The 56400-nt window shown below is 62.8% G+C and carries 54 protein-coding genes and 1 pseudogene (2 of these 55 cut by a window edge); 24 read left to right on the top strand and 31 right to left on the bottom strand.

From position 1 onward, the window contains the following. The 7 genes from E8Q40_RS15350 to E8Q40_RS15320 all read right to left on the bottom strand — a co-directional run. Positions 1-366, bottom strand: the 5' portion of a protein-coding gene (locus E8Q40_RS15350; protein WP_137045361.1) for an LLM class flavin-dependent oxidoreductase. 711 nt of this gene lie to the left of the window's left edge; the window shows 366 of its 1077 coding nt (coding positions 1-366); the start codon lies at positions 364-366; its stop codon lies beyond the left edge, outside the window. Next, complete coding sequence (ribB, locus tag E8Q40_RS15345) at positions 366-956, bottom strand: 3,4-dihydroxy-2-butanone-4-phosphate synthase (protein WP_246662870.1); 591 nt, start codon at positions 954-956, stop codon at positions 366-368. The genes E8Q40_RS15350 and ribB overlap by 1 nt, the downstream gene beginning before the upstream one ends. Positions 957-1045: 89 nt before the next feature. Beyond that, entirely contained in the window at positions 1046-1588 is a 543-nt protein-coding gene (locus E8Q40_RS15340) for a flavin reductase (RefSeq protein WP_137045359.1), read from the bottom strand. A gap of 46 nt (positions 1589-1634) precedes the next feature. Continuing rightward, positions 1635-2945 carry an NtaA/DmoA family FMN-dependent monooxygenase gene (locus E8Q40_RS15335; protein WP_137045358.1) on the bottom strand — a complete coding sequence of 437 codons (1311 nt, stop codon included), beginning with the start codon at positions 2943-2945 and terminating at the stop codon, positions 1635-1637. A gap of 41 nt (positions 2946-2986) precedes the next feature. Beyond that, a complete protein-coding gene (locus E8Q40_RS15330) occupies positions 2987-4300 on the bottom strand; it encodes an NtaA/DmoA family FMN-dependent monooxygenase (RefSeq protein ID WP_168197859.1) in 1314 nt (437 codons plus the stop codon). Positions 4301-4361: 61 nt separating this feature from the next. Next, positions 4362-5666, bottom strand: coding sequence for an NtaA/DmoA family FMN-dependent monooxygenase (locus E8Q40_RS15325; RefSeq protein WP_370455193.1), 1305 nt, complete (start codon positions 5664-5666; stop codon positions 4362-4364). Between the two features lie 395 nt (positions 5667-6061). Further along, positions 6062-7651, bottom strand: coding sequence for an ABC transporter substrate-binding protein (locus E8Q40_RS15320; RefSeq protein ID WP_137045357.1), 1590 nt, complete (start codon positions 7649-7651; stop codon positions 6062-6064). Between the two features lie 387 nt (positions 7652-8038). On the opposite strand from E8Q40_RS15320, the gene E8Q40_RS15315 reads away from it, so the two are divergent. Continuing rightward, on the top strand, positions 8039-9034 hold the full coding sequence (locus tag E8Q40_RS15315) for a LysR family transcriptional regulator (RefSeq protein WP_137045356.1): 996 nt from the start codon (positions 8039-8041) through the stop codon (positions 9032-9034). Positions 9035-9094: 60 nt separating this feature from the next. Here E8Q40_RS15315 and E8Q40_RS15310 read toward each other — a convergent pair whose 3' ends face one another. The 5 genes from E8Q40_RS15310 to E8Q40_RS15290 form a co-directional block, all read right to left on the bottom strand. Next, on the bottom strand, positions 9095-10105 hold the full coding sequence (locus E8Q40_RS15310; protein WP_137045355.1) for a DMT family transporter: 1011 nt from the start codon (positions 10103-10105) through the stop codon (positions 9095-9097). Then, positions 10102-11616 (bottom strand): MATE family efflux transporter, encoded by a 1515-nt coding sequence (locus tag E8Q40_RS15305; protein WP_137045354.1) that lies wholly within the window; start codon positions 11614-11616, stop codon positions 10102-10104. Before E8Q40_RS15305 ends, E8Q40_RS15310 begins: the two co-directional genes overlap by 4 nt. Positions 11617-11806: 190 nt before the next feature. Beyond that, positions 11807-13624, bottom strand: a complete 1818-nt coding sequence (locus E8Q40_RS15300) for an ABC transporter ATP-binding protein (RefSeq protein WP_137045353.1) — start codon at positions 13622-13624, stop codon at positions 11807-11809. Positions 13625-13626: 2 nt separating this feature from the next. Beyond that, entirely contained in the window at positions 13627-14505 is an 879-nt protein-coding gene (locus tag E8Q40_RS15295; protein WP_137045352.1) for an ABC transporter permease, read from the bottom strand. Between the two features lie 10 nt (positions 14506-14515). Continuing rightward, positions 14516-15481, bottom strand: coding sequence for an ABC transporter permease (locus E8Q40_RS15290; RefSeq protein WP_168197858.1), 966 nt, complete (start codon positions 15479-15481; stop codon positions 14516-14518). A 507-nt stretch (positions 15482-15988) separates the two neighbouring features. Here E8Q40_RS15290 and E8Q40_RS15285 point away from each other — a divergent pair. From E8Q40_RS15285 to E8Q40_RS15255, 7 genes are all read left to right on the top strand, one after another. Continuing rightward, a complete protein-coding gene (locus E8Q40_RS15285; protein ID WP_246662869.1) occupies positions 15989-17212 on the top strand; it encodes an NtaA/DmoA family FMN-dependent monooxygenase in 1224 nt (407 codons plus the stop codon). 47 nt (positions 17213-17259) lie between these two features. After that, on the top strand, positions 17260-18099 hold the full coding sequence (locus E8Q40_RS15280; protein ID WP_137045349.1) for a transporter substrate-binding domain-containing protein: 840 nt from the start codon (positions 17260-17262) through the stop codon (positions 18097-18099). Positions 18100-18209: 110 nt separating this feature from the next. Continuing rightward, positions 18210-18911: an ABC transporter permease gene (locus tag E8Q40_RS15275; RefSeq protein WP_137045348.1), complete on the top strand. Its 702-nt coding sequence runs from the start codon at positions 18210-18212 to the stop codon at positions 18909-18911. Further along, entirely contained in the window at positions 18908-19717 is an 810-nt protein-coding gene (locus E8Q40_RS15270; RefSeq protein ID WP_137045347.1) for an ABC transporter permease, read from the top strand. The genes E8Q40_RS15275 and E8Q40_RS15270 overlap by 4 nt, the downstream gene beginning before the upstream one ends. Continuing rightward, positions 19714-20469, top strand: coding sequence for an amino acid ABC transporter ATP-binding protein (locus tag E8Q40_RS15265; protein ID WP_137045346.1), 756 nt, complete (start codon positions 19714-19716; stop codon positions 20467-20469). The genes E8Q40_RS15270 and E8Q40_RS15265 overlap by 4 nt, the downstream gene beginning before the upstream one ends. A 79-nt stretch (positions 20470-20548) precedes the next feature. After that, a complete protein-coding gene (locus E8Q40_RS15260) occupies positions 20549-21853 on the top strand; it encodes an NtaA/DmoA family FMN-dependent monooxygenase (protein WP_137045345.1) in 1305 nt (434 codons plus the stop codon). A 117-nt stretch (positions 21854-21970) separates the two neighbouring features. Beyond that, entirely contained in the window at positions 21971-22291 is a 321-nt protein-coding gene (locus E8Q40_RS15255) for a hypothetical protein (RefSeq protein WP_137045344.1), read from the top strand. Positions 22292-22486: 195 nt separating this feature from the next. Here E8Q40_RS15255 and E8Q40_RS15250 read toward each other — a convergent pair whose 3' ends face one another. From E8Q40_RS15250 to E8Q40_RS15185, 14 genes are read right to left on the bottom strand one after another with little or no spacing between them, the layout of a single operon-like run. Further along, positions 22487-23488: a tripartite tricarboxylate transporter substrate binding protein gene (locus E8Q40_RS15250; RefSeq protein WP_205995555.1), complete on the bottom strand. Its 1002-nt coding sequence runs from the start codon at positions 23486-23488 to the stop codon at positions 22487-22489. Further along, entirely contained in the window at positions 23488-24570 is a 1083-nt protein-coding gene (locus E8Q40_RS15245; RefSeq protein ID WP_137045343.1) for an aromatic ring-hydroxylating dioxygenase subunit alpha, read from the bottom strand. The genes E8Q40_RS15250 and E8Q40_RS15245 overlap by 1 nt, the downstream gene beginning before the upstream one ends. 3 nt (positions 24571-24573) lie before the next feature. Continuing rightward, complete coding sequence (locus E8Q40_RS15240) at positions 24574-24801, bottom strand: recombinase-like helix-turn-helix domain-containing protein (RefSeq protein ID WP_137045342.1); 228 nt, start codon at positions 24799-24801, stop codon at positions 24574-24576. Positions 24802-24810: 9 nt separating this feature from the next. Further along, positions 24811-25815: an MBL fold metallo-hydrolase gene (locus E8Q40_RS15235; protein ID WP_137045341.1), complete on the bottom strand. Its 1005-nt coding sequence runs from the start codon at positions 25813-25815 to the stop codon at positions 24811-24813. Between the two features lie 17 nt (positions 25816-25832). Further along, positions 25833-26828 (bottom strand): PDR/VanB family oxidoreductase, encoded by a 996-nt coding sequence (locus E8Q40_RS15230; protein ID WP_205995553.1) that lies wholly within the window; start codon positions 26826-26828, stop codon positions 25833-25835. Between the two features lie 11 nt (positions 26829-26839). After that, the gene (locus E8Q40_RS15225) at positions 26840-28330 is read right to left on the bottom strand and encodes an aldehyde dehydrogenase (RefSeq protein ID WP_137045340.1); all 1491 of its coding nucleotides are present in this window, start codon (positions 28328-28330) and stop codon (positions 26840-26842) included. 8 nt (positions 28331-28338) lie between these two features. Continuing rightward, positions 28339-29181 (bottom strand): aspartate dehydrogenase, encoded by an 843-nt coding sequence (locus E8Q40_RS15220; RefSeq protein ID WP_246662868.1) that lies wholly within the window; start codon positions 29179-29181, stop codon positions 28339-28341. Further along, complete coding sequence (locus E8Q40_RS15215) at positions 29178-30878, bottom strand: thiamine pyrophosphate-binding protein (RefSeq protein ID WP_137045339.1); 1701 nt, start codon at positions 30876-30878, stop codon at positions 29178-29180. The genes E8Q40_RS15220 and E8Q40_RS15215 overlap by 4 nt, the downstream gene beginning before the upstream one ends. 17 nt (positions 30879-30895) lie before the next feature. Beyond that, positions 30896-31687: an SDR family oxidoreductase gene (locus E8Q40_RS15210; protein WP_137045338.1), complete on the bottom strand. Its 792-nt coding sequence runs from the start codon at positions 31685-31687 to the stop codon at positions 30896-30898. A 9-nt stretch (positions 31688-31696) separates the two neighbouring features. After that, complete coding sequence (locus E8Q40_RS15205; protein ID WP_137045337.1) at positions 31697-32536, bottom strand: IclR family transcriptional regulator; 840 nt, start codon at positions 32534-32536, stop codon at positions 31697-31699. After that, complete coding sequence (locus tag E8Q40_RS15200) at positions 32529-33362, bottom strand: alpha/beta fold hydrolase (RefSeq protein ID WP_137045336.1); 834 nt, start codon at positions 33360-33362, stop codon at positions 32529-32531. The genes E8Q40_RS15205 and E8Q40_RS15200 overlap by 8 nt, the downstream gene beginning before the upstream one ends. Beyond that, a complete protein-coding gene (locus tag E8Q40_RS15195) occupies positions 33359-34213 on the bottom strand; it encodes an ABC transporter permease (protein WP_137045335.1) in 855 nt (284 codons plus the stop codon). Before E8Q40_RS15195 ends, E8Q40_RS15200 begins: the two co-directional genes overlap by 4 nt. 17 nt (positions 34214-34230) lie before the next feature. Further along, positions 34231-35208: an ABC transporter substrate-binding protein gene (locus E8Q40_RS15190; RefSeq protein ID WP_137045334.1), complete on the bottom strand. Its 978-nt coding sequence runs from the start codon at positions 35206-35208 to the stop codon at positions 34231-34233. Positions 35209-35268: 60 nt separating this feature from the next. Then, complete coding sequence (locus E8Q40_RS15185; RefSeq protein WP_246662867.1) at positions 35269-36063, bottom strand: ABC transporter ATP-binding protein; 795 nt, start codon at positions 36061-36063, stop codon at positions 35269-35271. Between the two features lie 287 nt (positions 36064-36350). On the opposite strand from E8Q40_RS15185, the gene E8Q40_RS15180 reads away from it, so the two are divergent. The 6 genes from E8Q40_RS15180 to E8Q40_RS15155 all read left to right on the top strand — a co-directional run bounded on the left by E8Q40_RS15180 (position 36351) and on the right by E8Q40_RS15155 (position 41112). Continuing rightward, positions 36351-37226 carry an IclR family transcriptional regulator gene (locus E8Q40_RS15180; protein WP_137045333.1) on the top strand — a complete coding sequence of 292 codons (876 nt, stop codon included), beginning with the start codon at positions 36351-36353 and terminating at the stop codon, positions 37224-37226. Positions 37227-37268: 42 nt separating this feature from the next. Continuing rightward, entirely contained in the window at positions 37269-37793 is a 525-nt protein-coding gene (locus tag E8Q40_RS15175; RefSeq protein WP_137045332.1) for a cupin domain-containing protein, read from the top strand. 106 nt (positions 37794-37899) lie between these two features. Further along, positions 37900-38841 carry a VOC family protein gene (locus E8Q40_RS15170; RefSeq protein ID WP_205995551.1) on the top strand — a complete coding sequence of 314 codons (942 nt, stop codon included), beginning with the start codon at positions 37900-37902 and terminating at the stop codon, positions 38839-38841. An 8-nt stretch (positions 38842-38849) separates the two neighbouring features. Next, positions 38850-39215, top strand: a complete 366-nt coding sequence (locus E8Q40_RS15165) for a hypothetical protein (protein ID WP_137045330.1) — start codon at positions 38850-38852, stop codon at positions 39213-39215. Between the two features lie 8 nt (positions 39216-39223). Next, positions 39224-39976, top strand: coding sequence for an SDR family oxidoreductase (locus E8Q40_RS15160; protein WP_137045329.1), 753 nt, complete (start codon positions 39224-39226; stop codon positions 39974-39976). An 11-nt stretch (positions 39977-39987) separates the two neighbouring features. Then, the gene (locus E8Q40_RS15155; protein WP_137045328.1) at positions 39988-41112 is read left to right on the top strand and encodes an FAD-dependent monooxygenase; all 1125 of its coding nucleotides are present in this window, start codon (positions 39988-39990) and stop codon (positions 41110-41112) included. Between the two features lie 56 nt (positions 41113-41168). Here E8Q40_RS15155 and E8Q40_RS15150 read toward each other — a convergent pair whose 3' ends face one another. Genes E8Q40_RS15150 through E8Q40_RS15135 form a run of 4 tightly spaced genes read right to left on the bottom strand, consistent with a single transcriptional unit; the run spans position 41169 to position 45597 of the window. Further along, positions 41169-41510, bottom strand: coding sequence for a RidA family protein (locus E8Q40_RS15150; RefSeq protein WP_137045327.1), 342 nt, complete (start codon positions 41508-41510; stop codon positions 41169-41171). A gap of 32 nt (positions 41511-41542) precedes the next feature. Beyond that, positions 41543-43858 (bottom strand): molybdopterin-dependent oxidoreductase, encoded by a 2316-nt coding sequence (locus tag E8Q40_RS15145; RefSeq protein ID WP_137045326.1) that lies wholly within the window; start codon positions 43856-43858, stop codon positions 41543-41545. A gap of 20 nt (positions 43859-43878) precedes the next feature. Next, the gene (locus E8Q40_RS15140; protein ID WP_246662866.1) at positions 43879-44853 is read right to left on the bottom strand and encodes a quinone oxidoreductase; all 975 of its coding nucleotides are present in this window, start codon (positions 44851-44853) and stop codon (positions 43879-43881) included. Positions 44854-44898: 45 nt separating this feature from the next. After that, positions 44899-45597, bottom strand: coding sequence for a GntR family transcriptional regulator (locus tag E8Q40_RS15135; RefSeq protein WP_168197857.1), 699 nt, complete (start codon positions 45595-45597; stop codon positions 44899-44901). Positions 45598-45818: 221 nt separating this feature from the next. On the opposite strand from E8Q40_RS15135, the gene metC reads away from it, so the two are divergent. The 8 genes from metC to E8Q40_RS15095 all read left to right on the top strand — a co-directional run bounded on the left by metC (position 45819) and on the right by E8Q40_RS15095 (position 53966). Further along, positions 45819-47030 (top strand): cystathionine beta-lyase, encoded by a 1212-nt coding sequence (gene metC, locus E8Q40_RS15130; RefSeq protein WP_137045324.1) that lies wholly within the window; start codon positions 45819-45821, stop codon positions 47028-47030. Between the two features lie 37 nt (positions 47031-47067). Then, positions 47068-48066, top strand: a complete 999-nt coding sequence (locus E8Q40_RS15125) for a TAXI family TRAP transporter solute-binding subunit (protein WP_168197855.1) — start codon at positions 47068-47070, stop codon at positions 48064-48066. A 73-nt stretch (positions 48067-48139) separates the two neighbouring features. Next, positions 48140-50053 (top strand): TRAP transporter fused permease subunit, encoded by a 1914-nt coding sequence (locus tag E8Q40_RS15120; RefSeq protein WP_137045322.1) that lies wholly within the window; start codon positions 48140-48142, stop codon positions 50051-50053. A gap of 24 nt (positions 50054-50077) precedes the next feature. Then, the gene (locus E8Q40_RS15115; RefSeq protein WP_137045321.1) at positions 50078-50791 is read left to right on the top strand and encodes an aspartate/glutamate racemase family protein; all 714 of its coding nucleotides are present in this window, start codon (positions 50078-50080) and stop codon (positions 50789-50791) included. A 3-nt stretch (positions 50792-50794) separates the two neighbouring features. After that, entirely contained in the window at positions 50795-51907 is a 1113-nt protein-coding gene (locus E8Q40_RS15110) for an FAD-binding oxidoreductase (RefSeq protein WP_137045320.1), read from the top strand. Beyond that, the gene (locus E8Q40_RS15105; protein ID WP_137045319.1) at positions 51891-52193 is read left to right on the top strand and encodes a (2Fe-2S)-binding protein; all 303 of its coding nucleotides are present in this window, start codon (positions 51891-51893) and stop codon (positions 52191-52193) included. The genes E8Q40_RS15110 and E8Q40_RS15105 overlap by 17 nt, the downstream gene beginning before the upstream one ends. Next, a complete protein-coding gene (locus tag E8Q40_RS15100) occupies positions 52183-53574 on the top strand; it encodes an FAD-dependent oxidoreductase (RefSeq protein WP_137045318.1) in 1392 nt (463 codons plus the stop codon). The genes E8Q40_RS15105 and E8Q40_RS15100 overlap by 11 nt, the downstream gene beginning before the upstream one ends. Further along, a complete protein-coding gene (locus tag E8Q40_RS15095) occupies positions 53571-53966 on the top strand; it encodes a carboxymuconolactone decarboxylase family protein (protein WP_137045317.1) in 396 nt (131 codons plus the stop codon). Before E8Q40_RS15100 ends, E8Q40_RS15095 begins: the two co-directional genes overlap by 4 nt. 112 nt (positions 53967-54078) lie before the next feature. Here the strand turns inward: E8Q40_RS15095 and E8Q40_RS15085 are convergent, their stop codons facing one another. Continuing rightward, the gene (locus E8Q40_RS15085) at positions 54079-54948 is read right to left on the bottom strand and encodes a LysR substrate-binding domain-containing protein (protein ID WP_137046754.1); all 870 of its coding nucleotides are present in this window, start codon (positions 54946-54948) and stop codon (positions 54079-54081) included. Between the two features lie 196 nt (positions 54949-55144). Between E8Q40_RS15085 and E8Q40_RS15080 the strand changes: the two genes are divergently transcribed. Beyond that, a complete protein-coding gene (locus tag E8Q40_RS15080) occupies positions 55145-56182 on the top strand; it encodes an ABC transporter substrate-binding protein (protein WP_246662865.1) in 1038 nt (345 codons plus the stop codon). Between the two features lie 81 nt (positions 56183-56263). Beyond that, a pseudogene (locus tag E8Q40_RS15075) lies at positions 56264-56400 on the top strand (ABC transporter ATP-binding protein); it runs 915 nt beyond the window's last position.

Here is a 56400-nt window from a genome sequence, read left to right as displayed (position 1 = left end):
CGACGGGTTCAGGGCGTAAATGGTCTGCCGATCCGCGCCAGGGCCACGGCCAATGCCCATATCGATACGCCCGGGCGCCAGCGCATCGAGCACGCGGAACTGCTCCGCGACCTTGAAAGGCGAATAGTGCGGCAGCAGCACGCCGGCGCTGCCGATCCGCATTCGGGTGGTGACCGCTGCCAAGGCGCCGAGCAGAACCTCCGGCGCCGAACCGGCTACGGCGTCGTTGTTGTGATGCTCGGACACCCAGTAGCGATGATAGCCGAACGTCTCGCAGGCGCGGGCAAGCGTCAGCGAATCGCGAATCGACGTGCCGGGCGAACGGCCCGCGACAATGGTCGACTGATCGAGGACCGACAGGCGCATCACCGTTTCTCCGTTCGGCGGCGGTAATCGATGAGGTCGGCGATAGTGCCGAGCTTAAGGCCTTGGCGCGCCGCGAAGACGCGAAGGTCCGGCAGCCGGGCCATTGTGCCATCGTCATTCATGATCTCGCAGATGACGCCTGAAGCATCGACGCCGGCCATGCGGGCCAGATCGACTGCTGCTTCGGTGTGACCGGGCCGGGAGAGGATACCGCCGTCGCGCGCGATCAATGGAAACATGTGCCCGGGCGTCACGATATCGGCCGACGTCGAGGCCGGATCGATGGCGACCGCAATGGTGCGCGCGCGATCATAAACAGAGATACCCGTGGTGACGCCGTCGCGGGCCTCGATCGACACCGTAAAGGCAGTGCCGAAGCGCGTGTTCGGCGTCGCCGCCATTGGTTGCAGCGCCAGGCGTTCGGCATGCGCGGCCGTGAGGGCGAGACAAACCAGGCCACGTGCATGATGCGTCATGAAATTGATGGCCTGCGCCGAGGCAAAGGCCGCCGGAATGACGATATCGCCTTCGTTTTCGCGGTCCTCATCGTCGACCAGAACAACCATGCGGCCGGCGCGGGCTTCAGCCACGATCTCCTCGGGGGTCGAGATCGGAGCGAGAAGGCTGTCGGTTCGTCGCGGTCTGAAGGGCAGGGTATTCATGTGTGGCAGGCCTTGGGCTAGACCGCAACGTTGTGAAACTGGCGGCCGAAATACACCAAACCCGTACACGCACCGGCTTCGCTGACCGCGACGACTTCGCAGAACAAGGCGTCGTGCGTACCGATTTTCACCTCACTGACAATACGGCAGTCGAACGCGACATTGGCACCGACCAGCACCGGTGCGCCGGTCGACAGGGTTGTCCATTCGGCGCCGGCAAAGCGCTGTTTCATGTCTTTGACCGAGCCGGCAAAGCGCTTCGACAGCTCTTCGTGCTCAGTCGAAACCGTATTGACGCAGAGGACGCCGCTTTGCCGGATCGAATCGTACGACTGGCTATTGCGGTTCATACAGACCAGCAAGGTCGGCGGATCGTCGGTCACGCTGCAGACCGCCGACGCCGTGAAGCCGCACCAGCCGGCGGGGCCGGTGCTGGTGATGATGTTTACGCCAGCCGGCAATCGCGCCATGCCGCTGCGATACGCTTTGCTGTCGACTGCGGTAACCGCAGGATCGAAAGCCGGGATCGTGACCGAAACCGCCGAGGCTGTCATGTTCATCTCGCACTTTTTCCCAGTGTGGTGTGGGCCTGTCCTTGGGCGTTCCTCAGAATTCGCGGAGCGTTTCCCGTAGTGTTTTCTTGGTGTATTCGGTGCGGACCAGACCACGCCGCTGCAGCGCCGGCACCAGTCCCTCGCAGATTTCGGTAATGTATTTGCGGTTGACGAGGGTGGTCTGCGGCTTGGTGATGAGGAAGCCGTCGCCGCCGACCTCATGCGCGACCTGTTCCATGTAGTCGGCGACCGATTCCGGCGTGCCGACCAATCCCTCCATGCCGCGCGCGATGTTCTCCATCACCAATTGGCGCAGGGTCTTGCCGCTGCCCCATTGGGCGAAAGCATCGAGCGACCCTTGTTCGCCATTGGTCGTCAATGGCGGCAATTCCTTGTCGAGATCGAACTGGGAGAAATCGATATCGGAGGTTGCGCTTCGGCCAGCCAAAGTCCGCTCGATGTAGTTCGGGGAATTCTGGATGCGGGCCAGCGCGTCTTGCGCCTGCTGCATCGTTTCGCCGAGGATCGGCTGTATCAGGAACAGAACCTTGATGTCGTCGGGATTGCGTCCCGCTTTCTCGGCATTGGCCCGGACGTCATCGCGATAGGCCTTGTTGCCCTTGATGCCGGCGGACGGGGCGATGATACTGTCGGCGGTCATCGCCGCGAATTTGCGGCCGCGCGGCGATCCTCCGGCTTGCACGAAAGCCGGACGACCCTGCGGCGACGGCGCTGTATTGAGCGGACCGCGGCACTTGAAAAACTTACCGTTGAAATTGATGGGCCGGACTTTCTTGTAGTCGACGTAGGTGTTGGATGCGCGGTCCAGCACGACCGCGTCCTGATCCCAACTGCCCCAGAGTTGCTTGCAAAGCTCGACATATTCGTCGGCCATGTCGTAGCGGTCCTGCCGCGGCGGCAATTCGTCCATGCCGAAATTCTGGGCCGCGAGGTTCTCTCCGCTGGTGACGATGTTCCAGCCGAACCGGCCTTTGCAGATGTGATCCAGTGTGTTGCAAAGCCGCGCCAGCATGAAGGGCGGATAGGCCATCGTGGAAAAAGTGGCGACGACACCGAGCTTGCTGGTATTAGCGCCCATCAATGCCGCGAGCGGCGCAGGATCGTGCTTCGGTCCCATGATGGCATGCTTGAGATAAGCCTCCGCCGTGCCGCCATAGGTCTCGGAGATCATCAGCGTGTCTTCGATCATGATGTAATCGAAGCAGGCGCGTTCGAGCTGCTGTGCCCAGTCGATGAAGAACTTGCCGTCCCAGGGCTGGCCGCCGGCGGATGTGAGCGGCTGCTCCCATTCGTCGGGCGTGTAATTCATGAACCAGCCGAGGTGGAACTTCTTCTTGGTCACTGTCTTTGCCTTCTCCAGACCGGGCTTCGCCCGGTGCGACATCAGAATTCGCGTAGCGTTTCGCGGAGTGTCTTCTTGGTGTATTCGGTGCGGACCAGTCCGCGCCGTTGAAGTTCGGGCACTAGTCCTTCGCAGATCTCGGTAATGTATTTGCGGTTGACGAGGGTTGTTTGCGGCTTGGTGATGAGGAAGCCGTCGCCGCCGACTTCATGCGCGACCTGCTCCATGTAGTCGGCAACCGATGAAGGCGTGCCGACCAAGCCCTCGAGGCCGCGAGATACGTTGTCCATGACGAGCTGGCGCAGGGTCTTGCCGCTGCCCCATTGGGCGAAGGCGTCGAGCGATCCCTGTTCGCCGTTTGTCGTCAGTGGCGGCAGTTCCTTGTCCAGATCGAACTGGGAAAAGTCGATATCGGTGATCGAACTGCGGCCGGCGAGCGTGCGCTCGATATAGTTAGGCGACTCCTGGATGCGGGCCAGCGCATCCTGGGCTTCCGACATGGTTTCGCCGAGAATGGGCGAGCAAACGAAAAGCACTTTGATGTCGTCCGGATTGCGGCCCGCCTTCTCGGCATGGGCGCGGACGTCGTCGCGATAGGCCTTGTTGCCCTTGATGCCGGCCGATGGCGCGATGATGCTGTCGGCGGTCATCGCCGCGAATTTGCGGCCGCGCGGCGATCCGCCGGCTTGCACGAAGGCCGGGCGGCCTTGCGGTGACGGCGCTGTGTTGAGCGGACCGCGGCACTTGAAATATTTGCCGTTGAAGTCGATCGGCCGGACTTTCTTGTAGTCGGCGTAGGTATTGGTGGCGCGGTCGAGAACGACGGCGTCCTGGTCCCAACTGCCCCAGAGCTGCTTGCATAGCTCGACATATTCGTCGGCCATGTCGTAACGGTCTTGCCGCGGCGGCAGTTCGTCCATGCCGAAATTCTGGGCCGCGAGGTTCTCTCCGCTGGTGACGATGTTCCAGCCGAAACGGCCCTTGCAGATATGGTCGAGCGTGTTGCACAGCCGCGCCAGCATGAAGGGCGGGTAGGCCATCGTGGAGAAGGTGGCGACAACGCCCATCCGGGTCGTGTTGGCGCCGAGCAGGGCGGCAAGCGGAGCCGGATCGTGTTTCGGCCCCATGATGGCGTGCTTGAGATAGGCCTCCGACGACCCGCCGTAGGATTCCGAAATCATCAGCGTGTCTTCGATCATGATGTAATCGAAGCAGGCGCGTTCCATCTGTTGGGCCCAGTCGATGAAGAACTTGCCATCCCAGGGCTGGCCGCCGGCCGAGGTGAGCGGGCGCTCCCATTCGTCCGGCGTGAAATTCATGAACCAGCCGAGGTGAAACTTCTTCTTTGCCGCCATTTAACGTCTCGCCTTCTTTCGTCACTCGTTAACGCGTTGCCGTTGCTCGGAATGCGTGCGGTCAGAATTCCCGCAGCAGCTCCTTCAGCGTGTTGCCTTCCTTGTATTGGGTGCGAACCGCACCACGCCGCTGTAGCGCCGGGACGAGGCCCTCGCAGATTTCGTTGACGTAGCGACGGCTAATCTTGTGGAACGGCGAATTGATCAAAAAGCCATCGCCCTGGAACTCCTCGTTCACTTCGATCAGCCGCTCGGCGACCTGGTCGGGCGTGCCGATGACGCCGGGCAGGCCGCGCTGGGCGCGATCGCGGACCAACTGGCGCAACGTCTTGCCGCTGCCCCATTGGGCAAACGCGTCGAGCGAACCCTGTTCGCCATTGGTCGTCAGGCGCGGCAATTCCTTGTCGAGATCGAACTGTGAGAAGTCGATATCGGTCACCGAACTGATGCCGGCGAGCGACTTGGTGATGTAGTCGGGCGCGTTGACGTGGAGATCGAATTTCTCCTGCGCGGCGCGCTGGGTTTCGGCGACGACCGGCGTCACGATGAACAGCACCTTGATTTCGTCCGGGTCGCGGCCGGCGGCGGCGGCGCGGTTGCGGACATCCGTCCGGTACTCGCGCATGGCTTCGACACCGGAGGCGGACGCGATGATGCTGTCGGCGGTGATCGCGGCGAACTGGCGGCCGCGCGGCGAACCGCCAGCCTGGACGAAGGCCGGACGCCCCTGGGGTGATGGCGCCGTGTTGAGCGGACCGCGGACCTTGTAGTACTTGCCCTTGAAGTTGATCGGGCGGACCTTCTTGTAGTCGGCATAGACTCCCTTTTCACGGTCGAGAACGACGGCGTCCGGGTCCCAGCTCTTCCACAGTTCGTTGACGACCTGAACGTATTCGTCCGCCATGTCGTAGCGCTGCTGGCGCGGCGGCAGTTCGTCCATGCCGAAATTCCGCGCGGCGTGGTTTTCGCCGGTGGTGACGATATTCCAGCCGAAACGGCCGCCGCAGATATGGTCGAGTGTGGTGCAGAGCCGCGCCAGCATGAAGGGCGGATAGGCCATGGTCGACATGGTCGCTACGACGCCCATGTGCTTGGTGGCCGAGCCGATCATCGCCGCCATCGGCGCCGGATCCATCTTCGGGCCCATCAGCGCGTATTTGAGATAGGCCTCGGTTGAGCCACCGAAAGCGTCGGCGATCATGAGCGTGTCTTCGAGCATGATGTAGTCGAAGCAGGCCCGTTCCATCGTTTTGGCCATGTCGACGTAAAATTCGCCGTCCCATGGATTGCCTCCGGCCGAGAACGGCTGGTTCCAATCGTCGACGGTGGCGGTCATGAACCAACCGAGATGGAATTTCTTTGGCACTGCTTAGCCCCTTCTTGCGCGTCACCGTGAAATCGTGCGCCACGGTGCTGATCGTCAGCATTGAGGTAACCGCCGCGGGGGTGGTGAAACCATCAGGAATGCGACAAGCAACGCCGGTCGTGCCGGACGATGCGCGGCTAGGCAGGTCACTATAAAAAAGAGGCAGTGTCCGGAGGACGGAGGTGCCTGTAACGGGGCTGGATCGTGTGGCGGCGAAACAGAGGGCAAACGCCAGTGAGCCACGGCGGCAAAAAGCAGCCGATCGGCTTGCGGGAGGGATTGAAACCGCGGCGGCTACAGCGCCGGGGTTTGATCGCGCAGTCGATCGGCTCAAGTTGCAGGGAGCTTGGCAGGGAACTCGAAGCCCCAGTATGGCGGGCTCGGCGCGTGTAAGTTCAGCTCTTGGCCAGTTCGTTGTAACCGACCGGCATCTCCCATTTGAAAAGATCGCCCTGGACGTTCTTGCTGAGGACGAAGTTGCGGCTCAGGAAGCAGGGAATGATCACACCGGCCTCGCGCGCGACGCGGCGCATCGCATCCTTGTACATCTGGGTCTGTTTCGCAGGGTCCGATTCGACGAGCGCCCGGTCGATGAACTCCCGCAATTTGCCGTCGTCGTCGAAATTGACGCCCGCGGCATAAGGCGAGCCTTTGGCGAAAGCGAGATCGAGCGCATCGTGGGCGTTGCGCCGGAAGTTGTAGTCGACGAAGGTCGGATATTTCAGCCAGACCTGATCCCAGTAGGTCGCGGCCGGCCATTGATTGACGGTGACCTTGATACCGGCGGCTTTGACCGACTCCGCAAAGGTGACGGCGAGATCGACCATGCCGGGCAGAATGGGGGAGGTATAAAGTGTGAACTCCAATCCGTTTGGAAAGCCGGCCTCGGCGAGGAGCTTTTTCGAGCCCGCAATGTCCTGGGCGCCGTCACCGACATCCTCAGGGAACATCGGATCGTCCGGCGGCAAAGGCACGTCGGGCGTGGTGACACCGAGCCCTTGATAGACTGTATCGAGGATCAGCTTGCGATCGACGGCCAGTTTGATCGCGCGCCGTACCCGGACGTCGTCGAAAGGCTTGATGCGGTGGTTGAAGAAGATGCACCACGACATCGCATGCGGCAGCGGCTCGACGCGGACGCGCGCATCCTTTTTGAGTTCCTTGACGAGGACTGAATCGACCGGATCAATCAGGTCGACCGTACCGGAGACGACCGACTGCACTTTCGCCGTCTGACTGGGAATATGGACGCACTGGATGCCGTCCAGGTAAGGCAGTGTCTTGTTCCAGTAGTCCTTGAAGCGCGCGACCTCCCACGACTGACCCGGCTCGAAGCCCGTCACCTTGAACGGTCCCGTCCCGATGGCGGAGGCCGGATCGGTCATCGGTTCGGTGCCGGCTTTAATGATGCCGCAGTTATAGCGCGACAGCGGCTGGTCCAGCATCGTGTCCCGCCGAAGCATGTTGATCTTGACGGTGTAATCGTCGAGCGCTTCGAGACCTTCTGGCGTGTAGCTGCCCTTGAGCCGCGCGCGAACCGATGACCCGACCTTCTCATCGAGAAGGCGGCCGAGCGAATAGACGACATCCTTGGCGGTCAGAGGAGAGCCGTCATGGAATTTGACGTTCTTGCGCAGGCGGAAAATCCAGGCATTGGATTCCTTGTCCAGTTCGTAGGACTCCGCGAGGTAAGGATAGAATTTCCAATCTTTGCCGCGGCGAACGAGCGGTTCGTAGATGACATGCATCAGTTCGATGCCGGCGCCGTTCTTGATACGGGCCGGGTCGAGCTTTTCGCCTGAATCGGAATCGCCGAAGCCGTAGCGCAGGATGCCGCCGCGCTTCGGCTGCGCCCGTGCCGGCAGCGATGCCAGGGCCGAGAGAAGCCCGCTGCCGCCGGCTGCAACCGCGCCGAGCATAAGCTGCCGGCGGTCGAGCCATGTGTCGCTGAGAAAGTCGTCTGTCAGGTCGTCGCGCGTGGTCATGATGAGCCGATCCAGTCAGTTCCACCCAGGAAGAAAGACGAGTCGCTCTGAGCTAATAGGGCCGCAAATGCTCAAACCATAAGGAAAGCGAGATGCTTCGCTGGCCCGGTATCCCGATATCTGTTTGGGCAAGGTTACAAAAAAGCGGCATAGGCCAGCGGGTGGCGCGGCGGTCTGGTTTGCGGCCAATGACCGAAATCGTGTGCAACATCGCTCTAAACGGCGGACTTGCGGCCCGAGGCGACGGTTAATGCCGAAAGATTATGCGCTATAGCGGCTGGCATAGGCTTTGCTCTTATGTCCCTGGGTTGGAACGCTCAGCGCCGGAGGTCATCGCCGAAAGTCTAGTCCAGGCACGCCTGGTCTATGCCAAAGGAGATTGCCGCCATGTCAGGAATAAGCCAGATCTACGATATCGACCTTAAGTTGTTGCGCTGCTTCTGCACGATTGTCGAAGAAGGCGGTTTTACCGCCGCGCAGGCGACGCTCAATATGTCGCAATCGGTGCTCAGCGAGCACGTCAAGTCGCTCGAAGGCCGCGTCGGCGTGCGCCTGTGTCAGCGAGGCCCGAAGGGGTTCAAGCTCTACCGCGAAGGTGAACTCGTCTACGAGGCGGCGAAGGATCTCTTCGCGTCGATCGAGGTCTTCAAACAACGAGCGTCCACCATCAGTGAACGCGCTCATGGCGAACTCGTCGTAGGCATCCAGGACGGCGTCGTCGAAAATCCGCGGGCGCGCATCTCCGAAGCGATCGAGCGCTTTACGGACTACTATCCGAATATCCGCTTCAAAATTGAAATCATGCTTGGCTATCAGATGGCGGGCCGCGTCGCCGATGGATTGACGCATGTCGGCATTGGACTGATGAGCGAGCAATTCGACCATCTCGCCTACGAGCGCCTGTTCGAGGAAGTGGCGTTGCTGTGTTGCGGCCGGCCCCACCCGCTGTTCGATATCTCTGACGATCTGATCACCGCGGAGCATATCGCGTCGGCGTCGTATTGCAGCAGGGGCCATCTTGAGGACGTCACCCGGGTGTCTTATGGGCATCACTTCAAGACGCTCGGCGACGTCGGCAATGGCGCTCACGCCAAGCTTGCGCTCATCCTCTGCGGTCGCAATATCGGCTATGTGCCCGAGCACATCGCGCTGCCACATATCGAAGCGGGCACGCTCCGCGTCATAAAGCCGGAATTGACGCGCCGCGAGTATCCGATCACCGCCGTCACCCGGCCCAATTCCCCCGAGTTCAAGCTCGCGGCGCGTTTCGTCGACAGCCTGATCGACATTCACATGGAACCGCTGCCGAAAAAGCCAGAGAAGACGGGAAATGTCATGTCCATGCCGACAGCGGTCGTGAAGCCGCGGAGCGCTGTAGGCTAACGCGAAGAGCGTTCCTTGTGAAAGACCGAGGCGTCGAAAGGGCGCCTCGGGTCGCTGTCGCTAGCGATTGTGTCGCACCGTATAGATCATCGACCCGATGATGACGGCGGCGCCTGTCAATGTTAGTAGGCTCGGCACCTCGAAGAAGACCAGATAGCCAGCAACCGCCGCCAGGAGGAGACGCGTGAACTCGAGCGGCGCAATTGCGGCGGCTTCTCCAATCTGGCAGCCGCGAGTGAACAGATATTGAGCTAGCGCGCCGAGCAGACCGATCAGGACGAGGATGTACCACTCCCACGCCGTGGGCCAGGTCCAATACCAAAGTGCCGGCCCGACATAGGCGAGACAAAGAATGCCACACTGATAGAGCATGATGGTCAGCGTCGATTCCTTGTCGGCCATGGCACGGATTGTCAGCGAAACGCCGGCTCCCAGGACGCCGCTTGTCAGCGCGAGAAGGGCGAAAGCATTGAGGCCTTCCCCGGTTGGCGCCAGCATGATGAATAGGCCGAGAAACCCCGTGACCGTCGCGAACCAGCGATGCCAGCCGACGCGTTCGCGGAGAATGACGGCGGCGCCGATGGTGATGAACACGACTTGGCTGAAGCTCAGTGCCGTTACTTCGGCAAGCGGGATGTAGAGAAGGGCGATGAACTGGGTCAGCTGCGATCCCCAGGAGAACACGCCGCGCATGATTTGAAGGCCAAGCCGCTCGGTATGCAGGGCCTGCCGGATGCGGCCGCCGATCAGATAAAAGATCACCAACGAGACGACGAGCTGGCGGACCAACAGGATTTGGGTCATCGGAAGTTGCGATCCGAGGGCCTTGATGCTCGCCATCACGGCAGAAAATAGGACAATCGACACGAGTGTCATGATCGTCGCGCGGAGATTGTTCGAGGCGCCGTTCCAGAGATCGGTGAACGGAAGGGTGCGCCAGCGTTGCCTCAACGACGCGCGAGCGGCATGAGCTGGCGCGACCGGCGGTTCGGGCCGTTCCCGGTCGATGTCGCCCTCGCGCCAATCGACAGGCTCGCCGGTCGTCCCTGGTGGGCGTTCCGGCTTGTTCATTCCCGGCCCCGGTGTGTCTCGTTCGAGGCCAGAACGAGCTGGGGCGATTCGGATGAGGAGTTGCGCATCCGGGCGCCAGATCGTGTCACCAAGGCATACCTGATCGTCAGGACCAGCGCATTGCCGCCCAGCGCCAGCACGAAGCCGTACCAATATCCTGCCAGACCGAGTTGAAGAAACGACGAGAGGACGATCGCCGTCGATAAACCGATTCCCCAATACACAAATGGCACCGCAAGGGCCGCGAAGCGGTTGTCATCGGTGGCGCGCGGCAATCCGAGCGCAGCCAGATAGACGCCGTCAGCCAGTATCCAGAACAGGCTGAGGTAGAACAACTCACGCGAAGCCGAAACGACGGCTTGATTCTGCGGCGCATTGAGATCGATGAACATGCCGAGGAAAAAGTCGGGAAAAAGGAAGACGAGCATCGCCGACAGAGATGTCATCGCCAGGCTCAGGATCATGCCGATGAAACCGGCGCGGCGGGCGTCGACGAACGCTCGCCGGCCTCGCAAGTAGCTTACGCGGAGCGAGCCGGCGTCGCCGGCCGAGACGGCGAAACTCGACGTCAGAATGCCGTAGCCCATGACAATCTGATGGGCGGCAAGAGGCACGGCACCGAGCCTGCCGATCATGAGTGTCGTCGTAAAGAAAAATAATGTATCGAGGGCTTGAACGATGCCGAACGGTACGCCGAACCGCAGCATCGGCCCGAGAACGGAGAGGCGCGGCGCGATGATCGGAATATGTTTCCGATACGACGTCGCATGAACGATGGCCAGCATGACCAGCGCCGTGACCCAGCGGCTCGCGACCATGGCAATAGGGATTGCGATCCATCCAATGGGCGGAAAGCCGATCGAGCCTTTGGACAGCAGAAAGGCTCCGGCCACGTAGATGACGAGTGCAAACGGCGTCAGCAGGTATTGAATGCGCGCCAGTCCGAAGGCCGGCAGCACGCCGCGCATGAGGCCGAGCGACAGCAGGTTTGCAGGCTCGGCCCAGCGCATGACGTCGAGGCAGGTTTGCGTATCCCTTACAACATCGGACGGCAAATCGAGCGCCGTCAGAAGAAAGTGCGCGTTGGAAAACCAGACGAACGAGACGAGCGACAGCAGCGCGGTGAGATAGAGGCCGTTCCAGTAGAGCGTCGTCACCCGCCGCACGTCGCCGGCACCCTGCGCCATCGAGACGGTAGCGCCTACTGTCAGCAGCACGGCTGACAGGATATGGGTGGTGACGCTGATGCGCACGGCAAGGCCGCCTGCGGCCAAAGTCTCGGGATGGATCGTGCCGAACAGGATCAACGTGACGGCCTGCATCAGCTGCTTCGACAACTGGCCCATGGCGATCGGTGCGGCCAGGCTGGATGTGTCGATGACATGCCGCCGCGTCGATAGACGCGGCGGCGTGCCGTCCGATGCGACCGCGCTCTGCCGTTTGCCACTGGCGGCGGCGTCCGGCTCGGTTGAAATGCTGATGGCTGTCTGGGTCATCGAGTCGTGATGCATGATCGGCTGCGCGCAGGATTGCGACGTAACGGCATTTCTGCGGAAGCTACGGGCAAGGGGTGCCTTGCGGCTGGACGTTCGGTTCGGCGTTCAGCGTTGCTGGTTGTTCATCGGGTCGGTCTCTCCTTGGGTCAAATGTGCTTCTCCCGCTCTGTCGTGCCGTTTCTTGCCGGTGGCTCGCCCATGATGGTCAAGCCGCCAGATGAAGCTTCGGGATCGCGGCGATGAGTTCGCGCGTGTAGTCGGACTGGGGTTCGAGGAAGAGCTTGTCGCTGTCCTGCTGCTCGACGATCCGGCCATTGCGCATCACGATGGTGCGCTCGGCCATGGTCCGGACCAGCGCCAGATCATGGCTGACGAGAACGACCGCCGTTCCGGTCTCGGCGGACAGTTCGGCGATCATCTGCAGCACGGTCGCCTGCACCGACACATCGAGCGCCGAGGTGACTTCGTCGCACAGCAGGAGCCGCGGCTTGGCCAGGAAGGCGCGGGCAATCGCGATACGTTGCCGTTGTCCGCCGGACAGATCGCCGGGCAGGCGGTCGATGACGGCGGCGGACAGCTGGACGCGTTCGATGCCTTCGCGGATGGCCGCTTCACGTTCGGCCGCCGTCAGTTCGGGCCGGAACGTCATGAGCGGCCGCGACAGGATCTGCCGGATCGAATGACGCGGGTTGAGCGAGGCGTCCGGATTCTGGAAGATCAATTGAATATCGCGGCACAGCCACTTTGGTCGGGTGACGGCCAGGCCGTCGAGCCGCGTGTTGTCGAAGCGCATATAGCCCTCGGTCGGCTCGATCAGGCCGACGATCATCTTCAGGACCGAAGATTTTCCGCTGCCGCTTTCGCCGACGATGCCGATGCGCTCGCCCTCGCGCAGGCGGAACGACACCTTGTCGACGGATTTGACGGTCGCCTTCTTGTAGGTGAGTTCGAGCTGGTCGACGATCAGGAGTGGCTTCCTGTCCCGCTCCGGCGCCTTTTCCAGCGTGACCGGGACCGGAAGGCTGGCGCGAAGTGCGTCGGAGCGGATGCAGCGAACCGAATGAGCGACGCCGACAGGTTCGAGCGTCTGCCGGCTCTCGCAGATCGGCTGGGCGTGCGGGCAACGGGCCGCGAAAGCGCAGCGGTCCAGCACGACGCCTGCGGGCGGAATGCCGGGGATGCCGGCGACGAGTCGCGGATCGTCGAGCCGTGGGCTCAACCCGAGAAGAATCTTGGTGTAAGGGTGACGCGGTGATCGCACGACGTCGGCGGTCGGTCCTTCCTCGACGATTTCGCCGGCATACATGATGGCGATGCGGTCGGACAAATTGGCAAGTAAAGCGAGGTCGTGGCTCACATAGAGCACGGCGATGCCGGTTTGATCGACGATCCGTCGCAGCACCGCCGAGATGTGAGCCTGGGTCGTGACGTCGAGGCCGGTCGTCGGCTCATCGAGAATGAGCACGTCAGGCTCGCAGCACAACGCGATCGTCAGAGCAATGCGTTGCTGTTGCCCGCCGCTGAACTGGAACGGATAGCGTTTGAGCGCTTCTTTCGGGTTGGGGAGTTGGACGATGTCGAGCAGCTCTAACTGACGCTTGTAAAGCGCCTTGCCGCGCAGCCCAAGATGTTTGCGCAGCGGCTGCGCGAGCTGCCGGCCGACAGTGAGCGCCGGGTTCAGGGCAAGCGAGGCGCTTTGCGAAACGTAGGCGACACGGTTGCCCCAGAGCCGCCGCAACTCCTGCTCGCGCAGGCGCAGCAGATCAACGCCGCTCAGAGTGGACGATCCATTGATCTCTTCCTGGGCCTGCCGGAATCCGATGGCTGCTTTCGCAGTTGTCGATTTCCCGCAGCCGGATTCGCCGGCGAGACCGAGAATCTGACCCGATCGAAGTGTCAACGACACGTCCCAGACCGTGAAAAGACCATCGCGCTGACCGGGGTACCGGACACTCAACCGATCGACGCGCAGGCCGCCGCCGGTATGCGGCGAAGACATCATCGAGGCGGCGGGGGTGTCCATGCTCAATGGCCTTCTTCGACCTTGCCATCGTTGAACTGTTTGATGATGGCATCGGCCGCCAGATTGAAGCCGACCGACAGGCAAGCAATGCCGATCGCCGGGACGATGGCGACCAGCGGCGCCTGCTGCAGCGACGTTCGGCCTTCCTGGATCATCAGGCCCCAATCGGGCTGCGGCGGTTGAACGCCGAGACCGAGGAAGCTCAAGGTCGACAGCGCGATAATTCCCCAGGTGATGCGTAGCGTGAAATCGGCCGCAATCGGTCCGACGATATTCGGAAGGATTTCGCGAATGACCACCGACATCGCAGATTCACCGCGTGCCTGCGCGGCCTGCACATAATCGACGCCTGCCTGGCTGAGTACGGCACCTCGCACGACGCGGCTCGAGCCGGGCATGTTCGAAATGGCGATAGCGATCACGAGGATCGGCGTTGATGGCCCGAACGCCGCCACCAGCATCAGGATTTTCAGAAGCGACGGCAGGCTCATCAGGAATTCGAACATCCGCGCCACAACGATGTCGAACAGCCCGCCCTTATAAGAAGCGACCAGGCTGAGGAGCCCGGCAGTGAGATAGGTGATGGTGACGGCGACGACCGGGATGGCGATGATGTTCTGGCCGCCCCACAGGAAACGACTGAGCACGTCGCGGCCGAGATGATCGGTGCCGAGCCAATGCCGCCAGGACGGTGCCGAATTGGCCGGCGCCAGTCGGATCTCGGTCGGCGCATAGGGCGCAAGGAGCGGGCCGGTAGCGATCAGGGCCAGCATGATGGCGATCAGCACAAATCCGGCGCGGCCGTCGCGTGACGAAAGAATTCCGATCCATTTCGATCGCCATCGGAAGGTGCGGTTGTCTTCGAGCGTCAGGACCGACATGCCATCCTCTCTAGGACGCCAGCCGGAGGCGTGGGCTGAGCCACAGCGTGACGATATCGGCGGTGATGTTGATCAGGGTGATGATGACCGCGAACATCATGATGATGCTCTGTGTCGACAGCACGTCGCCGCTGCCGATGGCCGCGACCAAGAGTGAGCCGATCCCCGGGAATCCGAACAGGTAGTCGATCACCAGAACGCCCGAAATGGCGTAAACGATGTTGATGCTGATGACGCTGACCAGCGGCGCGGCGGCGTTGCGGAAGGCATGGTCCCATTTGATCTGCCGCTCGTCGAGGCCGCGCAGACGCGCGGCGCTGACATAACCCGACGCGAGGGCCTCGGCGGTGACGACGCGGGCAACGCGCGCAATATGCGGCATGAGCAGCAGCGCGATGGTCGCCGATGGCAGGACGAAGGACACGGCGCGGGCCCAGAAGTCGCCAAACGAAAAGGCCATGCCTGATTGGGTTGGGAACCAGCCGAGCCAAATCACGAAGACGAGATAAAGAGCGATTCCGATCAGAAACTCGGGCATCGATGCCAGGACGAGGAGCGAAGTAACCAGCCGGAAGTCGGTTGGAGTTCCTTTGCGCTGGGCGAGGAAAACGCCGATCAGAATGCCACCTGTGACGCCAAGCAGCGCGGCAATGCCGGCGAGGATCAGGCTGCGCGACAGGCGAGTGATGATATCGTTGGAGACGGGCCGGCCGGTAACGACGGACTTGCCGAGGTCCCCGCGCATGAGGTTCCCTATCCACTCCATGTAACGCGTGACGGCCGGCCGATCGAGCTGGTTCCGCTTTACGAAGCTTTCGATCTGATCGATCGTGACCTCCCGGCCCAGAACGCTGCGCGCGATGTCTTCCGGCTTCTTGAGGTTCATAAGGGCAAACGTCACGATTGAGACAACGACCAACGTCACCAGATTGGCACCCAGGCGCGTTGCAATCTGTCGCAGCAACTTCAGGTTCACTGCCGGCTCCAGTTGACAGCAAGCGTCAGGCGCCGTTCGGTTCCGGCCATTGGCACCGACCAATAGACATGAAACAGGGCATTGCCGCCGTGCTCTAAGGGTACGGTAGCCTCGTGCAGCACCTCCAAACATCAAGAAATTACGAAGCTTTCCGGGGCTCTTGCCCTGGATTGTGCATGGATTGCAGCGGCGTGATTATTTTTGCGCCGTTCGCAGGGACGCTGTTCGTGTGGTGCCGCACTGACCAGTCAGCCGAAAAATGCGGCATCAAAATCATCGCATAAAGGCGGCTTATCGCGTTCGGCTTCTTGATAGTCCCCGCGCCGCGCTCCGTTTAGCAATAGGACGACAAACTCTGCGTGGCGTGGCCGGTCATGCGGAGGGCGATTGTGGCCAAGCGATGCGGCGGACATGTCCAACGATCCATTTCATCTCGCATGGTTCCTCCAAGGCTCGAGCATTCAAGCCTGGCGGCAGCCCTGGACCGGGAACATCAGCGAGGAGTGGATGCAACCGACGCTATTCGTCGATCTGGTCCGCGCCATGGAGCGTGCCTGCTTCGACTACCTGCTGATCGAGGACTCGATCTACGTTGGACAGAACTGGCGCAATTCGCGGGAGATCTTTCTCAAGAACGGCATGTCGGTGCCACGCCAGGAGCCGAGCGTCGTGGCTACTCTACTGGCGGCGGCCACCACGCGCCTCGGCATCGTCCCGACGTTGTCGACTTTTGCCTACCATCCTTATCTAACCGCACGGATACTCAGCACGCTCGATCAGGTATCGAACGGCCGCGCCGGCTGGAACATGGTGACCGGCAGTTCCGATCTGTCGGCCATGAACTTCGGCATGGACGCGCTGCCGAACCATGACATCCGCTACGACATGGCGGAGGAATATGTCGAGATCGTCAAGCAACTCTTTGCGTCGTGGGAGCCGGGCGCCATCGTCGCCGACCGCGAAACGGGCGTACTGATCGATCACACCAAAGTTCACACGATCGATTACAAGGGCAAATACTACAGCTCGCGCGGTCCATTGAACTCAGGCCCCGCGCCTCAGGGATCGCCCGTCATCGCCCAGGCCGGCGGATCGGAGAAGGGCAAGGCGTTCGCCGCCCGCCATGCCGACACCATCGTCGCGCACCCCAAGGGCATCGAGGCGATGAAGAAGTATCGGGACGATGTGCAGACACAGATGAAGTTTGCCGGTCGCGATCCCGCCAGTTGCAAAGTTCTCTTTCTCATTTCACCGATCGTTGCCGAAACGAAGGAAGAGGCGCGGGCCAAGGCCGATCAGCGGAGCATCGTCGCCGAGAAGAACATCGAGGCCAAGCTCGCCCAGTTCGGCTGGAGCACTAACCTCGACCTGTCGGATATCGACCTCGACACACCGGTCGCGCAGCTGGAATTGTCGACGAACGGCCATCAGTCGAGCCTCGCGCAATTCCTCAGAAGGGCAGGGAATCGCTCCCTGCGCGATGCGATCATTCATTACACCAGTAATGGTGGCACGATCGATCTCGTCGGCGACCCCGACAGCGTTTCCGGCCAGATGGCCGAGGCGATGCAGGAGATCGGCGGCGACGGATTCCTGATCAATCTGCCGGACGTCAGTCGGCGGAGCATTGCCACGATCACAGACGGGCTGGTGCCCGCACTTCAACAAAGAAAGTCGACGCGGCGCGCTTATGCGCATGAGCATTTGCGTGAAAACCTGATGGAATTCTGATGACGCCTGAAGATCACACGTCAACTCATTCGGAAAGGATAAGGGTCATGGCTTTCGCAACTCGTCCGCTTCGCTTCAGTGCCACTCTCGCGATCGCGCTTGCGGCGGGCATCGCTGCCGGCGCTCCTGCCCAGGCCGAAAAGCTTCGTCTCGGCAATGAAGGCGTGTTTCCGCCATTCAGCATGGTGGACGCGGATGGCACCGTCAAAGGCGTCGAGCCTGATCTCGCACGCGAGATGTGCAAGCGCATGAAGGTCGAGTGTGAAATCCAGGTCATGGATTTCAAGGCGCTGATTCCCTCTCTCACGCAGGGCAAGTTCGACGTGTTGATTTCGCAGTTGCTGATGACGACCGAGCGGCGTCAGCGCCTGACCCTGACCCGCCGTCTGTTCGTCAATCCATCGACCTTCGTGGTCGCGAAGAACAGCAACTACACCTTCACCAAGGAAGGCCTCAAAGGCAAGGGTATGAAGCTCGGCCTGCAGAAGGGCGGCGCCAACTCCAAGTGGGCCCAGGAAACGTTCGGCGATTCCATCGAATATGTTTACTACGAAAACCCAGACCAGATGAAGCTCGATCTGTTCGCCGGGCGCGTCAATGCGCTGGTGATGCTCAAGATCAACGCGGCGACCCAGATCCTGATGAAGCCCGAGGGCAAGGACTGGAAGATCGACGGCGGCGAATACAATATCGGTCAGGATGACATTCCCGAAGGCGAGCGCGGGCTGACCTGGGCCGTGCGTAAGGGTGAAGACGGGCTGGTCAAGCGTCTCAACGCGGCGCTCGACACGATCATTGCCGACTGCACGTTCACGGCGATCCGCAAGAAGTATCTCGATGTCGCGGTGCTGCCCGAGGACGCCGCCTGCGTCACAAAAGGCATGTAATCGGAAAACATGAGCGGCTTCCCATCATCGGGAAGCCGCTCCGATAACGAGCGATCCGCAGCGTTGTCGCCGGGCCCTTTCGGTCGGCGGCCGACAAGGAGAGCCAGGACATGGAAATATTCTCCGATCAGTTCAACGGCTATCTGCTCCAGATTCTCTACGGCGGCGTTACCACCGTTAAGTTGTTCGTCATGGGTGTTACGCTGGCCCTGACTTGTGGCTTTGTCATCGGTGTTGTCGGTAGCGTATCTCGTAACGCAATCGTTCAGGGGATTTACAAGACTTACATCTCCATCATCACAGGCGTGCCGTCGCTGATCATCATTTTCCTGATCTTCTATGGCGGCAGCTCGATCCTGTCCGGCATTATAGGAAAGTCGCGAAGCTTCGACATCACCCCGTTTGCCGCCGGCGTTGCATCGCTGACGATCGTCTATAGCGCCTACATTGCCGAACTGGTGCGCGGCGCCGTGCGCAATGTCCCGCGCGGTCAGTTCGAGGCGGCGGCTGCGCTCGCAATCAAGCCGCGTTCCGCCTGGGTTCACGTGATCATGCCGCAGGTCATCCGGCTGGCGCTGCCGGGCCTGATCAATATCTGGATCGTTATTTTGAAGGACACGCCGCTGGTGTCGCTGGCAGGGCTGAATGAACTCGTCGGTAACGCCAAGATTGCGGCGGGCGCGACGAAGGAGCCCTTCATCTTCTTCATCGTTGCGGCGGTCTTCTACATCATCTTCAGCGGTTTGACGCTACGGCTGTCGGCCGCTCTCGAGCACCGGTTCTCACGCGGAATAGCACGGGTGAAAGCATGAGCTACTTGCCGATTGATCCGCAGTTGGCCTGGGCAAGCCTGCCGGCGATGGGCCGCGGTATCGTCAACAACATTCTGTTGACGTTCATTACGCTTGGCATCGGACTTGTGACCTCGCTTCTGGTGACGTTGGCGCGCATGTCGAAGAACAGGCTGCTGTCGGGGCTGGCCGGTCTCTATGTGCTGTTCTTCCGCGGCGTGCCGCTGCTCATCTTGCTCTATCTCGTCTATTACGGCATTGCGCAGATCGAGATGGTGCGAAACGGGCCGCTTTGGGTCGTCTTCAGCAGCGCGTTCGCCTGCGCTGTCATCGCGCTGGTTCTCAATCATACCGCCTACATGGTCGAGGTCGTGCGCGGCGCGCTCGAAGCCGTTCCGGCCGGATTGATCGAGGCCAGCAATGCGCTGGGCATTTCCCCACGGGACACATTTTTCAATATCCGTCTGCCGCTGGCCATGCGTTATGGCCTGAAGGCCTATCAGAATGAAGTCGTGATGTTCGCAAAGGCGACGGCGGTTGTCGGAACGGTCACGGTCATGGACCTGACGGCGGTGGCCAACGGCATATTCGAAGATACCTACGATCCGTTTACGCCGCTGCTCACGGCCGCGGCGCTCTACTGGACCTTTGTGAACACCATGCGTTTGGTCTTCAAGAAGATCGATAAGTATCTCAACCGTCATCTGATTGCCGATGAAACGACACGAGGCGCGGTCGCCGCCCAGCTCGGCGGCAAGCCTGTGGTGCGCCTGGCGGCGGCCCGTGCGACGGTTTCCGTCACCCCCGTTCGAGAGCATGCAGCATGAGCGAAGACCCGAACAAGGCGATCGTCGCCGTCCGGATGGAAGGCGTCGACAAATTCTATGGCGGCTTTCAGGCGCTGTCGCAGATCGACCTCGAAGTGAAGCGGGGTGAGAAGATCGTCATTTGCGGCCCCTCCGGGTCGGGCAAGTCGACGCTGATCCGCTGCATCAATCGGTTGGAGCCGCACGATTGCGGTTCGATCGTTGTCAATGGCATCGAGGTCAACAGCTCACCGCAATCGATCCAGGACGTGCGCCTCGAAGTCGGAATGGTGTTTCAGCAGTTCAATCTGTTTCCGCATCTGACCATTCTGGAGAACTGCATGCTGGCGCCGCGGCTGACCCGTGGCATGTCAGCGCCGGTTGCCGAGAAAATCGCGCGGCGTTTCCTCGAGCGTGTTCATATCGAGGAGCAGGCGCTGAAGTATCCCAGTCAGCTCTCCGGCGGCCAGCAGCAGCGAGTCGCGATTGCGCGCGCTCTATGCATGGAACCTCCGATCATGCTGTTCGACGAGCCGACCTCTGCGCTCGATCCGGAAATGATCAACGAAGTTCTCCAGGTGATGGAGGAGTTGGCCAATGACGGCATGACGATGATCTGTGTCACGCATGAAATGGGTTTTGCCCGGCGTGTCGCCAATCGCTGCGTCTTCATGGACCGTGGCGAGATCGTCGAGATCGCGCCGGCATTGTCGTTCTTCGAGGCCCCCCGCAGCGGCCGGCTCAAGCAGTTCCTCGCGCAAATCCTGCACTGACAAATCGGCGCGGCCGTAAGGCGGCGGCGTCTCTGCGATACGACACGCCGGTGTGCCGGCGCTACGAAAGGATATGTGAATGCCGAAGCGTTTTCATCTGGGTTGGTTCACCAACTTCATCGCGGATGAATGGAACAAGCCATTCGCCAATGGCGGGCAGCCGTGGACCGGTGATTTTTACATTAAGATGGCTCAGGCCATGGAGCGGGCGTGTTTCGATTATATCATGCTCGAAGACACGCTGATGATCTCGGATGTTTACGGCCATAGCATGGAGGCCTCGCTGAAGAATGCGATCGCGGTGCCGAAGCATGATCCGGCACCGCTCGCCGCGCTGCTCGGTGCCAATACCAGCAAGATGGGCATCGTCGCCACGATGTCGACCATGGCCTATCCGCCGTTCATGTTGGCGCGGCTTTCCACGACGCTGGATCACATCTGCAAGGGCCGCTTCGGCTGGAATATCGTGACCAGCGGCGAGAACCAGGCGGCGCAGAACTTCGGCATGGACGAATTGCCGCCGCGTCAGGCCCGTTACGACATGGCCGACGAATATGTCGAGTTGTGCAAGCAGCTCTGGAGCAGCTGGGACCCGGACGCCGTCGTACTTGACCGTGAAACCGGCACTTACGCCGATTATAAGAAAGTCCGGCCGATCAATTTTGTCGGCAAGTACTACAAGTGCCGAGGACCGCTGAATACCGCACCGTCACCGCAGGGCCGGCCGGCCTTCGTGCAGGCCGGCGGGTCGCCGCGCGGCCGCCAGTTCGCCGCGGTCACTGCTGACAGCATCATCGCGCCGTCATCGGGTGTGGCTGCCAACAAGGCCTATCGCGACGACGTGCGGGCGCGCGCTCAGGCGTCGGGACGGAATCCGGACGAGATCAAGGTGCTGTTCGTCGTCGCGCCGGTGCTTGGCGAGACCGACGCGGAAGCGCAAGCAAAGTTCGAGCGCATCCGGCAGGCGCCGGGCTATATCGAGCGCGTGCTGGCGCAGATCAGCAATATTACGGATATCGACTTCTCCAAGTTCGACCTCGACAAGGAACTGCCGCCGCTAACCACCAATGGCGAGCAGGGCTCGCTCGATGCCTTTGCGCAGTGGGGCAGAGGCAAGACCTTGCGCCAGTTGGTGATGGAGCAGGTGTCGCGCGGCCTGGACGGCATGGTTGGCACGCCGGACCGGGTCGCCAATAACATGGCTGAGATCATGGAGCAGATCGGCGGCGACGGCTTTCTGATTACGCGGCCGCACACGACCTTTGTCAGCGCGCAATACATCACCGAGATCTGCGAAGGCCTGGTGCCGGCACTGCAACGACTGGGCGTTGTGCGCACCGAATACACCAAGACTACGTTGCGGGAGACGCTGCGGGAGTTCTGATGTAAGGCGATCCCAACGCAGGCAAGTGTCTGGCTATCCTCGGAAACTCCTCACTCTAAATCCGTAGACCATGGGTCGCATTCGAACGGCCATCTGAGGTAACCCGGACTGAACCAGGTGTCGGCCTCATGGTCGAAGGCCACCGACGACAAGATGACACCGGAGCAACTGTTCTCGAACTCGAGCGTGCTGCGCTCGCATTTCATGAGCGAGGGCTTCAAGCCAGACTCCGTCGCGACCAATATGCCGATCAATAACGGTCTGCTGATGTTCCACGGCAGCGACGCCAAGGGCCGCACCGCGATCCTTTTGTTGCAAGGCGCCTTTACTCAGGGCGAGAACAACCAGCGCATCCTGACGCCGGCCAGCCTGATGCTGTTCTACATTGCCGATGCCAAGACGCCGGACATCTATCGCCTGCCGCCGGGCTCGTTCTGATCGGGTAGGAGATGAAATGCGAAACGGCCCGGCGGCGTTGACCTCCGGGCCGTTTTATATACCGATCTCCATCTCGACGAGATGCGGACGCGGGTTGGTTCGCGTACCGTCGGCTTTAGAGCCTTTCCGGCTTTGGACAAGGATTCAATCGAGCCAGAAACACCGCGCCGGCATCGCTTATAGCCGCCGCGGTGCTTACTGGATCTTGATATCGCGCTTCTTGATGATGTCCGCCCATTGCGCGGTTTCTCGGGCGATCCGCGCCGCGAAGACGTCGGGCGGTTCGATGGCCACCGATAGACCCTGCGATTGAAGCTTGTTCTTCATCGCCGGTTCGCTGAGCGCGTCTTTGGTAACGGTAAAGATGGCGTCGACGGTTTCTGTCGGCACCGCTTTCGGCACGAGCATGCCGTACCACGAGGTGACGTCGATGCCTTCAACGCCGGCTTCCACGAGAGTCGGCACTTCAGGCACGAGCGGGCTGCGCTGGGCTGTGGTCATGGCGAGCGGCACCACCGTCTTCTCCTTGATGTTGCCGAGCACGGCGGGCAGGTTCGTCGACAACAGGTCGATGTGGCCGCCGAGCAGATCGGCGAGCGCCTGCGACGAACCGCGATACGGCACGTGCGTGAGATTGGTCGCGCCGGTCTTTTCCTTGAACAGCTCCATCGCCAGATGCAACTGGCTGCCGACGCCGGGGCTGCCATAGGTCAGCTTTGCGGTCTTGGCCTTGTCGACCAGTTCCTTGACGGTGGCGATTCCGGATTGCTTTGACGCGAGAAAGACGTTCGGCGCGCTGGCCAGCAGCGCCACTGGCGCGAAGTCACCGAGGATATCGAGGTGCGCGCTCGGCATCAGGGTCGGGTTGATGGTCAGATTGCCGGCAGGAATGACGAGCAAGGTGGCGCCATCGGGCGGCGCCTTGCGAACATAGTCAATGCCGATATTGCCGGCGCCGCCGGTCTTGTTTTCGACAATCGCGGTGACACCTGAGCGCGCTTGAAACTCCTGGGCGAGTAGACGGGCCAGCACGTCGATCGGACCGCCGGCGGTGAACGGTGCCACCAGCGTGATCTGACTTTTCGGAAAACCTGCCGGGACGCCCGCGGCAAAGGCAGTGCGCGGCGCCATGGCGGCCGAAGCGAGCAGCGTCAAGGCGGCGCGGCGGGTGAGCCGCGCCGGGGATGTGGCTTGCATTACATCTTTCCCGCGGCCTGGAGGTCGGCCAGTTGCTTGCGCGCCTGCTGCGCCAGATAGCGGCGCAGGCGGATGACGCCGGCGTCGTGCTGATACAGCATCTCGAATTTTTCGAGGCCGGGCTTGAGGCCGTCGAGCATCTCGCGATCCTGCTCCAGCACATGCCAGTGCCGCTTCTCGAGATTGGTTTTGTAGAGGAAGCGCCAGGTGTCGCGCTGCCAGCCCGACACCTTGCGGGTGCGCCAGAAGAACACGCACATGCGGTCTTCGTCGATCGGCGTGCCGAAGCCGGTGATGCCGAAATTGCCACCCGGGCCGCCCGACGGCGGATAGGGGATTTCGAGGCGGACATAAAGCGCGCCATTATCGACCAGTTCGCTCCAGTCGAAATTGACGTCGCGCTGGCCGGTCTTCTCGAAGAAGAAGCCATGCTCGGTGTCGCGCGTGGCGAAATGCGCCTGGGTGTCGCCCTGATACATCGTGTGCGAATTGGCATGCAGGAAGGTGCCGTGCATGGGATCCATCAGGTTGTCGAAGGCGTAGCGCCACGGCATTTCCCAGTCGGCGTAGCAGAGGAAGCTGGAATAGTCCGGCGCGGTGATTTCCGGCGGCGGCTCGAAGCTGCCAGCTTCTTCATGCAGCGCATCGCCGAACCAAACGAAAATGGCGCCGTTGATCTCACGGCTTGGATAGGTCTTGACCGCCTTCTTGCCTTCGAGCGGGCAACCGGGTTGCCCGGGCACGCTCAGCACCTTGCCGTCGGGGCCGACCTCGACGCCGTGATAGTTGCAGCGCAGGCGGTCGCCTTCGTTGATGCCGCGCGACAGCGGCACGGCGCGGTGCGGACAGCGATCGGCCTGGACATGGATCGTGCCCTTGGAATCGCGCCACAGCACCAGAGGTTCGGCAAGGCGCATGATGCCAAGCGGCTTACCGCCGGTTTCGACGAAGCGCGACGGAATGACCGGCCACCAGCGATTGCGCAGTCCGGTGCGTAGATATTGCTGCACCTGCTGGTCGGTCGGACCAGCCGGCGGCGTGGCCGAAGTGGGTTTGCGGGCTTCAAAGGCTGCGACCGACATGGCTCAGGCTCCCAGTTCGCGCATCAATGTGGTGAATTTCTCTTCCGTCCAGTCGCCGCCATCAAGCGGCCGGACCCGCGTCTTGTTCATGCCAGCCACGACCTCGTCGAGCTCGCGCGCGCCCTTGGCGAACACGCTCTCGATGGCGTTGGCGAGTTCCTGCTGCCAAGCCGTCGGCTCGGCCGTCCGGCTCTGGTGCGGGTCGAGATAGGGGTATTTGTAGTCTGGCAAGGTCGCCTCCTATTTCTTGTCCTTGTTCATGTCCGGGCTGTCGACGACCGCGGGGTTATCGCCGACATTGATGGCCATCAGATCGCGGCCAACCTGCAACGGGCCGTCATAGGCCGTGCGCGTGCTTGCGATCAGAACCGCCTCGGTGGCGCCGCCGTTTAAGCCGATGTGGCTATAGACGGCGAGCTTCGGCCGCGCTTCGGCGAAAACACGGCCAGCGGCCTCCGGCGAGGCGAGGTGCAGGTAAATCGCCTTGTAGGCCGGATTTTTCTGCAGCAGCTCGTCCGGGATCACCGTGACGCAATGGACAAGCACGTCGGCGCCTTTCGCCTGCCGCACGACTTCCGCGCTGTACCGTGTGTCGCCCGACAACACGACCGTGTGTCCCGCATATTCGATCTTGTAGCCATAGGACGGCGTGACCAGCGGCCCGTGATCGTTGAGAAAGGATGACACCTTGACGCCATCGGCTTCGTACATGGGCCCCGGCGGCTTTTCATGGACGTCGAAGGCGATGCCGGCTTCCGGGTCTTTCTCGTCTTCCCTGCGGATTTCGATGTCGCGCGTGAAGGCCTCGGTCAGGCCCCTGGTGAGTTTGACCAGGCCCGGCGGCCCGAAAATCGTCATCGGATGATTGCGTTGTCCGTAAGGCGGTCGCAGCCAGCCGGTCAGCCAGAGGTCGGGCAAGCCGTTGATGTGGTCGGAGTGGAAATGCGTCAGGAAATGAGCGTTGATGGCGCCGAACGGGATCTTGAGCTGGGCGAGGCGAATCGTGACGCCGCGGCCGAAATCGAACAGCAGTTTTTGACTGCCGGCTTCCACCAATGTGCTGGAGCCGAAACGGACCGGCGAGGGCACCGGGGTGCCGGTGCCAAGCAGCGTCACGCGGAACAGGTTGTCAGCCGCTCGTGCCGGAGCGGCGGCAAGAACGAGCGCAATGACGAACACCGCGGCCGAGAGGCCGACGGAGAAGCGGGCGTAAAAACGAGTGGTTGTTCCCTTCGGCGTCATCATCAGGTGTTGCGCCTCCGTTACACGTCGAGCACGAGCCGCGCGCCCTTGGCGCGCGACACGCAGGTCATCATGGTTTGATTGGCGGCGCGCTCCGACGACGACAGAATGCTGTCGCGGTGATCGGCTTCGCCTTCGATGATGCGACACTCGCAGGTGCCGCAAATGCCCTGTTCGCAGGACCGCGGCACGTCGATGCCGGCTTCCGTCATGACTTCGAGGATCGATTTTTCCGGTGGTACGCTCAGCGTCATTCCGGACGTCGCGCACACGACCTCGAACGCACCGCTGACTTCGTCAGCCGGGCGCGAACGCGGCGCGAACCATTCGAAATGCACCGTGCCTTCCGGCCACCCGGCGGTGACCTCTTCAACGGCCAGCATCAGCTTCTCGGGGCCGCAGCAATAGACGACGGTGTCGGCTTGCGGCGTGCTCAGGCGCTGCGCCACGTCGAGCCGGGTGCCGGCTTCGCTCGCATGCAGCGACACCGTTCCACCGAGCGCCTCGATTTCCTTGAGGAACGGCGCATCCTCGTTGCGCTTGTTGCAATAGAGGAGGGTCCAGTGTTGGTGACGGGCGCTCAGTTGCCGCATCATCGGGATAAAGGGCGTGACGCCGATCCCGCCGGCAACAAAGATGTATTCCTTCGAGGCGACCAGCGGAAAATTGTTGCGCGGCGTGGACACGGTCAGGACGTCACCGGGACGCAAGCGCCGGTGCACGAAGCCGGACGACTGCCCGCCGGTGACGGCGCGGATGCCGAGGCGGTAATGCGACAGGTCGTTGGGATCGCCGCACAGCGAATATTGCCGCAAGGTGCCGTCCGGCAGTTTGAGGTCGATATGCGCGCCGGGTTCGAAAGCCGGCAGCGGTCTGCCGTCGAGCGAGGCGAGTTCGAGCGACAACACGCCCGGCGCTTCCCAGATCAGCGCGCGCAGACGCACGTCGAAGGTCTGTTCGCCGGCGCGGGGCGCGGCGACCGTCGATGGCTTTGTCATTTCGGCAACATCGCCCATCGGTTCATTCCTTACAGCGCGCTCTTGGCCCAGGGATGCGGCGCCTGGGACAGATCGCAATAGACTGATTTCTGCGCCATCCAGGCGCGAATACCGTCGCGGCCTTTTTCGCGGCCAACGCCAGAATCCTTGGTGCCGCCGAACGGTGTCGAAATCGAGAACTGCTTGTAGGTGTTGATCCACACCGTGCCGGTGTCGAGCGAGCGCGCGATGCGCCACGCTTTCGGGAAGTCGCGGGTGTAGATGCCGGAGGCGAGACCGTAATCGTTGTCGTTCGACTGGCGAATGAGGTCGCCCTCGTTGTCGAACGGCAGCACGGCGAGCACAGGGCCGAACACTTCCTCACGGCACAGGCGCGAGTCGTTGCCAAGCCCGGCAATGATGGTCGGGCGATAATAGGTGCCGTCCTTGTAGTCGCTGCCGGTCGGGCGTTCGCCGCCGGTTAGCACCTTGCCGCCGTCGGCGCGGGCTTTGGCGACATGGTCCTCGACCTCGTCGCGATGCTTCGGCCGGATGAGCGGCGCGACCTGGGTCGTCGCCTCGAACGGATGGCCGACCTTGAGCCGCTCGGTGGCGGCGACCAGTTTGGCGACGAAGGCGTCATAAATGGAGCGCTCGACGAAAAGCCGCGAGCCGGCGATGCAGGATTGCCCCGTCGAGGAGAAGATGCCGAACATCACGCCGGCCACCGCGAGATCGAGGTCGGCGTCGGCGAAGACGATGGTCGGCGACTTGCCGCCGAGCTCGAGCGACACCGGCATCAGCTTGCCGGCGGCCTTGCGGGCGATATCCCGGCCGGTGGCGGTGCCGCCGGTGAACGACACCTTCTTGATCGCCTTATGCGTGACGATGCGTTCGCCGACGATCGATCCGGCGCCCGGCAGCGTCGAGAACAGGCCCTTGGGCAGGCCGGCTTCCTCGATGACGCGGGCGAGTTCGAGGCAGACCAGCGGGCTCCATGACGACGGCTTGAGCAGGATGGCGTTGCCGGCGGCGAGCGCCGGCGCCACCTTTTGCGCATCCGAGGCAATCGGCGAATTCCATGGCGTGATGCCGGCGGTGACGCCGAGCGGTTCGTAGACCGACATGGTGAGATAATTGCCGCGCGGCGGGGTGAGCGTGTCTTCCATGGTCTCCAGCGCCGCCGCCATGTAGCGGAATGTGCCGGAGGCGCTCATGGCGAGCGCGCGGGTTTCGCTCAAGGTCTTGCCGGTGTCGCGCGACTGCACATGCGAGATGCGGTCGGCGTGGCGTGCGATGCTCTCCGCGATGCGATAGAGATAGGTCGCGCGCTCGTGCGGCAGCAGCTTGCGCCAGGCCGGATCGTTGACGGCGTCCTGTGCGCGCTCGATGGCGAGATCGACGTCCTCGAGCGAAGCACCGGGCAAGGTGGCATTGTGCGAGCCGTCGGCCGGAAAGTTCGACGTGATATCGGCGCCGCGGCCGCGCCGCCATTCGCCGCCGATATAAAGCTTGTCCTGAGCGATGACGTTCTGGTCCATGGTCCCTCTCAGATCGCGACCGCGCTGACGCGGTTGATCAGCTCGCGCGCCATGCTGTAGCCGGCGAGTTGCGAGGTCTTCGGATTGGAAGCTGAGGGGCGGCCTTCGAGCTTGACCTCGAAATCCCCGCAGCCCGAGCGCACCGAGAATTCATGCACATTGCGGGTCACGCCAGGATCGGCGACGAGGCGCACCTTGGTCGCGTCGAGCCCGATGCCGGCGATCGCCAAAGTGGCGGCGACATTGGCGTTGAAGGGATAAGTCTGCGCTGCTTCGCGCGCCGAACCTTCAAAGAAGATCGCCGCGTCGGTGAGCGTGTCGAGCGTCAGCAGCTTTTCCGCCGGCGTGCCTTTCCAGGCTTTTGGCGGCTTGCGGCCGGTATAGATGACCTCTTCGAGGCCGGAGAACTTCGCCGCGGCAAGCGCATCGATGCCGCCGACCGCGCCGGCCGGGAGCACCAGACGGCCGCCGCTGGATTTCGCCGCCGCTTCGAGCTTGGTGCGAAGGCCATCATCGGCCAGCGCGCCGATGGAAATAACGATGAGGTGGCAACCGGCTTCGAGGATCGCCGCGCCGTGATCGCGCACGGCGATATGGCCGGCGCATTCGGCGACGGTGTCCGGTCTGTCGGCGAGCAGCGCCGCGATGTCGGAATGAATGGCAGCCGAGCGCGTCAGCGCGGGTCCGCAGCGCTCGAGCAGCGCCTCGGCGCGCTTGGTCGAACGTTCGGGGACGAGAATGGCAACTTGATCGAGCGGCGCGTCGAGCGCCTTGACGAGCGAGGTCAGCGCCAGCTCGGCAATGCCGCCGGCGCCGATCACCCCCAATCGCGTCATCTTCTTCGCCGTCATGCCGGCTTCCCCGCGGCGCCCGCCGGCGGCCCGGCGAAGCTTTGCCCGAACGGGCCGATGGCGACCATGTCGATTTCGATGAGGCAGGGGCCAGGTGCGGCGAGCGCCCGATCAAGGGTGGCCTCGAACGCCGCGACATCGGATACGCGCACATGCGGCAAACCGACTGCCGCGCTGAGCAGGGCAAAGTCCGGCGTCAGGATGTTGGAATAGACATGACGGCCGCCATATTGCGCATCCTGGATGTTGCGGATGACGCCGTAGCCTTTGTCGTTCATCAGCACGAACACCATGTTTGCCTGCATCTCGACGGCGGTTGCCAGTTCGCCGATCATCAATTGCGCGCCGCCATCGCCGACCAAGGTGATGGTCTTGGCTTTGATGCCGGCATGGGCGGCGCCGATGCCCATGGCGATGCCCTGGCCGATGCCGCCGCCCAGCGCGTGCACGCCCAGATGCGGGGCGGCGAGGCGGACGTAACGGTTGCCGAAGGTGCTGTTCGAGATGGTGACGTCGCGGACCCACGGATGGCCGTTCTTGGCCACGCGCGCGCTCAGCGCGTCGGCGAGCGGCGCATAGGGACCGAGCGCCTTGCGCAGCGACGCTTCGGAACGCTGCCGGGCAGCGCCGATGTCCTTGAGGAACGCGCCGTCGGTATCGAGTTTGGCGGGCAGACGGCTGAGCAGGCCTTCGAGCGCAAGGCGCGCATCACCGGCGATGAACTGTTCGACCGGATAATTGCGGCCGCCCTGGCCGACATCGGCGTCGATCTGCACCAGCGGCGGCAGCGGCATACGATTGTTCTGCGTTTCGTTGCCGCGCAGGCGCGAGCCGACCACGATCATGAGATCGCACTTGGCATAGATGCTGACCGCATCCGGCGTCATGTTGAAGGCGCCGAGGCTGTTCGCATGATCTTCCGGCACCACGGCGCGGCCATTGGTCGAGGTGACGATGCCGAAGCCGCGATCGGCGAGGGCCGTCGCTGCCGCGGCCGCGCCGCGGGCGCCGCCGCCGAGCCACAGCATCGGCCGCCTGGCGTTCCGCACGCGCGCCGCCAGCGCATCGAGCGCGATGGCGTCGGGTGTTTTCTGATCGAGAGCCGGCCAGCCGGCGACAACGCGCTTTGCCGTCGGTAGCCGCTGCACGTCTACCGGAATTTCCAGCGACACCGGACCGGTCGGCGCGGTGAGCGCATCGCGGCTCGCCGCCAGCAGCGTCTCGATCGCGGCGCTCGGCTCCCAGATGCGGTGATAGGCCTTACTCACCGCTTTGAGCATGTCGGGCTGACGCGGCACGTCATGAATGGCGGCGCGGTCGCGGTCGGCGAATTCGCGGTCGATCTGGGTGGTGATGTGCAGCACCGGCGAACCGGCGGTCAGCGCTTCGACCTGTGAACCAGCGGCGTTGCCGGCGGCCGTGCCGGTCGAGGTGATGGCGACGCCGAGCGAGCGCGATACGCGCGCATAGGCATCCGCCATGTTCATGGCGCCGGCCTCGCCGCGCGCAGGCACGAAGGTGATGCGGCCCTGGCGGGCGATGGCGTCGAGGATCGGCATGTTGTGGATCGAGATCACACCGAACACCACGGTGACGCCCATGTCCGCGAGCGCCCGCGCGATGGCATCGCCCACCGGCTCGGTCGCTACGGCGTTTTGTGAACTCGGTCGTTCGGTGACGACGATAGGAGCGTTCATGACTCTGGACCCGGGCCTTAGATAAAACGTGATACGCCGCCGGATACTTCCAGGCTGGCGCCGGTGATGTAGCTGGCGGCTGGCGACCCGAGGAAAACGATGGCGCGGGCCGGTTCGTCCGCCACGCCGAGGCGCTGTAGCGGTATTTGTTTGTCGCGCGCCAGCGCCTTGAACCATTCCTCGCGCGAGAGGGCCTTGTCGGCGCGCGCTTCAAAGCGGCGCTGCCACTGACCGGAATCGACGAGCCCGAGCAGGATGGTGTTGACGCGGATGCGCGGCGCAAATTCGGTGGCGAGCGACTTGAGCAGGTTCTGCACGCCGGCGCGCGCCGCCGAGGTGCACACCATATGCGGCTCGGGCTGCAGCGACAGCAGCGAGTTGACGGCGACGATCGCCGGTGACGGTGCGGCGTCGAGCAGCGGCTTGAAGGCGCGCAGCGGCAGGATCTGGCTGAAGAACTTCAGATCGAGTTCGTCACGCCATTGCGCGTCGGTGGTGTCGGCGAACTTCGAGACGCGGCCCTGGCCGGCATTGTTGACCAGAAGGTCGAGCTTGCCGCCGCTCCAGTTTTTCACTTTGTCGGCGAAGGCGGCGACGTCGCCGCTATCGAGTACGTCGCAGCGCTCAGCCAGCACGGCGCCGGGCTTCACGGTGTCGAGCTTGGCTTTCGCGGCGGCGAGGCGATCCGCGTCGCGGCCGCAAATGGCGACGCGCGCGCCTTCCTCAACGAGGATGCGCGCAGCTGCAAGGCCAATGCCGGACGTTCCACCCGTCACTACCGCGCAAGAATTGGCAAGGCCCAGATCCATCGCTGCCTCTCAACCGCCGTTGCTCGCCGCCCGCGGAGCGGCGTTGGCGTGCCAGCCCAGGCGTTGTGAAATCTCGCGGGCCGCCGCCGCGACTTCGGCTGCGAGTTGATTGTGCCGTGCCTCGCCGGCGAAGTCGGCGGCATGGCCGATGACGTTGAGCGCGGCGATCGGCGTGCCGGTCGCGTCGAAGATCGCCGCCGCGACCGAGCTGATACCGGCTTCGAAATTGCCTTCGCTCCAGGCGAGCCCCGCCTTGCGGTCGACGTCGAGCTGGGCGTGGAGCTGCGTCAGCGTCGTCGGCGTCCTCGCCGTCACAGCCTTCAAGACGGTGCCGGCATAGAGTCGGTCGACGCGGTCCGGCGGCAGATGCGCGAGAATGATGCGGCCCATATTGGCCGCATGCGCCGGCAGGCGGCTGCCGACGCGGATGTTGCTGGCGAAGGTGTGGTTCGGCACGCGGCGGGCGAGATAGACGATCTCCTGACCGTCGAGCGCACCGAGATGCGACGACAGGTTCAGGTTCTCGGTCAGCCGTGTCAGCACCGGCACGGCGGTCTGCACCAGGTCTTCGGAGAAGAAGGCCTGCGCGGTGAGCCCGATCAGGCCGATGCCGATACGCCAGCCTTGGCCGTCCGGCAGCGCTTCGATGAAGCGTTCGACCTCGAGCGTATGCAGAAGACGCAGCAAGGTCGTGCGGTTGATGCCAAGCTCGCGCGCCGTCTTCGACATGTTGGTGACGCGATCGCCTTCCGCGATATGGCGGAGCAGGCGGGCGGCGCGTTGCACCGGCGGCGAAACGTAAGGATCGCCGCCGGCCTCCGCTGCTGGCTCATCAACGCGTTCAAGCATCGGAAGCCTCGATCAGGTTGACCAGCAGGCGCGCAACGGCCGCCGGGTTTTCCTGCGGCAGGGCATGGCCTGCGTCGGGAATTTCATGGAAGCCGGCCGGGCGCGGCAGCGCGTCGTAAAGCTTGCGCGCATTGGCGGGCGGTGTGATGACATCATGAACGCCGACCGCAACGAGCGTGTTCATCGACAGGCCCGCTGCGTCTGCCAGCAGATCGCCGGCGCCGAGCGCGCGCGCGGCCTGCATGTAACCGACGGGATCGACGGCCGCCATCGCCTCGCGCACGGCGGTGAGCACCGCTGGCTTGACCTCCGGCTGATAAACAAGCCGCGCCGCGCGTTTGGCGGCGAAGTCGCGCGGACCGAGCGCGCGCAATTCGTCGATACGGCCTTGCACTGTTTCCGGCATCGTCGCGCCAGGCTTGACGCCATAGCCGAGCGCCGGCGACAGCAGGGCGAGCGCACTGACACGCTTGGGGTGGCGCGCGGCGAAGCTCGCGGCGAACAGGCATCCGAGCGAATGGCCGAGCAGCGTGACGCATTCGAGATCGAGAACGTCGAAAAAGGTGAGCAAGGCGTCGGCATAATCATTGGGTTGCGGGGACGCCGTCACCAGCGAGCGCGAGCCGCCATAGCCGGGCGCGTTCCAGGCGATTACATCGAACGCATCCGGCAGTGCATCGAACAGCGGTTCGAAACTGCCGGCATTGCTGCCGATACCATGCAGCAGCATGATCGACTTGCCGCGCTTGGTACCAGGCCGGCGCAGGTAGCCGATGCCCGCTTCGCGGCCTGTCACCACGTCCGAGATATTGGCGGTGAGGGTCATGGCTTGGCCGGGGGAGCGCCCGCCGCTTTCGGCAGATAGTGCAGGATGCGGCTTTCGATCGCCGTCACCGCCCAGTACATCGCGATTCCGATCACGGTGAGCAGGGCGATGGCGTCGAACACCATCGCGGTGTTGGCCTGGCCCTGGCCGAAGCTGATGAGGTAGCCAAGACCGATTTCGCCGCCGACCAGCTCGCCGACGGTGATGCCGATCACCGCGAGCGTTGCGCCGATGCGCAGGCCGGCGAGTAGATTGGGCATCGAGAACGGCAGCATAACCTTGAAGAAGATCTTGGTCTTGCTCATGTTGTAAGCGCGCGCCAGATTGATCAGATCGCGGTCCATGATGCGCATGGCCTGCAGGACGTTCACCAGGATCGGGAAAAACACCACGAGAATGGTGACGATCAGCTTCGGCCAGGCGTTATAGCCGAACCACAGAATGAACAGCGGCGCGAAGGCCACCTTGGGCGCGATCTGCAGAGCCAGGATGTAGGGCGACAGCACCTTCTCCCAGGTCGGCAGCAAACCGAGCGCGTAGCCGAAGACGGCGCCGAGCAGGCCGCCGAGCACGAAGCCGAGGATCGACATCGATGCCGTGGACATGAAGTGCTTGAGCAGGTTCTCCTGATTCCAGAGCCGGATCATTTCCAGATACAGATCGCTGACGCGGGGGATAATGTATTTCGGCACTCCGAGCATCGGCGGCAGATATTGCCAGGCGATAAGAACAACGACGGCGACGGCGATGCTGGCCGCCGGCACGCCATAGCCGCGACGCCATAGCCGCCCCCCGGAGGGGGCGAGCGCGGGGCGCTGCAGCGTGGCGGTACCGTTGGCGGATTTGCTCATCGCCGTCTCCGCAGACGTCATGACACAAACTGGTTGGTGTAGAGATCTTCCACCGGCACGGCCGACTGGATGATTTTGTTCTGGACGTAGAAGTCCTGCACCAGCTTGATCCGCTTGGGATCGAAGGTGCCGAGCGCCGACGCCGGCGTGGTGGCGTAAACTTCCTTCACGTAGCGGTTCAGGATGGTCTCGATCTCTTTTTCCTTGCCGGTGTGCTGCGGCACCTGGGCGACATAATCCTTCGCCGCGGCGACCGGGTCGGCCATGCTGTCGCGCACGGCCTGAAGCACGGCCTTGACGAAGCCGCCGACGGCGGCCGGGCGTTCCTTGACCATCTTGTCCGAGGTGAGGATGGCCTGCGCCATCGCCGGGAAGGTCTTTTCGATCGGGAAGTAATCCAGCGGCACGCCGCCGGCCTCGATCGCCACCGCCCATTCCGGGACGGCCATGATGCCGTCGAGCGACTTGGCGATCATGAGCTGGGTCACGCCGGCTGGGCCTACCGCCTGGATTTGCAGATCGTCGCGCTTGATGCCGTTGGCGGCCAGCACGGCGAGCAGGGCATAGTAGCCGGTGTCCTGATAGCCGATGACGCCAAGCTTCTTGCCCTTGAGGTCGGCGAAACCCTTCAGGCCGACTTCCTTGCGGGTGACAAGCGTGAACAGCGGGTGCGAGCCGAGCTGCGCGACGGCGCGCACGGGCAGGCCGTTCGGCCGGACGATCATCGAAGTTTCGCCGAGGCCGCCGCCGATATCGGCATTGCCGGCTCCGACCTGCTGCGCGACGTCAGCGCCGCCTTTGCCGGTCTGGAACGTCACTTCGACGTTGTTCTTGGCGTAGTAGCCGCGCTTCAGCGCCAGTTGGAATGGCAGGAAGGCCGGCAGGAAGCTCGGCGCCGGGAACAGATAGGTGATCTTTTCCGGCGCGGCGAAAGCCGGGCGGATGGCGGCGGTGGCAATGAGACCGCCAAGTGCGGCGCGACGCGTGATCTTCATGTCAGTGAACTCCCCTTGCGTTGACTTAAATGGCGGTTGGCAATGTGAAGGCGGTTGTCGTTATGCATCCTCGCGCTCGCCGAGATGCAGGGCGTGGAAGAGATGCTTGACGATTTCGCTGGCGCGCGGCGTGGCGGCGCGGGCAATAGGATTGTCGCGGTCGGGCAGGCCGACATCGATCTCTTCGATGATGCGGCCGGGTCCGTCGCTCATGACCAGGATGCGGTCCGACATCGCCACGGCTTCGGACAGGTCGTGGGTGATGAGCAGCGTGGTCAGATTCGATCCGGCGATGGTCGCGGCGAAGCTCTTTTGCAGCACCAGCTTAGTCTGCGCATCGAGCGCGGAGAACGGCTCGTCGAGCAGCACCACATCGGGATTGATGGCGAGCGTGCGGGCCAGCGCCGCGCGCTGCCGCTGGCCGCCGGAGATCTGGTACGGGTAGCGATCGGCGAATTCGGTCAGGCGGCAGCGCTTGAGCTCGCGCAGCGCGCGTTCGCGGCGCTCGGCCGGCGGCATGTCGCGCGCTTCGAGGCCGAACTCCACATTGTGGAGGACCGTCCGCCAGGGCAGCAGCAGGTCCTTCTGGAGCATGAAGCCTACATGCGAACTCGGACCCGTCACCTCCACACCGTGCAACGAGACGGTGCCTTCACTCGGCTGGTCGAGACCCGCGACGAGATTGAGCAGAGTGCTCTTGCCGCAGCCGGACGGTCCGACGACCGAGACGAATTCACCTTCGCCGACATTGAAGGACAGATTGCGGACGGCCGTGAAGGGCGGCGCACCGGCGGATCGGCCGGGGAAGCGGCGGGCCACGTCACGCAGCTCAAGAACGGTCGAGGTCCCCAGCACCTTGCGTCTTCTCCGCGTTGTTCAAATGTGAACTTCTAGTTCGTAATTTAAACAAGCTCGCATCTGAACATGGAGCGAGTCAATCGGCTCGATGATCGAAATTTCATCGTGCGCTGCACCATTTATTTGCAGTGCAATGCGATTTTATATGGCGTTTTGAAGTGTCGTGTCTTTGTCTACAACGGCGATCAAAGAGGCTTTTCAAGCTGCCTGTATTTTCTGCTTCCCAAGAAATAGTTTTATCTGGTATACGTTGTTTCATTAGCGCAACAAATCGAATGCCGCGCATGGCCAAGCACGAGACTTCGCCCGAAAATTCAACGCTCAGCGGCGCTTCAAGCGCGCAGAGTGATGAGCGCTATCTCGTGCCGGCCCTTATTCGCGGCTTGACGATTCTGCAGCGACTGTCGGGCGAAACCCGCGGTCTCACGTTGTCGGAAGTTGCCGCGGCGCTCGGCGTGACGCGATCCTCGGCGTACCGGCTGCTTTTCACGCTTGGCCATTTGGGCTTTGTCGTCTTCGACGCCGACACCAAGACCTACGCCCTGGGTCCCGAGGTCCTGCGCCTCGGTTACGGCTATCTGGCGTCGCGCGATCTGGTCGAAGTGGCGACGCCGCATCTGGTGCGCCTGCGCGACCGCACCGGCTGGTCGGCCCATCTCGGCGAACTGCAAGGCCGCGATGTCGTCTATCTCGCTCGCGTCGCCACGCGGCGCTCCATCGCGAGCACCGTCCATGTCGGGACCCGGCTGCCGGCGCGCGCGACTACGATGGGCCGTATTCTGCTGTCGGGCCTGAGCTCCGACGAAGTGCGCGATCTCTATCGCGATCAGCCTTATTCCAGCGAAGGCGGGCAGGGCAGCCTGGCCGATCTCGAAGCGCAGCTCGCCAGCGATCGGGCCAATGGCGTGGTGGTGCAGAATTCGGGCTACGAGCCCGGCGTCGCCAGCGTCGCGGCCCCGGTGCGCGACACCAGCGGCAAGATCGTCGCCGCCATCAACATTTCGGCCGTCGCTCTCCTGACCACCGAAACGGACTTGCAAGGTCCGCTCATGGCGGAAGTGGTAGCGACGGCGCAGGCGATCTCACGAGACCTTGGCTTCAAGGCCGAAGGCGAAGTGGATGGTGCCGGAGCGACGCAGCCGCGTCACTCGGCACGTTGACGACCAGTACATGAGTTCACCCGGTTATAAAGGAGTTCAGAGATGGATGATATGACCCGCCGGTCCTGGGACCGCCCCGAAGGCGCGACCTTTGAAGAGTGGATGAAGAGCCGCGTCGCTCGCGTTTCGGACCGTCCCTATGACTGGAATGCGCTCAAGTTCCAGGCCGACTTCGATCCGAAGTACCGCCGCGCGCAGAAGCGCTTCATCGGCACCGGTGGCACCGGCGTCGCCAAGGACACGAACGTCATCCCTGCCGAACACTTCACGCTGTCGAATATGATCATTCCGGCCGGCGGCGAAGGCCCGATGCATTTGCATGTCGACGCCGAAGAAGTGTTCTTCGTGCTGCGCGGCAAGATCAAGGTCATGGTCGAGAAGGACGGCGAATATTTTGAAACCATCCTCAATGAGCGGGACTGCGTCTCGGTGCCGCCCGGCGTCTATCGTGGCGAAATCAACATCGGCGAGGAAGACGCGATCATGATGGTGATGATCGGTTCGCCGAAGCCGATCACGCCGACCTATCCGCCGGATCATCCACTGGCCAAGGTCAAGCGCGGCTAAATCCGCTAAAATGCTTCAGCGGCTGCCGCTCGATGTGGCGGCGGCCGTTCGAACTTGTTGCTGTATCCGGACCGGCCGGGACGAGGGAGTTTAGAAGATGTCGCTGATGGGTATCGATGCCGTCGTTTTCGGCGTTGAAAATATGGCGGAAGCCAAGCGCTTCCTCGCCGACTGGGGGTTGACCGAGGTCAGCGCCGGCGCCGACAAGCTCATCTATCGCACCCGCGACGGCGCCGAAGCCATCGCCCGCCCGATCGATGCGCCCGATCTGCCACCGGCGATCGAAGGCGGCAAGACGGTCCGCGAAGTGATCTGGGGCGCCGCCAACCAGGCGGAACTCGACGAGACCCTGGCACGGCTGAAGACGCTGCCGAGCTACAAGATCGGTGCCGATGGCCTGCCGCGCGTCACCGACCCGAACGGCATGAGTCTCGCCTTCCGCGTCACCAAGCGTACGCCGTTCAAGGTCGAGCCAACCTTGCCGAACGCGCCGGGTTCTCACAATCGCGTCAACAAGCGCTCGCCAATCCACGATCAGGCGCATCCGATCAATATCGGTCATGTTGTCCTGTTCGCCAGCGACTTCGCTGCGATGCGCGCCTTCTATACCGAGAAGATGGGCTTCTCGATCAGCGACGAATATCCGGGACACGGCGTCTTCATGCGCTGCCAGAAGATAGGCGACCACCACAATACATTCGTCCTCAACCGCCCCGGCAAGCCCGGCATCAATCACGTTGCCTTCACAGTCACCGATATCCACGAACTCATCGGCGGCGGCATCGCTATGGCCAAGAAGGGCTGGAAGACGGAAATTGGCCCGGGTCGTCATCCGATCTCATCGGCTTATTTCTGGTACTTCGAGAACCCGCTCGCTGCGCCGCTCGAATATTACGCTGACGAGGATTTCTGCGACGAAGGCTGGAAGTCGAGCACGTTCGAGCGCAAGCCCGAGCTATTCGCCGAATGGGCCATCGTCGGCGGCATTGACGGCACGACGCGCCGACAGGCTCAAGGTATCGATAAAAGCGGCCGCGGACACGCGTGAGGGCGAACATGCGGCACGACCTACGGCGCATCGTGGCGGTGGAAGCGCATCGGCGGCGCTCGGGGCGCATTCCTTCGCGCGTTCATTCGCTCGGCACTGGCGAGACTTTTGCCATTGAGCCGGCGGTCGATGGCTTTGTCGATGTCGAGACCGGCATGATCATCCGCAGCCGTGGCAGTGCCATCGTTCTGCCGGATGGGTCGGAGCCGATCGAATTGACGCTGATCGGCGACATTCTGTTCGAAGGTATCGAACGTCCTGGCGGCGAGCCGTTCTTCGGACGCGCCGGCGGCGGCTCCTCGGTTACGCTCTACGACCGCGCGCAGAACGACTATTTTCAGTACGCTCTCGGCACTGAAGAAGACCGCATTTGAGTGAGTCCATGACACAGCGCTTTGCCGGCAAACGGATTGTGGTGACAGGGGCGGGCCGTGGCCTCGGTTTTGCCTTTGCCGAGCGATTGGCTCGCGAAGGCGCCAGCGTCATCATCGCGGAGATTGATCCGGTGAGCGGCGCCGAGGCCGAGAAGAAGTTGCATGACGCCGGTCTTGCCGCGCGCTTCGTTCAAACGGACATCTCGTCCGAGGCATCGGTCGCGGCGATGGCGCGGGAAGCCGCACGGGATTGCGACGGCATTCACGGCCTCGTCGCCAATGCCGGCTGGGCCAACAATGTCGGCGGCAAGACCTTCGACGAGATCACGGTCGAAGCCTGGGACCGCATGATGGCGATCAACGTTCGCGGCACCTGGCTGACCGTGCGTGCTATCGGGCCGTTGATGAAGAACGGCGGCTCGATCGTCACCGTGTCATCGGACACGATCTACTGGGGGCCGCCGAGACTGCTGCATTACGTCACCAGCAAATCGGCGATCGTCGGCATGACGCGCTCGCTGGCGCGTGAGTTCGGCGAGCGGATGATCCGCGTCAATTGCCTGCTGCCAGGCCTGACCATGGGTGAGGCGACCAAGGACATTCCGCAGACGCGCTGGGCTGATTATGCCGAGCGCACCATCCTCAAGCGCACGCAGCAGCCCGACGATCTCGACGGCGCGGTGGCGTTTCTGTTGTCCGATGATTCAAAGTTCATCACGGCCCAGACCCTCGCGGTCGACGGCGGCTTTTCCATGCACTGACGGGGGTAGTCATGAAGTTCGGCATCAACGGCGGCGGCATTGGTGGCCTGGCGGCGGCGATCGCGCTGCGCCAGGCCGGCCATGAAGTCGAAGTCTACGAGCAGGCCTCGGACTACAAGCGCGTCGGCGCCGACATCAACCTCACGCCCAACGCCGTGGCGGCGCTGAAGAGCCTCGGCGTCTTCGAGGATCTGCAGGAGACCGCGGCGCGGCCGACACACCGCATCAGCCGGACCTGGGACACGGGCGAGGAGACCTCGCGGCTCGAGATGGCGAAGGCCGCCGAGGAGAAGTACGGCGCGCCACAATTGACCATCCACCGAGCCGATCTGCTGCAGGCTCTACGCCGACAGTTGCCGGACGATATCATCAAGCTCGGCTACCGCGTCGCGGCGATCGACCTTCGCGGCGAGCGGCCCTCGGTTCGCTTTGCCAATGGCGAGACGCGCACGGTCGATGCGCTGGTCGGCGCCGACGGCATCCACTCGCCGACGCGCACAGCCATGTTCGGCCCCGAACATCCGCAGTTCACCGGCCTGGTGTCGTACCGGGCGGTGGTCGATCGCAGCAAGCTGAACGTGCCGAACCTCGACGCCTTCACCAAATGGTGGGGCCCGACGCCCGATTTGCAGATCGTGACGTTTCCGCTGAACCGCGGCCGCGAGACCTTCATCTTCGCCACCACGGCGCAGGACGACTGGCGTCACGAATCCTGGACCATGGAAGGCGATGTCGAGGAATTGCGCCGTGCCTATGCCGGCTTCCATCCGGAAGCGCGCGCCTTGCTCGACGCCTGCGACAGCGTCACCAAGTCGGCGCTCTATATCCGCGAGCCGCTACCGCAATGGTCGGTCGGCCGCACGACATTGCTGGGCGACGCCTGCCATCCGATGGTGCCGTTTATGGCGCAGGGCGCCTGCATGGCGATCGAGGATGCGGTGGTGCTCGGCCGTGCCCTGCGCGGGGCCGGCGACGCCGGCATCGCCGACGCCTTCAAGCGCTATGAGAACGCGCGCAAGGAGCGCACCGCCAAGGTGCAGATCGGCTCGCGCGGCAATGAATGGCTGAAGCAGGGCGGCAACGCCGACTGGGTCTACGGCTATTCGGCGAGCGACGTTCCGCTCGAGGCGGCATAGGTGTCTTTTCTGCCGGCGACAGATGGATCTAAAGGCAAAGTTTGCGGTGGCCGCCGTCAGAGCATTGCGGTGGCGATAATCTCGACCAGATAGCGGTCGTCGGCGAGGCGCACCTCGCCGCAGGCGCGCGTCGGGGGATTCTCGGGGTCGATCCAGCGGTCCCAGACATCGTTCATGCCGTCATAGTCGCTCATGCTCTTGAGCCAGATCGTGGCGCTGATCAGCTTGGCTTTCGACGAGCCGCATTCGGCGAGCAGGGCGTCAATCTTGGCGAGCGTCTGTGCGGTCTGAACGCGAATGTCGGCGGCTTTGTCGTCCGCCACCTGGCCGCCCATATGCACCATATTGCCGACCACGACGGCGCGGCTGCGGCGGCTGTTCTTGTCAATTCGCTTCATGACGCTCTCATTTCGAGTGGACTTGATAAAGACTAGCGTTCGGTGATGGCCGGCGGGTCGAAGGCGGTGATTGGCGGTGCCGGTTCCGAATATTTCTCGATCTCGACCAGACAGGTTTGCGCGCTCGGGCCCTGGGCCAGGCTCGATGTGCCTTGATCGCGCGTGAGCACATTGGGGTTGCCGTGCTTGTCCAGCGAGCCGTCGCGCGCGGGATCGAGCGGGTCGAGCCAGGCGCCGGTCGAGAGCTGCACCACGCTCGGACGTAAGGCATCGGACACGATAGCGACGGCGAGACACGAGCCGCGGTCGTTGAAAACGCGAACGATGTCGTTGTCGGCAATGCCGCGTTTTCCGGCGTCAAGCGGGTTGATGCGCAGCGGCTCGCGTCCCTTGATCTTGCTGGCATGCGAGCGGCCGACATGGTCGTACTGGCTGTGCAGCCGCGTTTCGGGCTGGTTCGAGATCAGATGCAGGCCGAAGCGCGAAGCCTCGGCCGAGCCCAGCCATTCGTAAGGTTCGAGCCAGGCGGGGTGGCCGGGACAATCCGCGTAACCGAAGCTGTCGATGGTCGACGAGAAAATCTCGATACGCCCGGACGGGGTCTTCAGCGGATGGCGCTCGGGCGCTTCGCGATACTCGGTTAGCAACGACTTTTGCTGCGACAGCTCGGGCTGAGGTAGAACATGCATGCCGTCTTTCCAGAAGGTTTCGAAGTCAGGCAGGGCGTGTCCCGCCGCTTCGAGCTTCTGCCGGGCAAGCGTAAACAGATAACGTAGCCAGCCTTCGGTATCGCGGCCGTCGGTAAAGACTTCCGCGGCGCCGAGGCGTTCGGCCATCGCTGAGAAGATCGCAAAATCATCGCGCGCTTCGCCGGCAGGCGTCGCCACGCGGTGCGACGCGGCGATGAAACGGTCGCGCGCCGACGCGGCGATGTCATTCCGTTCCAGCACGGTCGTCGCCGGCAGGACGATGTCGGCATGGCGGGCGAGTGCATTCCACCACGAGTCATGAACGATGACAGTTTCCGGGCGCTGCCATGCCTGCCGCAGGCGGTTGAGGTCCTGATGATGATGGAAGGGATTGCCGCCGGCCCAGTAGACCAGCCGGATGTCGGGATAAACGCGGCTCTCGCCGTTGAAATCGTAACGGCCGCCGGGATCGAGCAGCATGTCGGTGATACGCGCGACCGGGATGTAATCGCTGATCTTGTTGTCGCCCTGCGGCAGTGACGGCCATCCGATCTCCGGCGTGGCATGGCCGACGCCGTTGACCGAGCCATAACCGAAACCGAAGCCGCCGCCGGGCAGGCCGATCTGGCCCAGCATGGCGGCGAGCGTGATCGCCATCCAGTAAGGCTGTTCGCCATGATCGGCGCGCTGCAGCGACCACGCCATCTGGATCATGGTGCGACTTGCCGCCATGCGACGCGCCAGATCGCGAATGGTGTCGGCCGGAATGTCGGCGATCGCCGCCGCCCAGTCGGCGCTTTTCACCACGCCGTCGCTGCGGCCATTGAGATAGCTGGTGAAGCGATCGAAGCCTGTGGTGTAGCGGTCGAGGAAAGCGCGGTCCGCCAGGTTTTCGACGAGCAAAGTGTGCGCGATGCCCAGCATCAGCGCGACGTCGGTGCCGGGCCGGATAGGCAGCCATTCGGCGCCTTCCGTGTCATCGCGGATCGGGCTGATGGAAATAAGTTGGGCGCCGTTGCACCGCGCCTGATCGAGCGACTCCCGCAGGATGTGCCGCGAAATGCCGCCGGAGCTGACCTGCGCGTTCTTGCGCGGCGCGCCGCCGAACATCACAATGAGCTTGGAGTAATGGGCGATCACCGGCCAGGTGGTGTGATGTGACACCAATCCGCGCTTGTCGCCGATGATATGCGGGACGATGGTGTCGGCTGCGGCGTAGCTGTAGTTCTGCACCGATTTGACATAGCCGCCGATGCAATTGAGGAAGCGGTGGATCTGGCTCTGCGCATGATGAAAGCGGCCGGCGCTGGCCCATCCATAGGAGCCGCCATAAATCGCGCCATTGCCATGGGCCTTGCGGACGCGATCGAGTTCGGAAGCGGCAAGATCGAGCGCCTCATCCCAGGGGACTTCGATGAAAGGCTCGGCGCCGCGCAGCTTCCCGCCAGCGCGGTGGCCGTTCTTTAGAAAGGACTTGCGCACGGCAGGACGCCGAATACGAACCGGGCTGCCGAGCGCCTCGATCATGCCCTCGGAAAGAGGCGAGGGGTCGGGGTCGCCATCGACCGGTTTGAGCGCAACAAGCTTCCCGGCCTCGAATTGCGCATGGTATGTGCCCCAATGCGTGGCGATCGTGTGGCGGTCGGGCTCGGGAAGCATGGCGGCTCTGGTTGGGTTCGTTATGGCAGCAATACGATCTGCCCGACGGTGCGCCGGGATTCAAGGTCGCGGTGCGCGGTGGCGGCATCGGCCAGCGCATAAGTGTGCTTGATGTCGCTCTTGATGATCTTCTTGCGCATCGCGGCGAACAGATTGTTGGACGCCGCGGTTAGGTCGGCGCGCTCGGCGATATAAGGGAACACCTGCGGTCGCGACAGCACAACGCATTTCGGCGACAGCACGGCGATATTGACCGGCGGCACCGCGCCTGACGAACTGCCGAAGCTGACGACATGGCCGAATTTGGCGACCGTCTTGAGCGACAGTTCAAACGTGTCGGCGCCGACGCCGTCATAGATATAACGGCAGCCGCGCCCTTGCGTGATGGTATTAACGGCGGCGACAACATCTTCTTCGGTCGAGACGATGACATGATCGGCGCCGGCTTCGCGCACCATGCCGACTTTGGCCTTGGAGCCGACAGTGCCGATCACGGTGCAGCCCAGCGCCTTGGCCCAGGCGGTCAAAAGCAGGCCGACGCCGCCGGCTGCCGCATGGATCAGCACGGTGTCGCCGGCGGTTGCCTGCGTGCTTTTGTGCAGCAACTGCTCGGCCGTCATGCCCTTGAGCAGCATCGCCGCGGCGGAGCGATCGTCGATATCGTCGGGCAGGGCGATCATGCGCTCGGCCGGAACGATGCGGCGCTCACAGTAAGCGCCAGGCGCCGGCATGACATAGCCGACGCGCTGTCCAACGGTGAGAGTGGTCACATCTGGGCCGATGCTTTCCACGACGCCGGCCGCCTCCATGCCCGGCGTGCCGGGCACTTTCATCAGCGGAATGCTGCCGCGCCGGCAGTAGATATCGATGAAATTGACGCCGATGGCGGTGTGGCGGACGAGAACCTCGCCGGGTCCGGGCGCGGCGTCCGGCCGCTCGCGCCACCCCATAACTTCGGGGCCGCCAAAGGTATCCTGGATGATTGCTTTAGACACAGCAGGCACTCTTCTTTCTACGCGATAAACTTGGCCGACCGGACGTTAGCCACCGGTGGCGTCTTCCAGAGACTGGACATTGAAGACGGGCTTCGGCGGCACCCAGGATTCGATCAATCGCCAGGCGAAACCCAGGTGTTCCTTGAGCAGGAAAGCGAGACGGTCGCCGTCGCGCTGCATCAGCGCTTCGACGAGAGGAGCGTGTTCGCTGGCGGCGGCGCGCCACTCCTGCAGCCGCATCACGGCGAGATAACGGATGCGGTAGAGGCGGATATTGAGATGGCCGTGCATCTCGATGAGCGTCGGATTGCGCGAGGCCGCGATGATCGCGAGGTGCAGCGCCTGGTTCGCGGCGAAATAGGCGGCGCGATCCTCTTTCTCAAACGCGTCGATGAGAACCTGATGATAACGCGCCACGCGTCCGAAATCGGCCTCGGTCGCCATACGGCAGGCGATCTTGCCGCCGAGCCCTTCGAGCTCGGTATAGACGGTGAGCATATTGGCGATTTCGGTGTCGGTCGCGTTGACGACAACGGCGCTGCGATTCGGCTTGAGTTCGACCAGCCGTTCCATCGCCAGGATCTTGAGGGCTTCGCGCATCGGCGTTCGCGACACGCTGAGCGTGTCTGCAATCGCCCGTTCGCGGATGCGTTCGCCCGGCTTGAGCCGGTCGTGAATGATCAGGTCGCGGATGTAGTCCGCCACTTGCTGCGGCAGCGGTGTCGGCGGAACGGCGGTGTCCATATGTCGAATCCTTCGATTCCCTGAATCGAATATCGGCACGCAGCCTCTTGGCGAACAACGGCCCCTGTGGGCGACCGTCTGGTGGCACGAACGGCCTGTCTTCGCGCCGATAAAGAGCATGCCATTTTTTTATTTGGTATACAAGATTGACGAATGGCATGCAGATGAGTCAGGATAATTATGCCGGATAAATGCAGCGATCAGGATTGGGCATGCCAGACATGGATCCCAGCGATTGGCGCGCCGAAACTCTGGTCGGTCATGTTGGCCGGCATCCGGAGTCGCACTCCGGTGCTGTTAATGTCCCGGTCCATCGCGCCTCGACCATCGTCTTCGACAAGGTCGGCGACATTGACGAGGCCAAAAAACACCGTTTCGACAAGGGACAGGTGTTCTACGGCCGGTTTGGAACGCCGGACACCTTCGCCTTTGAAGACGCGATCTCTCAGCTTGAAGGCGGCTACGGCTCGATTGCCGTCCCGTCCGGGCTTGCCGCCTGCGTGTTGCCGCTGGTGGCGTTTCTCAAGCCCGGCGATCACGTCCTGGTGACGGACGCCGTCTACGAGCCGGTGCGCACCAGCCTCGGCGCCTTCATCGCCCGCAATGGCATCGAGGTTACTTATTACGATCCGCGCATCGGCGCCGGCATCGCCGCGCTGTTCAAGCCGAATACGCGCCTGGTCTATCTGGAATCGCCGGGCTCGCTGACCTTCGAAGTCCAGGACATCCCGGCGATCTGCAAGGCCGCCCGCGAGCGCGGAGTGATCACAGTCTGCGACAACACCTGGGCGACGGCGCTGTTTTGCAAGCCGATGGCGCTCGGCGTCGATATCGTCGCCCAGTCCGCCACCAAATTCATCGTCGGCCATTCCGACGCGATGCTCGGTCTCGTGACATGCGGCGCGGAGCATTATCGCGCGCTGCGCGAGGCAGCGAACTGGCTTGGCTATCATGCATCGCCTGATGATGTGTATCTCGCCGCGCGGGGCCTGCGAACGCTGGCGGCGCGGCTCAGGCAGCATCAGGAATCGGGTCTGGCACTGGCGTCCTGGCTCGAGACCATGCCACAGGTTCGCCGGGTCATTCATCCCGGCCTGCCGTCGCATCCCGATCACTCGATCTGGAAACGCGATTTCGAGGGCGCGTCGGGTTTGTTCGCCATCGTCCTTAACACCTCCTCGATGCAACAGGCGACCGCCTTCATCGAAAGTCTGAAGCTTTTTGCGCTCGGTTTTTCATGGGGCGGTTTCGAAAGCCTCGTCCTGCACGGCGACCCGGCGCATGCGCGAACGGCGACGCAATGGACGGAAGAAGGCGTGCTGGTCCGCCTCTATATCGGCCTCGAACACATCGACGACCTCAAGCGCGATCTCGCGCAAGGCTTGCAGCACATCAACCTCGCCAAGATTGATGCAAGAGCTTCGGCGGGCTGATCTGAATTTCATCATGTCGAGTAAAAAGGAGACGGTCATGAATGCTTTAACGAAACGGTTCGTGTTGCAGGCCGGGGCCATTGCGGCCGCTGCACTTTTCATCGCCCAGGCTTCGCCGGCCAAGGCGGTCGAGAACTATGTGTGGGCCGCCGGTTCGCCGGGCGGAAGCTGGTACACCATCGTCACGGGTCTCGCCAACATCGTGATGGAGAAGAATCAGGACATCAAAATCCGTATCGTTCCCGGCGGTGGTCGCGACAATCCGGCGCTGATCGAGAACGGTATCGCCCAGATCGGCATGGGCATCGACTTTCTGGCCGCGGCCGCGACCAAGGGCGAAGCGCCTTACGACAAGAAAATGCCGTCGCTGCGCTCGATAGGCGGCACCTGGGCCCCGGCGGAATTCCACGTCATCGTGCCGGCCGACGAAAAGCGGCCGCTCGACCAGATTCTCGCCGATCCGAAAATCCGTATTGGCACGTCGCCGCGCGCGACCTCGGAAGAACTGACGCTGCAGCGCGCGCTGACCTTCTACAACAATTCGGGCGACAAGATTGCGCAGGCGGGTGGCAAGCTGATCAATGCCAATTACAGCCAACTCGTCTCGGCATTCCAGGACAATCAGGTCGATGTGCTGTGGGGCGCCGGCAGCGCGCCGACCGGCATCGCACTCGAAATACAGAACGGGCGACGCGCCGCGAAACTGGTCGCATTCCCGAAAGCCCTGATGGATCATCTTGCCTCGCAATTCGGCTACGGCAAGAGCGTGATCAAGGCCAAGGCGTATACCGGCCTTCAGTCCGGCGATGCCGATCTGCCGGTGACGTCTCTCGAGGCCGTGATCCTGGTGTCGTCGAAGCTGCCCGATAACGACGTTTACAAGATCACCAAGACTTTGATCGAAAGCCGCGGCTCGTTCGGCAACATCTATAAGGTGCTCGGCGAATACGATCCGGCGCGGGCCTGGAAGGATCAGCCGGTGCCGCTGCACCCCGGCGCCGAAAAGGCCTATAAAGAATTGGGTTTCATGAAGTAATCGGCGCGCCGCCGGCAGGCGCCCGTGTCGGGCGGGCGTCTGCCGTCGTGGCTCCAAGAAGAAAGCCAAAGCGATGAGACAGCTCGAAGGCCCGATCAAACTGATGATTGCCGTCTGGCTCGCCGTGACGGCCATCGTCCATTTCTATTTCACCGGCTTTGGCTTTCCGGAACCTTTGAAGCTGGCCAGTATCCATCTGATGCTGGCCGTACCGCCGGTCTTCCTGCTTTATCCGGCGCTCCCGACGTCGCCGAAATCGCGGCCAAGCATTCTCGACTGGGTGCTCGCGGTGATCGCATTCCTGCCGAGCCTCTACATCTATCTGCATCCAGAGCGGGTCTATGACCGCAGCGCCTTCATCGATCCTCTGACGATGACCGAAATGGTGCTGGCGACGGCGCTCACTCTGCTGGTGCTGGAAGCGGTGCGCCGCGCACTGTCGATCGCGCTGTCGATCCTGACGGCGCTGGTCATCCTCTATATGTTCATCTGCCATCTGCTGCCGGGCGTCTGGTACTACCGCGATCTGCCCTACAACCAGGTGGCCGACATTCTCTATCTGATGAATGGCAGCGGCCTTTACGGTCAGCTCACCGGCATTTCGGCGACGATCGTTGCCGCCTTCCTGGTGTTCGGCGCCTTTCTTCAAGGCAGCGGCATGGGGCATCTGTTCCAGAATATCGGCAGCTTCGCCGCCGGCCGTTTCACGGGCGGGCCGGCGAAAGTGTGTGTCATCGAATCCGGCCTGTTCGGCATGACCAGTGGCTCGTCGGTTGCGAACGTCGTTGTGACGGGGTCGCTCACCATTCCGCAGATGAAACGCCTTGGTTTCCCAGCGCCACTGGCTGGCGGCATCGAGGCGGCGGCGAGTGTCGGCGGCCTGATCATGCCGCCGGTGATGGGCGCCGCGGCCTTCGTCATGGCGGAAATGATCTCGGTCCCGTATCTCGATATCATCGTCGCCGCCGCGATGGGCGCCGTGCTCTATTACGCCGCTATTTTCGTCAGTGTTCATTTTCACGCCAAGCGTCTCGGCATCGGTGCGCTGCCGCCGGAAGAGATCGCCAGCTTCCGGGACGTGCTGCGCGACATTCATTTCGCCATTCCGCTGATCATTTTGATCACGCTGATGGCGCAGGGCTTCTCGCCCTATATGGCCGCATTCTGGGCGACCATCGCGGTGTTCGTTTCCTCCTATATCCGCCGTCATTCGTGGATGACGGCCCGGCAGGTGTTCGATTCGCTGGTCAGCGCCGGCCAGACGATCTGCATTATTGCGGTGGCGGTGACGGCAGCCGGCATCATCACTGCCGGCCTCACCAATACCGGCCTGTTGCTTGCGTTCACCGGCATCATCAAGACGTTGGCCGGCGGATCGCTGCTGCTGCTCGTGATCCTGATCGCGGCGTGTTGCCTGTTCCTCGGCATGGGGGTGCCGACGACGCCCGCTTATATCATCACCGCCGCAATCGGCGCGCCGCTGATCGCCGAATACAATGTCGCATCGCTGCTGAGCATCCATCTGTTCGTTCTGTATTTCGCGGTGCTGGCCGATGCGACACCGCCGGTGGCCGCGGCATCCTATGCGGCCGCCGCCATCGCGCGGGCCAATCCGATGTCGACCGGCTTCCACGCCTTTCGCATGGCGACCGGCGGCTTCATCGTCGGCATCGCCTTCATCTACGAGCCGGCGCTGACGTTTCGCGGTACATGGTTCGAGATCGTCAGCACGGCGCTGGCGATTTCCGGCGGCGTAATTCTGATCGTGCTCGGCTATATCGGCTATACGGACGGCAGGCTGCCATGGTGGATGCGCCTGCCGCTGCTCGCGATTGGTGCTGTCTGCGCACTGTACAGTCCGGTCCACGAATTCTATCGCGCGATCTTCGCCTATGCCCTGATCGCCGCGGTCATTTTCGGTGGACGCTACTATTTCGGTGTGGCGGCCTCGAGAAGCGTGCCGGCACCGCAGGCCGAAACCAACTGACCTCAAATCGAAGAAGACGGATCCATGCAGCGACAGAAGACCTATTTCGGCGTCACCCTCGGCATCCTGATGGTGAAAAGCACCTTCCGCCGTTATCTGGGCGATATCGGCAATGCCGAGACATGGTCGTTTCCGGTGCAGTATCGCATTGTCGAGGACGCCATCCCGGCGCGGATGACGGAACTGCACAATGCCAGCCTGCTCGAGCCGTTCAAGCGCGCGGCGGACGAACTGATCGCCGCCGGCGTCGATGGCATCACCACGACCTGCGGCTTCCTGTCGATCTACCAGAAGGAACTGGCCGATCATTGCAGCGTGCCGGTGGCGACCAGCAGCCTGCTGCAGGTGCCGATGGTCGAGCGCATGCTACCGCGCGGCAAGCGTGTCGGCATTCTCACCTATAGCGGTCCAACGCTGAACGGTCCGTACCTCGAAGCGGTCGGCATCGCACAGGACACACCGGTGGTCGGCATGGCGCCGACGTCCAACTTCGTGCGCTGGATCAAGGAAGGCGACAATTCGGTAACCTACGCCACCTTGCGCGAGGAAGTCGTAGCCACCGCCGAAAGCCTGATCCGCAAACATCCGGACGTCGGCGCGATCGTATCGGAATGCACCAATCTGGCGCCGTTCACGGCCGATATCGTGGACCGCCTCGGCATCCCGGTCTATGACACGGTCACGATGGTCAATCTGTTCCAGGCCGCGCTGCGGCCGCGGCGATATCAGAACGATTGAGCGATGCGGGCGTCTGAATTTGTCGTCATCGGCGGTGGCACGGTCGGGGCCGCGGTGTCTTATGGTCTTGCTAAAGCCGGCGCGGCGGTGACCTTGCTCGACGAAGGCGACATCGCGTTCCGTGCGGCGCGCGGCAATTTCGGCAATGTGTGGGTGCTGGGCAAGGGTGCGACCGAGCCGGCCTATGCCGATTTGTCGCGCCGTACGGCCGATGACTGGAAAGACTTCGCCGCGATGCTCGAAGCCGATACCGGCATTGATGTGCATTACCGCCGGCCGGGTGGCTGCTTCATTTGCCTGACTGAGACCGAGCTGATGCAACGCGCGACCATGCTGGAGGAGCTCAATCGCAAGGCCAGTGTGAAAAGCCGGGTCGAGGTTTTGTCCCGTGAGGAGATCGCGAAACGGCTGCCCGCGGTGGGGCCCGATGTGGTTGGCGCCATCTATTCGCCCCACGACGGCTCGGCCAATCCGCTTTATCTTCTGCGCGCGCTGATGACGGCCCTGATCAAGTTCGGTGGCCGCTATCGTTCGCATAGCTGTGTTCGCTCGGTGAAACGGGAAGGCGGCTGCTTCCGCATCGACACCGATGGCGGTCCGGTTCATTGCGGCAGCGTCGTGTTCTGCGGCGGTCTCGGCAACGCAAAGCTGGCGCCGCAACTGGGCTTGAGCGCGCCGGTGCGGCCGGTGCGCGGGCAGATCCTGGTGACGGAAAAGGTCAAACCCTTCCTGCCCTTTGGCGTCAGCTTCATCCGCCAGACCGACGAGGGCGGCTGCCTGTTCGGCGAGTCATCGGAGGAGGCGGGTTTCGACGACGCGACGACCTTGCCGGTGCTGCGCGACAATGCCCGCCGCGCCGTGACGGTATTTCCGCTGCTGCGCGATTTACGCGTGGTGCGCAGCTGGAGTGCGCTACGCATCATGACGCCGGATGGCGTGCCGGTTTACGACCAGACAGCCGAGACGCCACGGGCTTATGCGCTGTCGGTGCACAGTGGCGTGACGCTCGCGCCTTTCCATGCCGGCGCCATGGCGCGCGCCATTCGCGACGGCGGCCTCGACCTGAATCTGGTCGCGCCCTTCTCACCGAAACGGTTCGATGTTCAGGCTGCTTGACGATCGACAGGGGCCACTGGTCGACATTCATGTCGACGGGCGGCTGGTTCGCGCCGCGGAAGGCGACAATCTCGCCGCGGTCCTGCTGGCGGCCGGCCTGCGCCCGTTCCGCACGACTCCGGTGAGCGGCGCGCCGCGCGAACCCTATTGCATGATGGGCGTGTGTTTCGACTGCCTCGCCGTCATTGACGGCCATCCGAACCGGCAGACCTGTCTCGAAACCGTGCGGGCGGGAATGTCGGTGACGCGCCAGTCCGGCGCGCCGGAGGTTCGCGATGACAAGTGAACCTCTGGATGTCGCCATTGTCGGTGCCGGACCGGCCGGCATGGCCGCCGCGATCGCGTTGCGCGCGCGGGGGATGTCGGTTGCGGTGTTCGACGAGCAGCCGTCGCCGGGCGGGCAAATTTATCGCAACGTTCTGAAGGCCGGTCGCGATCGGCGTGCCGCCATTCTCGGGCCTGACTATGTTGCGGGTCTCGATCTGGCCGAACGCTTTATGGCCTGCGGCGCCGATTATAAAAGCCGCGCCACGGTGTGGCGGATCGGCGAGGACGGTTTGTCCTGGTCCTCGCCGCAGGGTGGCGGTGATTGCGCGGCGCGGCGTGTGCTGGTGGCGACCGGCGCCATGGAGCGGCCGTTTCCGGTCGAGGGCTGGACACTGCCCGGCGTGATGACCGCGGGCGCGGCGCAGATCCTGATCAAGACATCCGGCGCGGTGGCAGACGACGCCGTGTTCATCGGCTGCGGGCCGCTGCTCTATCTTGTCGTCTATCAGTATTTGCAGGCCGGCGTGCGGGTCCGTGCCTTGCTCGACACTGCCGAGCCGGGCAACAGGATCAAGGCGGCGCTGCATCTGCCCGGCGCGATTGCCGCACCGTCTTATCTCGTCAAGGGTGTTAAGCTGCTTGCCGCGATCCGGCGCGCAGGGATTGCTGTTCATCGCAACGTCTCCAGTGTCGCGCTTGTGGGCGAGGGTCGACTATCGGCGGTGCGCTGGACCGATGCGTCGGGTTCACACGAGCTTTCCTGCGAGCGGGCGTTTCTTCATCAGGGCATTGTGCCGAACGCTAACATCACCATGGCGGCACGCTGCGCGCATCGCTGGAATGAGCGTCAGCTGAGCTGGCAGCCGGTGATTGACGGAAGCGGCCGCACCAATCTCGATTGGCTGTCCATCGCCGGCGATCTTGGCGGCATTGGCGGTGCGCGGGCAGCGGAACTGTCCGGCGAGATTGCAGCGGTGGCGATCGCCAACGATTTCGGCCGTGGTGCGGGCAGGGATCATGCCGCGCCGCGGTTGCGGCGTGCGCGCGAGTTGTTGGTCCGGCCTTTTCTCGATGTGCTGTACCGGCCGCGCGATGGGATGCGACAGCCGCGCCTGGACGATGTAATCATCTGCCGTTGCGAGGAAGTGCGCCGGCGCGATGTCGCCGCGGCGGCCGCGCAGGGCTGTCCGGGGCCGAACCAGCTCAAGGCTTTCACGCGTGCCGGCATGGGCCCGTGTCAGGGCCGCCTATGCGGGCTGACCGTCGGTGAGACCTTGGCGGGCTTGCGCGAAGAGACACCGGCACAGGCCGGCTATTTCCGCATCCGCATGCCGATCAAACCCGTTACCGTCGGCGACATCGCCGGGCTATCAACCACACAGGGAGACCAGGGATCATGAGCAAACCGAAAGCGATCGAATATGCCGACGCCTCGCCCGAAGTGCGCGCGGTGTTCGACGACATCAAGACCTCGCGCAAGCTCGATGACGTCAACAATTTCTGGAAGTATCTTGCCAACGACCCCAAGACACTCAAGCGGACTTGGGAGAGCGTGAAGGAGGTCATGGCGCCGGGCGCGCTCGATCCGGTGGTGAAGGAGATGATCTACGTCGCCGTCAGCGTCACCAACAATTGCGGCTATTGCATCGCCAGCCACGGCGCGGCGGCGGCGAAAGCCGGCATGACGCCGGCGATGTTCGGCGAACTGATGGCCGTGGTCGGCATGGCGAATGAAACCAACCGCCTGGTGAATGGCTACCGCGTGCCGATCGACCCGGCTTTCGAGAAGTAAGACGCCGCTCAGGCCGCCGGCTGCGTCACCGACAGCCGTCGCTCAGCCGAGGCGACGGTGTTGGCGAGCAGCATGGTGATGGTCATCGGCCCGACGCCGCGCTCCATATGTGTCAGCTGCGCCGGTACTCTCGGTCGAATTTCCGAATGTGGGCAGCGAATTGCTCGATGAATTCGAAGGCGATCGCGGTCGGCGCATGGTGCGTCGAATAAAGCGCGAAGACCTCGATCGTCACGACCGGTTGGAACGGCCGGGCGACCACGCCGCGACCGCGGAATTCGCGGGCGGTGAACGGGTCGCAGATGCCGACGCCGAGGCCTGAGGAGACCAGGCCGCAGACGATCTCGGACAGATGGGTTTCCACCCGCATTACGCGGTAAACGCCGTGCTCGGCGAAAATAGCATCGACCTGACGCCGGCTCTGCGTCGAGTGATTTAGCGAGATGAAGTTTTCGCCGTCGAAATCCTTCGGCACGACCGCCTTCTTGCGCGCGAGTTTATGGCCCTCGGGAATGACAGCGACATAAGGCAGCGACGGCATGGCAATCTTCTGCAAGGCCGGATGGTCGATCTGTGGTGACGCGAAGCCGAAATCGCATTGCCTGTTGACAACCCAGTCAACCACGAGCGTCGAGATGACGCCGGATAATTCAAGATCGAGTTCCGGGCGGCTAGAGACAAACTCGCCGGCAAAGCGCGGCAGGAATCCATTGGCCAGCATCGGCAACGCGGCGATGTGCAGCAAGCTTGTCCGCCTGAGCCGGATTTGTTCGGCGGCCTCGGCGATGCGTTCAACCCCAATAAAGGAGCGCTCGACCTCACCGAACAGTGTCACGGCTTCTGCGGTCGGAGCGATGCCGGTACCGCTCCGCTCGAACAGTTTGATCTTGAGCTGGAGCTGAAACTCGCGGATCAGCTTGCTCACCGCAGGCTGCGTGACCCCCATGAGCGCCGCGGCGCCCGTGGTGCTGCCGGTGATCATGACGGCGCGAAAGGCCTCGATTTGGCGCACGTTCAGCCGTCGCGGCGGGGTATTGGCCAGTATAACCTCCAGTTATGAATAGCGCCCGAGAATGAATTTGACGATTAAGGCACAGTTGGAAAATCATGGCAATGCAGTCCGGGAAGATAACGAAACGACCAAACACCACGTCGACAGCGCGTTATTGGAGGGTCCCATGATTGAATTTTCGAAATTTCGTGCGGTGACCGTTGCAGGTCTGCTTCTGGGGGCGGCATCGCCGGCCACGGCGCAGCAGAAGCTTTACGTCGCCGGCTACGGCGGCTCGTTCGAACAGACCGTCCGCAAGGAGATCATTCCCGTCTTCGAAAAGAAGCACAACGTGACGGTGGAATACGTTGCCGGCAATTCGACCGACACACTGGCCAAGCTGCAGGCGCAAAAGAGCAACCAGCAGATCGATGTTGCGATCGTCGACGACGGCCCGATGTATCAGGCCATTCAGCTTGGCTTTTGCGGCAAGATTGCCGGCCTGCCCAAGGATGATCTTTACGGCACCGCGCTGTTCAAGGACGACAAGGCAGTCGCCATCGGCCTCGTGGGGACCGGCCTGATGTACAACACCAAGTACTTCAAGGAGAAAGGCTGGGCGCCGCCGACATCGTGGAACGACCTCAAGGATCCCAAGTACAAGAAAATGGTGGTGATCCCGCCCATCAACAACACCTACGGTCTTCACGCCCTGATGATGTTCGCCCGGATGAACGGCGGCGGCGAAAAGAGCATCGATCCCGGCTTCAAGGTGATGAAGAACGACGTCAATCCGAACGTTCTCGTTTACGAGCCGTCACCCGGCAAGATGACGGAGCTGTTCCAGTCGGGGCAAGCGGTGATCGGCGTGTGGGGCACCGGTCGCGTGCAGTCGTTTGCCAACACCGGTTTCCCGGTCGACTTCGTCTACCCGAAGGAAGGCGCAGTCTCCCTGCTGGTCACGGCCTGCCCGATCGTCAAGCCGGATGCCTCGCCGATGGCTTCGGAATTCATCAAGGCATTGCTACGGCCGGACATGCAGGTGGTCCTGCTCAAGGATTATGGTTACGGCCCTGTGGTTAAGTCTGTGAAAGTGCCGCCGGAACTCGCCAAGATGGCGCCGGTCGGCCAGCGGGCCGCCGAATTGATCAATCCTGATTGGGATACGATCAACGAACACCGGCAGGCCTGGACCAGCCGTTGGAATCGCGAGGTCGAGCGCTAGGATATCGTTGTCGCCCGGCTCTTGCGCGCGAAGCGGCCGGGCGACGGCATTTCCTTGCCCTCAGATAGGACCTCGCCAGACATGTCTTTTCTTGTTCTCGATGAATTGAGCAAACGATACGGCGATTTCGTTGCTGTCGGCGCTCTGTCGCTCAAGATCGAGCGCGGGGAGTTCATTTCTCTCCTTGGGCCATCGGGTTGCGGCAAAACGACGACACT

Source organism: Pseudolabrys sp. FHR47 (assembly GCF_005153485.1).
Lineage (GTDB): Bacteria > Pseudomonadota > Alphaproteobacteria > Rhizobiales > Xanthobacteraceae > Pseudolabrys.
This window is presented reverse-complemented; position numbering and strand designations above follow the sequence as displayed.

Bases quoted from the DNA above. Each gene is read 5' to 3' on its own strand.
- E8Q40_RS15245 (WP_137045343.1), bottom strand. From the start codon at position 24,570: ATGTCGGTCGCAGCCTTTGAAGCCCGCAAACCCACTTCGGCCACGCCG.
- E8Q40_RS15235 (WP_137045341.1), bottom strand. From the start codon at position 25,815: ATGATGACGCCGAAGGGAACAACCACTCGTTTTTACGCCCGCTTCTCC.
- E8Q40_RS15340 (WP_137045359.1), bottom strand. From the start codon at position 1,588: ATGAACATGACAGCCTCGGCGGTTTCGGTCACGATCCCGGCTTTCGAT.
- E8Q40_RS15105 (WP_137045319.1), top strand. From the start codon at position 51,891: ATGTTCAGGCTGCTTGACGATCGACAGGGGCCACTGGTCGACATTCAT.
- E8Q40_RS15125 (WP_168197855.1), top strand. From the start codon at position 47,068: ATGAATGCTTTAACGAAACGGTTCGTGTTGCAGGCCGGGGCCATTGCG.
- E8Q40_RS15095 (WP_137045317.1), top strand. From the start codon at position 53,571: ATGAGCAAACCGAAAGCGATCGAATATGCCGACGCCTCGCCCGAAGTG.
- E8Q40_RS15110 (WP_137045320.1), top strand. From the start codon at position 50,795: ATGCGGGCGTCTGAATTTGTCGTCATCGGCGGTGGCACGGTCGGGGCC.
- E8Q40_RS15115 (WP_137045321.1), top strand. From the start codon at position 50,078: ATGCAGCGACAGAAGACCTATTTCGGCGTCACCCTCGGCATCCTGATG.
- E8Q40_RS15205 (WP_137045337.1), bottom strand. From the start codon at position 32,536: ATGCTTGAACGCGTTGATGAGCCAGCAGCGGAGGCCGGCGGCGATCCT.
- E8Q40_RS15270 (WP_137045347.1), top strand. From the start codon at position 18,908: ATGAGCTACTTGCCGATTGATCCGCAGTTGGCCTGGGCAAGCCTGCCG.
- E8Q40_RS15250 (WP_205995555.1), bottom strand. From the start codon at position 23,488: ATGCAAGCCACATCCCCGGCGCGGCTCACCCGCCGCGCCGCCTTGACG.
- E8Q40_RS15170 (WP_205995551.1), top strand. From the start codon at position 37,900: ATGGGTATCGATGCCGTCGTTTTCGGCGTTGAAAATATGGCGGAAGCC.
- E8Q40_RS15155 (WP_137045328.1), top strand. From the start codon at position 39,988: ATGAAGTTCGGCATCAACGGCGGCGGCATTGGTGGCCTGGCGGCGGCG.
- E8Q40_RS15080 (WP_246662865.1), top strand. From the start codon at position 55,145: ATGATTGAATTTTCGAAATTTCGTGCGGTGACCGTTGCAGGTCTGCTT.
- E8Q40_RS15225 (WP_137045340.1), bottom strand. From the start codon at position 28,330: ATGGACCAGAACGTCATCGCTCAGGACAAGCTTTATATCGGCGGCGAA.
- E8Q40_RS15085 (WP_137046754.1), bottom strand. From the start codon at position 54,948: ATGATCACCGGCAGCACCACGGGCGCCGCGGCGCTCATGGGGGTCACG.
- E8Q40_RS15190 (WP_137045334.1), bottom strand. From the start codon at position 35,208: ATGAAGATCACGCGTCGCGCCGCACTTGGCGGTCTCATTGCCACCGCC.
- E8Q40_RS15285 (WP_246662869.1), top strand. From the start codon at position 15,989: ATGCAACCGACGCTATTCGTCGATCTGGTCCGCGCCATGGAGCGTGCC.
- metC (WP_137045324.1), top strand. From the start codon at position 45,819: ATGGATCCCAGCGATTGGCGCGCCGAAACTCTGGTCGGTCATGTTGGC.
- E8Q40_RS15320 (WP_137045357.1), bottom strand. From the start codon at position 7,651: ATGACCACGCGCGACGACCTGACAGACGACTTTCTCAGCGACACATGG.
- E8Q40_RS15145 (WP_137045326.1), bottom strand. From the start codon at position 43,858: ATGCTTCCCGAGCCCGACCGCCACACGATCGCCACGCATTGGGGCACA.
- E8Q40_RS15295 (WP_137045352.1), bottom strand. From the start codon at position 14,505: ATGTCGGTCCTGACGCTCGAAGACAACCGCACCTTCCGATGGCGATCG.
- E8Q40_RS15275 (WP_137045348.1), top strand. From the start codon at position 18,210: ATGGAAATATTCTCCGATCAGTTCAACGGCTATCTGCTCCAGATTCTC.
- E8Q40_RS15195 (WP_137045335.1), bottom strand. From the start codon at position 34,213: ATGAGCAAATCCGCCAACGGTACCGCCACGCTGCAGCGCCCCGCGCTC.
- E8Q40_RS15215 (WP_137045339.1), bottom strand. From the start codon at position 30,878: ATGAACGCTCCTATCGTCGTCACCGAACGACCGAGTTCACAAAACGCC.
- E8Q40_RS15230 (WP_205995553.1), bottom strand. From the start codon at position 26,828: ATGGGCGATGTTGCCGAAATGACAAAGCCATCGACGGTCGCCGCGCCC.
- E8Q40_RS15305 (WP_137045354.1), bottom strand. From the start codon at position 11,616: ATGCATCACGACTCGATGACCCAGACAGCCATCAGCATTTCAACCGAG.
- E8Q40_RS15100 (WP_137045318.1), top strand. From the start codon at position 52,183: ATGACAAGTGAACCTCTGGATGTCGCCATTGTCGGTGCCGGACCGGCC.
- E8Q40_RS15160 (WP_137045329.1), top strand. From the start codon at position 39,224: ATGACACAGCGCTTTGCCGGCAAACGGATTGTGGTGACAGGGGCGGGC.
- E8Q40_RS15330 (WP_168197859.1), bottom strand. From the start codon at position 4,300: ATGGCGGCAAAGAAGAAGTTTCACCTCGGCTGGTTCATGAATTTCACG.
- E8Q40_RS15220 (WP_246662868.1), bottom strand. From the start codon at position 29,181: ATGACGGCGAAGAAGATGACGCGATTGGGGGTGATCGGCGCCGGCGGC.
- E8Q40_RS15150 (WP_137045327.1), bottom strand. From the start codon at position 41,510: ATGAAGCGAATTGACAAGAACAGCCGCCGCAGCCGCGCCGTCGTGGTC.
- E8Q40_RS15200 (WP_137045336.1), bottom strand. From the start codon at position 33,362: ATGACCCTCACCGCCAATATCTCGGACGTGGTGACAGGCCGCGAAGCG.
- E8Q40_RS15315 (WP_137045356.1), top strand. From the start codon at position 8,039: ATGTCAGGAATAAGCCAGATCTACGATATCGACCTTAAGTTGTTGCGC.
- E8Q40_RS15260 (WP_137045345.1), top strand. From the start codon at position 20,549: ATGCCGAAGCGTTTTCATCTGGGTTGGTTCACCAACTTCATCGCGGAT.
- E8Q40_RS15280 (WP_137045349.1), top strand. From the start codon at position 17,260: ATGGCTTTCGCAACTCGTCCGCTTCGCTTCAGTGCCACTCTCGCGATC.
- E8Q40_RS15135 (WP_168197857.1), bottom strand. From the start codon at position 45,597: ATGGACACCGCCGTTCCGCCGACACCGCTGCCGCAGCAAGTGGCGGAC.
- E8Q40_RS15175 (WP_137045332.1), top strand. From the start codon at position 37,269: ATGGATGATATGACCCGCCGGTCCTGGGACCGCCCCGAAGGCGCGACC.
- E8Q40_RS15265 (WP_137045346.1), top strand. From the start codon at position 19,714: ATGAGCGAAGACCCGAACAAGGCGATCGTCGCCGTCCGGATGGAAGGC.
- E8Q40_RS15165 (WP_137045330.1), top strand. From the start codon at position 38,850: ATGCGGCACGACCTACGGCGCATCGTGGCGGTGGAAGCGCATCGGCGG.
- E8Q40_RS15210 (WP_137045338.1), bottom strand. From the start codon at position 31,687: ATGGATCTGGGCCTTGCCAATTCTTGCGCGGTAGTGACGGGTGGAACG.
- E8Q40_RS15310 (WP_137045355.1), bottom strand. From the start codon at position 10,105: ATGAACAAGCCGGAACGCCCACCAGGGACGACCGGCGAGCCTGTCGAT.
- E8Q40_RS15300 (WP_137045353.1), bottom strand. From the start codon at position 13,624: ATGGACACCCCCGCCGCCTCGATGATGTCTTCGCCGCATACCGGCGGC.
- E8Q40_RS15180 (WP_137045333.1), top strand. From the start codon at position 36,351: ATGGCCAAGCACGAGACTTCGCCCGAAAATTCAACGCTCAGCGGCGCT.
- E8Q40_RS15120 (WP_137045322.1), top strand. From the start codon at position 48,140: ATGAGACAGCTCGAAGGCCCGATCAAACTGATGATTGCCGTCTGGCTC.